Origin of the sequence: Brevundimonas sp. NIBR11, from assembly GCF_027912535.1 — a bacterium.
Classification (GTDB): Bacteria; Pseudomonadota; Alphaproteobacteria; order Caulobacterales; family Caulobacteraceae; genus Brevundimonas.
Window position 1 is genome coordinate 2884848 of sequence record NZ_CP115465.1, and the last position, 55254, is coordinate 2940101.

Annotated in this window: 58 protein-coding genes (2 of these 58 running past the window's edge); 19 read left to right on the forward strand and 39 right to left on the reverse strand. The window is 68.0% G+C overall.

Going from position 1 to position 55254, the window contains the following annotated elements; genetic code table 11:
• Positions 1-574, reverse strand: partial view of a bifunctional phosphopantothenoylcysteine decarboxylase/phosphopantothenate--cysteine ligase CoaBC gene (coaBC, locus tag O5O43_RS14475; protein ID WP_271084600.1) — the beginning only. Its footprint begins 656 nt before the window's first position; 574 of the gene's 1230 nt are visible here — the first part of the coding sequence; the start codon lies at positions 572-574; the stop codon falls past the left edge of the window.
• 111 nt (positions 575-685) lie between these two features.
• On the opposite strand from coaBC, the gene O5O43_RS14480 reads away from it, so the two are divergent.
• Positions 686-1180: an S-type pyocin family protein gene (locus tag O5O43_RS14480; RefSeq protein ID WP_271084601.1), complete on the forward strand. Its 495-nt coding sequence runs from the start codon at positions 686-688 to the stop codon at positions 1178-1180.
• 54 nt (positions 1181-1234) lie between these two features.
• Here the strand turns inward: O5O43_RS14480 and O5O43_RS14485 are convergent, their stop codons facing one another.
• The 15 genes from O5O43_RS14485 to O5O43_RS14555 form a co-directional block, all read right to left on the reverse strand.
• The gene (locus O5O43_RS14485) at positions 1235-1648 is read right to left on the reverse strand and encodes a helix-turn-helix domain-containing protein (RefSeq protein ID WP_271084602.1); all 414 of its coding nucleotides are present in this window, start codon (positions 1646-1648) and stop codon (positions 1235-1237) included.
• 88 nt (positions 1649-1736) lie between these two features.
• Positions 1737-2174, reverse strand: a complete 438-nt coding sequence (locus tag O5O43_RS14490; RefSeq protein WP_271084603.1) for a helix-turn-helix transcriptional regulator — start codon at positions 2172-2174, stop codon at positions 1737-1739.
• Complete coding sequence (gene lnt / locus O5O43_RS14495) at positions 2171-3766, reverse strand: apolipoprotein N-acyltransferase (protein WP_271084604.1); 1596 nt, start codon at positions 3764-3766, stop codon at positions 2171-2173. Before lnt ends, O5O43_RS14490 begins: the two co-directional genes overlap by 4 nt.
• A complete protein-coding gene (gene ybeY, locus O5O43_RS14500) occupies positions 3756-4229 on the reverse strand; it encodes an rRNA maturation RNase YbeY (RefSeq protein WP_271084605.1) in 474 nt (157 codons plus the stop codon). Before ybeY ends, lnt begins: the two co-directional genes overlap by 11 nt.
• A complete protein-coding gene (locus O5O43_RS14505) occupies positions 4226-5215 on the reverse strand; it encodes a PhoH family protein (protein WP_271084606.1) in 990 nt (329 codons plus the stop codon). Before O5O43_RS14505 ends, ybeY begins: the two co-directional genes overlap by 4 nt.
• Positions 5205-6596 (reverse strand): tRNA (N6-isopentenyl adenosine(37)-C2)-methylthiotransferase MiaB, encoded by a 1392-nt coding sequence (miaB, locus tag O5O43_RS14510; RefSeq protein ID WP_271084607.1) that lies wholly within the window; start codon positions 6594-6596, stop codon positions 5205-5207. The genes O5O43_RS14505 and miaB overlap by 11 nt, the downstream gene beginning before the upstream one ends.
• A 44-nt stretch (positions 6597-6640) precedes the next feature.
• Entirely contained in the window at positions 6641-7120 is a 480-nt protein-coding gene (locus O5O43_RS14515) for a Fur family transcriptional regulator (RefSeq protein ID WP_271084608.1), read from the reverse strand.
• A 42-nt stretch (positions 7121-7162) separates the two neighbouring features.
• Positions 7163-7594 (reverse strand): GNAT family N-acetyltransferase, encoded by a 432-nt coding sequence (locus O5O43_RS14520; RefSeq protein WP_271084609.1) that lies wholly within the window; start codon positions 7592-7594, stop codon positions 7163-7165.
• Positions 7591-8247 (reverse strand): tRNA (adenosine(37)-N6)-threonylcarbamoyltransferase complex dimerization subunit type 1 TsaB, encoded by a 657-nt coding sequence (gene tsaB, locus O5O43_RS14525; protein ID WP_271084610.1) that lies wholly within the window; start codon positions 8245-8247, stop codon positions 7591-7593. Before tsaB ends, O5O43_RS14520 begins: the two co-directional genes overlap by 4 nt.
• Before the next feature lie 13 nt (positions 8248-8260).
• Positions 8261-8644: a helix-turn-helix transcriptional regulator gene (locus tag O5O43_RS14530; RefSeq protein ID WP_271084611.1), complete on the reverse strand. Its 384-nt coding sequence runs from the start codon at positions 8642-8644 to the stop codon at positions 8261-8263.
• A gap of 69 nt (positions 8645-8713) precedes the next feature.
• On the reverse strand, positions 8714-9307 hold the full coding sequence (locus tag O5O43_RS14535; protein ID WP_271084612.1) for a helix-turn-helix transcriptional regulator: 594 nt from the start codon (positions 9305-9307) through the stop codon (positions 8714-8716).
• 72 nt (positions 9308-9379) lie between these two features.
• Positions 9380-9937 (reverse strand): NifU family protein, encoded by a 558-nt coding sequence (locus tag O5O43_RS14540; RefSeq protein WP_271084613.1) that lies wholly within the window; start codon positions 9935-9937, stop codon positions 9380-9382.
• A 307-nt stretch (positions 9938-10244) separates the two neighbouring features.
• The gene (locus O5O43_RS14545; protein ID WP_271084614.1) at positions 10245-10712 is read right to left on the reverse strand and encodes a universal stress protein; all 468 of its coding nucleotides are present in this window, start codon (positions 10710-10712) and stop codon (positions 10245-10247) included.
• Positions 10712-15613, reverse strand: coding sequence for an NAD-glutamate dehydrogenase (locus O5O43_RS14550; RefSeq protein ID WP_271084615.1), 4902 nt, complete (start codon positions 15611-15613; stop codon positions 10712-10714). Before O5O43_RS14550 ends, O5O43_RS14545 begins: the two co-directional genes overlap by 1 nt.
• A 370-nt stretch (positions 15614-15983) precedes the next feature.
• On the reverse strand, positions 15984-17135 hold the full coding sequence (locus O5O43_RS14555; protein ID WP_271084616.1) for an AI-2E family transporter: 1152 nt from the start codon (positions 17133-17135) through the stop codon (positions 15984-15986).
• A 91-nt stretch (positions 17136-17226) separates the two neighbouring features.
• Here O5O43_RS14555 and O5O43_RS14560 point away from each other — a divergent pair, with 91 nt between their 5' ends.
• Positions 17227-18741 carry a helicase HerA-like domain-containing protein gene (locus O5O43_RS14560; RefSeq protein ID WP_271084617.1) on the forward strand — a complete coding sequence of 505 codons (1515 nt, stop codon included), beginning with the start codon at positions 17227-17229 and terminating at the stop codon, positions 18739-18741.
• A gap of 1 nt (position 18742) precedes the next feature.
• Here the strand turns inward: O5O43_RS14560 and O5O43_RS14565 are convergent, their stop codons facing one another.
• The 3 genes from O5O43_RS14565 to timA all read right to left on the reverse strand — a co-directional run bounded on the left by O5O43_RS14565 (position 18743) and on the right by timA (position 21015).
• Positions 18743-19192, reverse strand: a complete 450-nt coding sequence (locus O5O43_RS14565; RefSeq protein ID WP_271084618.1) for a BLUF domain-containing protein — start codon at positions 19190-19192, stop codon at positions 18743-18745.
• Positions 19193-19259: 67 nt separating this feature from the next.
• Positions 19260-20351: an MltA domain-containing protein gene (locus O5O43_RS14570; RefSeq protein ID WP_271084619.1), complete on the reverse strand. Its 1092-nt coding sequence runs from the start codon at positions 20349-20351 to the stop codon at positions 19260-19262.
• A 16-nt stretch (positions 20352-20367) separates the two neighbouring features.
• Positions 20368-21015 carry a TIM44-related membrane protein TimA gene (gene timA / locus O5O43_RS14575; RefSeq protein WP_271084620.1) on the reverse strand — a complete coding sequence of 216 codons (648 nt, stop codon included), beginning with the start codon at positions 21013-21015 and terminating at the stop codon, positions 20368-20370.
• 251 nt (positions 21016-21266) lie between these two features.
• Between timA and secB the strand changes: the two genes are divergently transcribed.
• A complete protein-coding gene (gene secB, locus O5O43_RS14580) occupies positions 21267-21761 on the forward strand; it encodes a protein-export chaperone SecB (RefSeq protein WP_271084621.1) in 495 nt (164 codons plus the stop codon).
• A 3-nt stretch (positions 21762-21764) separates the two neighbouring features.
• Here the strand turns inward: secB and dnaQ are convergent, their stop codons facing one another.
• Genes dnaQ through O5O43_RS14605 form a run of 5 tightly spaced genes read right to left on the reverse strand, consistent with a single transcriptional unit; the run spans position 21765 to position 25415 of the window.
• Positions 21765-22490 (reverse strand): DNA polymerase III subunit epsilon, encoded by a 726-nt coding sequence (gene dnaQ / locus O5O43_RS14585; protein WP_271084622.1) that lies wholly within the window; start codon positions 22488-22490, stop codon positions 21765-21767.
• Between the two features lie 6 nt (positions 22491-22496).
• The gene (gene coaE, locus O5O43_RS14590; RefSeq protein ID WP_271084623.1) at positions 22497-23138 is read right to left on the reverse strand and encodes a dephospho-CoA kinase; all 642 of its coding nucleotides are present in this window, start codon (positions 23136-23138) and stop codon (positions 22497-22499) included.
• Entirely contained in the window at positions 23135-23965 is an 831-nt protein-coding gene (locus tag O5O43_RS14595; RefSeq protein WP_271084624.1) for a shikimate dehydrogenase, read from the reverse strand. The genes coaE and O5O43_RS14595 overlap by 4 nt, the downstream gene beginning before the upstream one ends.
• Positions 23962-24558, reverse strand: coding sequence for a Maf family protein (locus O5O43_RS14600; protein ID WP_271084625.1), 597 nt, complete (start codon positions 24556-24558; stop codon positions 23962-23964). Before O5O43_RS14600 ends, O5O43_RS14595 begins: the two co-directional genes overlap by 4 nt.
• Positions 24555-25415, reverse strand: coding sequence for a pyruvate, water dikinase regulatory protein (locus O5O43_RS14605; RefSeq protein ID WP_271084626.1), 861 nt, complete (start codon positions 25413-25415; stop codon positions 24555-24557). Before O5O43_RS14605 ends, O5O43_RS14600 begins: the two co-directional genes overlap by 4 nt.
• 506 nt (positions 25416-25921) lie before the next feature.
• On the opposite strand from O5O43_RS14605, the gene hemE reads away from it, so the two are divergent.
• From hemE to O5O43_RS14660, 11 genes are all read left to right on the forward strand, one after another.
• Positions 25922-26959: a uroporphyrinogen decarboxylase gene (gene hemE / locus O5O43_RS14610; RefSeq protein ID WP_271084627.1), complete on the forward strand. Its 1038-nt coding sequence runs from the start codon at positions 25922-25924 to the stop codon at positions 26957-26959.
• 1 nt (position 26960) lies between these two features.
• A complete protein-coding gene (hemH, locus tag O5O43_RS14615; protein WP_271084628.1) occupies positions 26961-28007 on the forward strand; it encodes a ferrochelatase in 1047 nt (348 codons plus the stop codon).
• Positions 28004-28468: a CopD family protein gene (locus O5O43_RS14620; protein WP_271084629.1), complete on the forward strand. Its 465-nt coding sequence runs from the start codon at positions 28004-28006 to the stop codon at positions 28466-28468. The genes hemH and O5O43_RS14620 overlap by 4 nt, the downstream gene beginning before the upstream one ends.
• 216 nt (positions 28469-28684) lie before the next feature.
• Positions 28685-30130 (forward strand): transcription termination factor Rho, encoded by a 1446-nt coding sequence (rho, locus tag O5O43_RS14625; RefSeq protein ID WP_271084630.1) that lies wholly within the window; start codon positions 28685-28687, stop codon positions 30128-30130.
• Positions 30131-30178: 48 nt separating this feature from the next.
• The gene (locus O5O43_RS14630) at positions 30179-30412 is read left to right on the forward strand and encodes a DUF6489 family protein (RefSeq protein WP_271084631.1); all 234 of its coding nucleotides are present in this window, start codon (positions 30179-30181) and stop codon (positions 30410-30412) included.
• Between the two features lie 136 nt (positions 30413-30548).
• Positions 30549-31844, forward strand: coding sequence for a tRNA uridine-5-carboxymethylaminomethyl(34) synthesis GTPase MnmE (gene mnmE / locus O5O43_RS14635; RefSeq protein WP_271084632.1), 1296 nt, complete (start codon positions 30549-30551; stop codon positions 31842-31844).
• Positions 31845-31927: 83 nt separating this feature from the next.
• On the forward strand, positions 31928-33796 hold the full coding sequence (gene mnmG, locus O5O43_RS14640; RefSeq protein ID WP_271084633.1) for a tRNA uridine-5-carboxymethylaminomethyl(34) synthesis enzyme MnmG: 1869 nt from the start codon (positions 31928-31930) through the stop codon (positions 33794-33796).
• A gap of 47 nt (positions 33797-33843) precedes the next feature.
• Complete coding sequence (gene rsmG, locus O5O43_RS14645; RefSeq protein ID WP_271084634.1) at positions 33844-34425, forward strand: 16S rRNA (guanine(527)-N(7))-methyltransferase RsmG; 582 nt, start codon at positions 33844-33846, stop codon at positions 34423-34425.
• Between the two features lies 1 nt (position 34426).
• Positions 34427-35242, forward strand: a complete 816-nt coding sequence (locus tag O5O43_RS14650) for a ParA family protein (protein WP_271084635.1) — start codon at positions 34427-34429, stop codon at positions 35240-35242.
• Positions 35243-35263: 21 nt separating this feature from the next.
• Entirely contained in the window at positions 35264-36148 is an 885-nt protein-coding gene (locus tag O5O43_RS14655) for a ParB/RepB/Spo0J family partition protein (RefSeq protein WP_271084636.1), read from the forward strand.
• A gap of 24 nt (positions 36149-36172) precedes the next feature.
• Positions 36173-36352, forward strand: a complete 180-nt coding sequence (locus O5O43_RS14660; RefSeq protein WP_271084637.1) for a hypothetical protein — start codon at positions 36173-36175, stop codon at positions 36350-36352.
• Positions 36353-36489: 137 nt separating this feature from the next.
• Here the strand turns inward: O5O43_RS14660 and holA are convergent, their stop codons facing one another.
• The 4 genes from holA to O5O43_RS14680 form a co-directional block, all read right to left on the reverse strand.
• Entirely contained in the window at positions 36490-37542 is a 1053-nt protein-coding gene (gene holA / locus O5O43_RS14665) for a DNA polymerase III subunit delta (protein WP_271084638.1), read from the reverse strand.
• The gene (gene lptE / locus O5O43_RS14670; RefSeq protein ID WP_271084639.1) at positions 37539-38021 is read right to left on the reverse strand and encodes an LPS assembly lipoprotein LptE; all 483 of its coding nucleotides are present in this window, start codon (positions 38019-38021) and stop codon (positions 37539-37541) included. The genes holA and lptE overlap by 4 nt, the downstream gene beginning before the upstream one ends.
• Positions 38022-40610: a leucine--tRNA ligase gene (gene leuS / locus O5O43_RS14675; protein ID WP_271084640.1), complete on the reverse strand. Its 2589-nt coding sequence runs from the start codon at positions 40608-40610 to the stop codon at positions 38022-38024.
• An 82-nt stretch (positions 40611-40692) separates the two neighbouring features.
• Entirely contained in the window at positions 40693-41148 is a 456-nt protein-coding gene (locus O5O43_RS14680; protein WP_271084641.1) for a DUF3576 domain-containing protein, read from the reverse strand.
• Between the two features lie 379 nt (positions 41149-41527).
• On the opposite strand from O5O43_RS14680, the gene O5O43_RS14685 reads away from it, so the two are divergent.
• On the forward strand, positions 41528-41920 hold the full coding sequence (locus O5O43_RS14685) for an NtrZ family periplasmic regulatory protein (RefSeq protein ID WP_271084642.1): 393 nt from the start codon (positions 41528-41530) through the stop codon (positions 41918-41920).
• Here O5O43_RS14685 and O5O43_RS14690 read toward each other — a convergent pair.
• On the reverse strand, positions 41917-42564 hold the full coding sequence (locus O5O43_RS14690; protein WP_271084643.1) for a thiamine phosphate synthase: 648 nt from the start codon (positions 42562-42564) through the stop codon (positions 41917-41919). The genes O5O43_RS14685 and O5O43_RS14690 overlap by 4 nt on opposite strands.
• On the opposite strand from O5O43_RS14690, the gene O5O43_RS14695 reads away from it, so the two are divergent.
• Positions 42563-43282, forward strand: coding sequence for a YggS family pyridoxal phosphate-dependent enzyme (locus tag O5O43_RS14695; RefSeq protein ID WP_271084644.1), 720 nt, complete (start codon positions 42563-42565; stop codon positions 43280-43282). The two genes, O5O43_RS14690 and O5O43_RS14695, sit on opposite strands and share 2 nt — an antisense overlap.
• A gap of 66 nt (positions 43283-43348) precedes the next feature.
• The gene (locus tag O5O43_RS14700; protein ID WP_271084645.1) at positions 43349-44035 is read left to right on the forward strand and encodes a response regulator transcription factor; all 687 of its coding nucleotides are present in this window, start codon (positions 43349-43351) and stop codon (positions 44033-44035) included.
• A 3-nt stretch (positions 44036-44038) separates the two neighbouring features.
• Here the strand turns inward: O5O43_RS14700 and xth are convergent, their stop codons facing one another.
• The 3 genes from xth to O5O43_RS14715 all read right to left on the reverse strand — a co-directional run bounded on the left by xth (position 44039) and on the right by O5O43_RS14715 (position 48339).
• The gene (xth, locus tag O5O43_RS14705) at positions 44039-44833 is read right to left on the reverse strand and encodes an exodeoxyribonuclease III (RefSeq protein ID WP_271084646.1); all 795 of its coding nucleotides are present in this window, start codon (positions 44831-44833) and stop codon (positions 44039-44041) included.
• A 229-nt stretch (positions 44834-45062) separates the two neighbouring features.
• Complete coding sequence (locus O5O43_RS14710) at positions 45063-45695, reverse strand: outer membrane lipoprotein carrier protein LolA (RefSeq protein WP_271084647.1); 633 nt, start codon at positions 45693-45695, stop codon at positions 45063-45065.
• Between the two features lie 211 nt (positions 45696-45906).
• Positions 45907-48339 carry a DNA translocase FtsK gene (locus O5O43_RS14715; RefSeq protein WP_271084648.1) on the reverse strand — a complete coding sequence of 811 codons (2433 nt, stop codon included), beginning with the start codon at positions 48337-48339 and terminating at the stop codon, positions 45907-45909.
• Positions 48340-48483: 144 nt separating this feature from the next.
• On the opposite strand from O5O43_RS14715, the gene O5O43_RS14720 reads away from it, so the two are divergent.
• Positions 48484-49737, forward strand: coding sequence for a UbiH/UbiF/VisC/COQ6 family ubiquinone biosynthesis hydroxylase (locus O5O43_RS14720; RefSeq protein WP_271084649.1), 1254 nt, complete (start codon positions 48484-48486; stop codon positions 49735-49737).
• Here the strand turns inward: O5O43_RS14720 and O5O43_RS14725 are convergent.
• From O5O43_RS14725 to O5O43_RS14740, 4 genes are all read right to left on the reverse strand, one after another.
• Positions 49734-49928, reverse strand: coding sequence for a Trm112 family protein (locus tag O5O43_RS14725; protein ID WP_271084650.1), 195 nt, complete (start codon positions 49926-49928; stop codon positions 49734-49736). The two genes, O5O43_RS14720 and O5O43_RS14725, sit on opposite strands and share 4 nt — an antisense overlap.
• Positions 49929-50005: 77 nt before the next feature.
• Positions 50006-50665, reverse strand: a complete 660-nt coding sequence (locus tag O5O43_RS14730; RefSeq protein WP_271084651.1) for an LON peptidase substrate-binding domain-containing protein — start codon at positions 50663-50665, stop codon at positions 50006-50008.
• A 10-nt stretch (positions 50666-50675) separates the two neighbouring features.
• Positions 50676-51572 (reverse strand): thioredoxin, encoded by an 897-nt coding sequence (trxA, locus tag O5O43_RS14735; RefSeq protein ID WP_271084652.1) that lies wholly within the window; start codon positions 51570-51572, stop codon positions 50676-50678.
• A 39-nt stretch (positions 51573-51611) separates the two neighbouring features.
• Positions 51612-52148 (reverse strand): prolyl-tRNA synthetase associated domain-containing protein, encoded by a 537-nt coding sequence (locus tag O5O43_RS14740; RefSeq protein WP_271084653.1) that lies wholly within the window; start codon positions 52146-52148, stop codon positions 51612-51614.
• Between the two features lie 51 nt (positions 52149-52199).
• Between O5O43_RS14740 and O5O43_RS14745 the strand changes: the two genes are divergently transcribed.
• Entirely contained in the window at positions 52200-52940 is a 741-nt protein-coding gene (locus O5O43_RS14745; RefSeq protein ID WP_271084654.1) for a DUF6065 family protein, read from the forward strand.
• Here O5O43_RS14745 and O5O43_RS14750 read toward each other — a convergent pair whose 3' ends face one another.
• The 3 genes from O5O43_RS14750 to O5O43_RS14760 form a co-directional block, all read right to left on the reverse strand.
• Positions 52941-53807 carry an NAD-dependent epimerase/dehydratase family protein gene (locus O5O43_RS14750; protein ID WP_271084655.1) on the reverse strand — a complete coding sequence of 289 codons (867 nt, stop codon included), beginning with the start codon at positions 53805-53807 and terminating at the stop codon, positions 52941-52943. It abuts the gene before it with no gap.
• An 8-nt stretch (positions 53808-53815) separates the two neighbouring features.
• Positions 53816-55048, reverse strand: a complete 1233-nt coding sequence (locus O5O43_RS14755; RefSeq protein ID WP_271084656.1) for an NAD-dependent epimerase/dehydratase family protein — start codon at positions 55046-55048, stop codon at positions 53816-53818.
• Positions 55049-55117: 69 nt separating this feature from the next.
• Positions 55118-55254, reverse strand: the 3' end of a protein-coding gene (locus O5O43_RS14760; RefSeq protein ID WP_271084657.1) for a UTP--glucose-1-phosphate uridylyltransferase. 742 nt of this gene lie beyond the right edge of the window; only the last 137 of its 879 coding nucleotides appear in the window; the start codon falls outside the window, past its right edge — the gene reads right to left on this strand; it ends in the stop codon at positions 55118-55120.

Sequence of the window (55254 nt, forward strand, 5' to 3'; positions counted from 1 at the left end):
CATCCGGTCCGGCCAGCAGCCCCTCGATCGCCTCAAGGATCGCCGCCGGCTCCGCCATCCGGCCGGGCCCGAACTCGCCGCACGCCATCTCGCCCTCGTCGGGCCCGACCACCGCCATGCCGTGGAACCCGTCGAACCCCTTCAGCCGCTCCACGTTCGCCTGCACCGCCGGATGCAGCCACATCCGCACGTTCATCGCCGGGGCCAGCAGCGTCTTCTTGTCCGTAGCCAGTAGGGTCGTCGACGCCAAATCGTCAGCCAATCCGTTCGCCGCCTTGGCGATCAGCCCCGCCGTCGCCGGCGCCACGACCACCAGATCGGCCCAGCGAGACAGCTCGATATGCCCCATGGCCGTCTCTTCGTCGGGATGGAACAGCCCCATCCGCACCGGATTGCCGGTCAGGGCCGCCAACGACAGGGGCGTCACGAACTCGGCTCCGCTCTGGGTGAGGATCGCCTGCACCTCGCAGCCCGCCTTCTTCAGCAGCCTCACGAGTTCCAACGCCTTGTAGGCCGCGATGCCGCCGCCGACGATCAGCAGGATCTTCCGGTTCATCAGGGTCGCGCTGGACATTCGGTCGGTCTAGCCGGACCCGCGCCGTGCGTCGAGCGAGCGAAAAAGAACATTGTACGAACAAACAACCTGTGGCTAAGTCGCTTTCGCGGGTTTCACTTGGAGGGTGTGATGCGGATCTGGATGACGGCGGGGGCCATGGTGGCGGCCCTGTTCCTTACGGCGTGCGGCAATGGGGATTCGGCGGTAGAGACCCGCGACCGAGCAGCCGATACGGCCCCGGTGGCCCTGACTTCGACGACTGCCGTCGCCGCAAGTCCGGCCGAGACGCAACCGAAAACAGTGGTGACGGCCAACCGTCGCGAGACCGTCGATGAGAAGGTCCAGCGCCTCTACGAGCGCAACGGCGCCGACTTCGACGCGCGCTCGGCCGAAGATTTCCTGCAGAAGGTCACTGCATTCACCAGCCGCCCGCCTTCGGGCACGGAGACGGCGTCCCGCCCCAACGGCGACACCCTGCTCTACCAGGCGTCAACCAACACCTTTGCCGTGGTGGCTCGCGACGGCACGCCCCGCACCATGTTCAAGCCGGATGAAGGCCCCGCCTATTGGGCCGCGCAAAAGGCCGCCGCCCCAACCTTCGGCCGGAGGCGGTCAGAGAACTGAGCGACGGAAAGCCGCGTTCAAGCAGCGAGACGAGCGGTAGCTCTTGAAGACGCTTCAGCCCTCTTCCGGCTTGCCGGTCATTTCCCGGATCATGTCAAGCGCCAGTTTCTGCTGACGGCTGGAAAGTTGGGGCGCCAGACGGGCAATCTCGATGGTGTAGCGGGTCGACGGAAACTCGTGGTCGAAGGTCGCGGCGCCGGCCTCGCCTTCCGCCATCCCTGGCTGAGCGCCGAGGCCCTGGAAGAAGTATCCGACATCGACCTTGAAGAAGCGGGCGATGTCCCAGAGCTTGGAGGCCGAGATGCGGTTGGCGCCCTTCTCGTACTTCTGGATCTGCTGGAAGGTCAGGCCCAGTGCGCGACCGAGATCGCTTTGATTGTAGCCCAGGCTGATGCGCTTTTCGCACACCCGTCTGCCCACATGGCGGTCCACCGGATGGGGCCCGTCCTCGCCGACACCTCTACCCATTTCTTGTTTTAGTCCTAGATTGCGACCGGAAAGCCCATGCGCCCGTCCGGTCAAGCTGTCATCTGATTTCTGGGAAATAGGAATTACGCTACCGCTTCCGATTTGGCTTCAAAGCCTTCACGACTGGAACGGCGATTTCGAGCCGATCCGCCGGTAGTTTGCCCACCGCCTTGGCCAGAAGAACCAAAGTCTTCGCTCGGCCGTCCTCGCGATCAAATGTCGATCGACGTTCCTCGGCCACGCCACCGTCCGTCATGACTTGGTGAGGCAAGCCGGCGAACAGGTGAGCCAGTTTCACGTCGAGTCGCCGACAAATCTGCCAAAGCCGCGCCGCCGCTATCCGTTGACTGCCGTTTTCATATCGCTGGATCGTGGCTACGGAGACCCCGAGGTAGTCCGCCATGTCTTCGCGAGATACGGGTTTGGCGTCGCGAACGAGGCGGACACGCTGACCGAGAAGCACGTCGATATGCCGTGTCTTGGGCCGGTCTCTGGCTTCTTCGGCCTCGACAGAATCCTTCGTCATGACCAACGCTTCCTTACTGACGTCCACGCCGCCAGGGCCAAGCCACCCAGCACCATCAGCCAGAAGAACAAATCGCCAAAACGGCCATAGGGCGTCACCGCCACCGGTCGGGGCAGCAGCATATCGATCACCCCGCTCTCGCCCGGGTCGAGGCGAGCGCCCTCGACCACCCGACCCCACGGATCGATCATGGCCGAAACGCCCGTCGGCGTGGCCCTGACCACCGGCAGGCCCGTCTCGATGGCGCGATAGCTGGCGAGGTTCAGGTGCTGGATCGGCCCTGAAGTGGCCCCGAACCAGGCGTCATTGGAGACATTGACGATCCACTCCGGACGCCCTGCCCCGCCCGGTGTGAACCCCGGATACAGGCTCTCGTAACAGATCAGCGGCTGCACCCTCGGCGCATTGGGCAGGTCGATCGGGGCTGGGCGCGGCCCGGGGCTGAAGTCGGCGGGCATATGCACGAGGCTGCGGACTCCCATGGCCCCCATGAGATCGCCCAACGGCAGGAACTCACCGAACGGCACCAGGCGGTATTTGTCGTAGATGGCCGTAACCCGAAGACCCGCCGGGCCCTCGTCGGCAAGCGAGAACAGGCTGTTGTAGTAACGCGCCCGCCCGTCCGGCACCGCCTCGCCGCGCGCCAGCCCCATCAGCAGGGTCTGCCCAGGCTGGACCGCATTGGCGATGGCCGGACCGTCGGGCGACGCGGGAGCGAACACGTCGTTGAAGCTGGCGGGCAAGGCGCCCTCGGGCCAGACGATCACGTCCGGTTGGGCCGCGCCGAGCTGCCCGGTCAGGGCGACGTAGCGATTGATGATCGACTGGTAGGCTTCCGGTGTCCACTTGGATTCCTGGGCGATGTCCGCCTGGACGATCCGGATCAAGGTGTCGGTGTCGCGCACCTCGGCGCCGCTGAGCCGGATCGTCCCGCCGATCACCAGCGCGGCCAGAACCCCGACCCCAGCCAGGGCCGTGCCGACGCGAGCCCTGCGGGTTCCGTCACCGAACAGTCCTCCGAACGAAGCCGTCGCCGCGACGGTGACGAAGCCCAGACCATAGACCCCGACGACCGAGGCGAACTGCGACCCCGCCGAACCGGCAGCCCAGCTTGCCCCGGCCGGATTCCACGGGAAGCCCGTCAGCACATGGCCACGCAGCCACTCAAGCAGGGCGAAACAGGCTGCAAAGACAATAACTCGAACCAGACCGAGCGGCGCGAACCGGCGATACAGGGCCATGGCCGCGCCCCAGAACAGGCCGATGCCGGCGGGCAACAGACTAGCCGCGAAAGGCGCCATCCAGGCCTGATCCGGATTGACCAGAAACGCCTCGGCCACCCACCAGCAACCCGCGCCGAAATAGCCGAAGCCGGCCAGCCACCCCATCCAGAAAGCGCCGCGCATTGACTGCGACCGCTCGGCCAGCAGCATCAGAAGCGGATAGCCCAGCAGTCCTGGCAGGATGCCGAACGGCGGATGGGCCAGGGCCGTCGCGACACCTGCGAACAGGGCCAGACCGATGCGGGTCCAGCGCCCGCTGACCGCCCCGTTCAACGCGTCGCTCGATTTCCGGAGAAGCTCAGCCGTCATGCGGGAGCATGTATGGGTCCGACACGCCCAGGCTGGCAAGGATGCCCCGCTCCTCTCCCTCCATCGCCTCGGCCTCGGCGTCGTCTTCGTGATCGCGGCCCAGCAGGTGCAGCACGCCGTGCACCACGAGATGGGTCAGGTGGTTGGTCAGAGTCTTGGACTGCTCGACCGCCTCGGCGGCGCAGACCCCATAGGCCAGCACGATGTCGCCGAGAGGCTGAGGCCCCGCGCCCGGCATCTCCGCCGCAGGGAAGGACAGGACATTGGTCGGCCTGTCCTTCCCCCGGAACCGGTCGTTCAGATCGCGCACCGTCTCGTCGTCGGTCAGCAGGATGACGACCCCGCCCGCCTGCGACCCCAGGGCCGCCACGGCCGCCCTTTCGACCACCGCCTCGACGTCCTCGATGGCGTCGGTCCAGTCTTCGGCCTCAATCTCGACTTCGATCAGTGACCTGGGGATCATGCGGCCGGATCTTCCAGATCGGGGGCGGGCCGCCCGGCCGCCGCATCGGCGTCATAGGCGCGGACGATCCGCTCGACCATGGCGTGACGCACCACGTCCTGGGCCTCGAACTCCAGCACTCCTACGCCCTTCACATCGCGGAGGATGCGCAGGGCGTGGGCGAGACCGGAGTCCCTCGGGTTCAGCAGGTCGATCTGCGACGGGTCGCCAGTGACCACCATCCGGGCGCCCTCCCCAAGTCGGGTCAGAACCATCTTCATCTGCAGCCGCGACGTGTTCTGCGCCTCGTCGACGATGACGAAGGCATGGCTCAGGGTCCGGCCGCGCATGAAGGCGATGGGCGCCGCCTCGATCTCCCCCTTGTCGCGGCGCCGCTGGACGTCCTCGGCGCCGAGGATGTCGTTCAGCGCCTCCCAGATCGGGGCCAGGTAGGGGTCGACCTTCTCGTTCAGATCACCGGGCAGAAAGCCCAGCTTCTCGCCCGCCTCGACCGCAGGACGAGTGATGACCAGCCGGTCCACCTGTCCGCGTCGCAGCAGCGACGCCCCATACGCCGCCGCGAGGAAGGTCTTACCCGTTCCCGCAGGTCCCACGCCAAAGCTAAGCTCGTGGTTGGCCAGGGTATCCAGATACCGCGCCTGGGCGTCGGTCTTGGGCACGATGGCGCCTCGCTTACCGATGGGGAGGGCCATGGGATCGACCCGCCTTCCGCCGCCGATCACCCCGGTGCGGGCCGAGCCAATGCCGGCGCGCACATCGGCCTCGTTGACCTCCGCCCCCTTCTCGACGCGGGCGGCGAGCCCCTCGATCACCTGTTTCGCGTTGGCCCGGTCGCGGGCGCCGCCGTTGATCGAGACACCGCCGCCTGGCGCCTCGATCAGCACCTTGAAGGCGTCCTCGATCAGGGCGACGTGGCGACTGTTCGGCCCGATGACGGCCCTGAGGGCGTCGTCGTCCAACGCCAGGAATTCACTTTCACGCGCCAATCAGGCTGCCTTTCAGACTGTTCTGGTTGCCCTGTTCGATCCTGACCGGAACGATCTGGCCGAGCAGATGATCCGCGCCGTCGACATGCACGGATTGGAGATAGGGGGAGCGCCCAATGGCCTGCCTCGCATGGCGGCCCTTCTTCTCGAGCAGGATGTTCAGAGTTTTGCCCGCCTGCGCCTGGTTGAAGGCGAGCTGCTGTTCGAGCAGCAGGTTCTGCAAGACCTTCAGCCGCGCCTTCATCACCTCGGCCGGGACCTGACCGGGCATGGCGGCGGCGGGCGTGCCCGGGCGCGGCGAATACATGAAGGAGAAACAGGACGCGTAGTTGACCTGCCGCACCAGATCGAGCGTGTCCTCGAACTCGCGATCGGTCTCTCCGGGGAAGCCGACGATCATGTCGCCGGCCAGGGCCAGGTCGGGTCGCGCCTCGCGGATGCGGCCGATGAGGTCGATGTATTTCTGACGCCCATGCTTGCGGTTCATCAGCCGCAGGACTCGGTCCGACCCGGCCTGCACCGGCAGGTGCAAGTAGGGCATGAGCGCGTCCAGCTCGGCATGGGCCGCGATCAGGTCGTCGGACATGTCATTGGCGTGGCTGGTCGTATAGCGGATGCGGTCCAGCCCCGGGATTTCGGCCAGGGCCCGCGCCAGTCTGGCCAGGGTCCAGACCGTCCGATCCGGCCCCTCCCCGTCATAGGCGTTGACGTTCTGACCCAGCAGGGTGACCTCGCGTACCCCTTGGTCCGCCAGACCGCGCGCCTCGGCCAAGACGCCCTCGACCGGCCGCGACCATTCGGCGCCGCGGGTATAGGGGACGACGCAGAAGCTGCAGAATTTGTCGCACCCCTCCTGCACGGTGAGGAATGCGGTGTAGCCCTTGACCCCGCGCACGGCCGGCATGGCGTCGAACTTTTCGTTGGGGGCGAAGTCGGCGCCGATCCGCTCGCCCCGCGACCGGGCGGTGCGTGTCAGAAGCTCGGGCAGCTGGTGATAGGCCTGGGGGCCGACGACGATGTCGACCGCCGGGGCCCGCAGCATGATCTCTTCGCCCTCGGCCTGGGCGACGCAACCGGCGACCGCGATGGTCATGCCGCCCTCGCCCCGCTCCAGCTTGCGCTCGCGCATCTGCCGGATTTTGCCCAGCTCGGAATAGATCTTCTCGCCCGCCTTCTCGCGGATGTGGCAGGTGTTCAGAATGACGAAGTCGGCGCCTTCGGGGCTGTCGGTCGTGGCGTATCCCAGTGGGCGCAGGACGTCGGCCATGCGCTCACTGTCATAGACGTTCATCTGGCAGCCGTAGGTTTTGATGAACAGCCGCTTGGCCCCTTCGGGGACAGCAGCGGTCTCGACCTCGGGCCGGGTCAGGGTGTCGGACATGCCGGCCTTCTAGTCCGCAGGTCGTCCGGGCGCCACGCCGTCGATCAGGACAACTGGTCCGGGTTCACCCGCGCCGCGTTGCGGTGGAAGATCAGGCCCTCGCGCTTGGATGGTTCGGCGCCGTCGATGGCCTTGCCGTAGAGTTCCAGCTTGTGGCCGACCAGTTCGAAGCCCAGGCGTTCGGCGATCTCGGTCTTCAGTCGTTCAATCTCGGCGTCGAAGAATTCGATGACCTCGCCGGTCTTGGTGTCGATCAGGTGGTCGTGGTGGTCGTCGCCGGCCTCTTCATAGCGGCTGCGGCCGTCGCCGAAATCGTGCTTCTCGACGACTCCGGCTTCCTCGAACAGACGCACGGTGCGGTAGACGGTGGCGATCGAGATGTGCGGATCGATGGCGGAGGCGCGGCGGTACAGTTCCTCCACGTCGGGATGGTCCTCGGCGCTGCCCAAGACGCGGGCGATCACCCGGCGCTGTTCGGTCATGCGCATGCCGCGCTCGGCGCAGAGTTTTTCGATCCGGTCCATGGGCGACGAAGATAGAGGGGCGATCCGCTCGAGGGAAGCCGTTCAGGCGAAGTTGCGAACCAGGATGAGCGCATCGACCGCCGGGCCGTCCGCACGCGGATAATAGCGAGGCCTGCGCCCCGCGGTCTTGAACGCAAGCGAGCCGTAGAGAGCGCGGGCCGGGGCGTTGTCCTCAGCCACTTCGAGGAACATCCGGTTCGCGCCGAGTTCGGCTGCGCGCCTGCTCGCCGCCTCGACAAGACGCCCCCCCAGCCCTTGCCTCCGGGCCGATGGCCGGACGGCGAGGGTGAGGATTTCCGCTTCGTCGGCCACGACCCGGATTAGGATAAGGCCGTCGTTGTCGCCTTCCAGAACCACGCCCGCTTGGCCCAGAAGATCGGCGAAGGCGACCGCAGACCAGGGCGTGTGGAACGACTCGGCGTGCAACTCGGCCAGGCCCTGCGCGAGGGCGTCGGGTTCGGCTGTCGTGTTCATAGGCCCAACACGACCGGTCGGGCCTGACCGGGCAGGCGTGTCGGCGGCGTGGCGTCCGGCGCGCGAAGATATAGCGGCCGAGGCGGATTTGCCGCAGGGTCGTGGGCCGCCGTCAGAGCCGCAAGCGCCGCTGGCGCGGGGGTGGTGGCGGCCTCGCCAGAGCCGCCGACAAGGGCCGCGCCGGACCCGGTCATTTTCCAGTCTCCCTCGGCCAGCAAGGCGGTCGCGTCCTCAATCGACAAGGCCTCCGGTTTCGACACAGGTGCGCCGTTCCGGAAACGCTGGAGGTAGACCTGACTGCGACGGGCGTCGATCACCGCCGCCGTTGCGCCCCGTCCGTCGTCGGCGGAGCGGGCCAGGGCTTCCAGGGTCGAGACACCCACCACCGGCAGACCCAAGGCCGCGCCAAGACCCTGAGCGAAGGCCAAACCGACCCGCAGACCTGTGAACGACCCCGGCCCGACAGTGACGCCGATCCGGTCCAGCGTTTCGAACCCGCCGCCGGTCTCGGCGACCGCATCGCGGACGAAGCCTCCCAACCGTTCGGAATGGCCGCGCGCCATGAGCTCGGTCCGCACGCCGAGCGGGCGGCCGTCCTCGAACACGGCGGCCGTGCAGGCGTCGAGCGCCGTGTCGATGATCAGCACCCTCATCGGGCCGCCCCGGTCAGGGAGTCGGCGCGAGGGCCTCGGTGATCCGGGCCAGGGCCTGACGCAGCGCGCGGTCGCGGATCAGGGGAAAGGCGGCGGCGACCACCCGTCCCTCGGCTGTGGCGGTCATGAAACCCAGGTTGGGCAAGTCGTCGGTCGCAGGCTCCGCGCCCGGCGACGGATCGGGAAACAGGGCGCCCGGCGCGACGCCCAGAGCTATGGCGATGTCGTTCAGACGCGAAGCCGAGATCCGGTTCTGACCCGCCTCGTATTTCTGCACCTGCTGCGGGCTGACGCCGAGGCGTTGCGACAAGGCGGTCTGGGACAACCCCAAAGCCACGCGTCGCGCGCCGATCCGACGTCCGACCAAGGCGTCGATGGCGTCTGGCGATCGCGGCATGACGGCGGCTCCGGCTGTCTCTACGATCGGATCGTTTCACATCGTCGCCCCGAGTGCAATCTTTTCGTTTCATTCGTCGAGTCTTGCGCGGACGGCGGCGACGCGGGCGACGGCGGCGCGGTCGAGGCGTGTTTCGGTTTCAAGTCCGGCCGGGCCGCCTGTCACATAGAGATGGTCGCCGTCGGCGCGTTGGTACAGGCGCACCAGGCGGGTGCCGTCGGTCAAGTCGATGACGCAGCCCTGATCGCGGCGCGGCCAGCGCTCCGGGTCGAACTCCAGAACGACGCCGGAGGCGGCCCATGGGGCGAGCTCGTCATTTGAGAGTTGCATCCGTTCGATGGTGGTCGGGGCAGCGGACGGGGTTGAGCCGAAGTCGCGGCGGGGGCTTTCGAGGCCGGTCGCTGGCGCCGGTGACGGATACGTTTCGCGGGCGAGGATCAAGGCGAGATCCTCGGGTGTTGCGTCGAGGGCGCCGGTCAGGCGACGCTGGACATCGGGGCGAAAGAGGCCGGGGCGTTTGCCGCTTTCGTAGAGGCCCCAGCCCTGGCTGGTCATGCCAATGCGGACGCCTGCCTCGGCCTGGCTCAGGCCGGCGTGGCGGCGGAGGGTCGCCAGACCCTCGCCGAGGGCGGCAGCGTCCGGATCGGGTGCGAAGCGGGCCATGGGGGATTGTGCCTTGTCCCGGGGCAGGAGGCGAGACGAAAAAGTTTCACCCACGCTCAAGCGGTAGCGCCCTTAGATCACCTGTTCGACGCTGGTGACCTCGGGCACGTAGTGTTTCATCATCTGCTCGACACCGGCCTTGAGCGTCATGGCGGAGGACGGACAGCCGGCGCAGGCGCCGCGCATGCGGAGCTTCAGCACGCCGCTCTCCTCATCGAAGGCGTCGAACAGGATGTCGCCGCCGTCCTGGGCGACGGCCGGTCGGATGCGGCTGTCGAGCAGAGCCTTGATCTCGGCGACGATCTCTGAGTCCTCGGCGCCGTCATCCCCCGAGACGTCCCCGTCGCGCAACAGGGGCGCGCCGGAGACGAAATGATCCATGATGACCGACAGGATCTCGGGCTTCATCTCCGACCAGTCGCGGCCGTGCTCCACCTTGGTGACCGAGACGTAGTCGGCGCCGAAGAAGACGCCGGAGACGTCCTCGAGCGTGAACAGGGCCTCGGCCAGGGGAGAGGCCGTCGCCTGGTCGATGGTTAGGAACTCACGCGAACCGGCCGGAGCTACATCGCGACCGGGCAGGAACTTCAGCGCGTTCGGGTTCGGGGTCGGTTCTGTCTGGATGAACATGGGCGGGAGATGCGCCTGGGGCGGAAGGTTCGCAAGTCCGGCCCCGACCCGTCCGGACTCGAAAAATAGAGTCCGGAGAGTCCGGATAGTCCGCTTGGTGAGCTCAAAGCATCGTCTGACCCGTGAGGTCATGACGGCCCTCCGCTCAAACAGACCCAGTATGGGGCGTTTCAGCGGTGATGGGTAAAAGGGCTCTCAATGGAGCCGGACGTTCAAATCGCTGGAGAATTCTGACGATCGGTTGATTGGTGTACGACTTCCTTCTCCCCTCGCGGGTCGACAAAGGACCGCAAGGGGAGAAGGGAGGTCAGGCCAAATCCTCGATCTCGGCGTCCGTCAGTTCTCCCGGCACGATAGTCACCGGCAGCTTCCGCCCGCCGAAGGCCGCGCCCTGTTTGAGGACGGCGGAGACCAGGGGGCCCGGGCCGCGACCGCCCGCGCCGGCGGCGAGGACCAGGATCTTGATCTCCGGATCGTCGCCGCAGACCTTGCGGATGGCGGACTGGGGTTCGCCCTCCTCGATCAGGAAGACGGGCTGGGCGCCCGAGCGTTCCTGGGCCTCCTCGCCGAGACGGTTCAGAAGCTGTTCGGCCTCGGCCCGCTGCTGACGCTGGATTTCCTCGCGGACGCCCGCCCAATGTTCGTCCGATCCGCCGGGAATGATCCGCAGAAGCGCCACGCGGCCGCCGGTCGACCGCGCCCGGCGCGAGGCGTAGCGCAGCGCCGCCTCGAACTCGGGGCTGTCGTCGACGACGACGAGGAACTTCCGGGGCATCAGAGTGCGCCCGCGACCTGACGGATCTGACCGTTGGCGATGGTCAGTTTGGCGAAGGTCCAGCCCGTGCCCGAGGCCTCGATCTCGTCCACCGCGGCGCGGACGCCCTCTACGATGTCCAGACGCGGTCCGATCCAGGCGTCGACAGCGGCCTCGGCGGTCGCCTCACTGTCGCCCACGGCCGGGTCGGAGGCCTTGGCCACCGCGCGGGTCAGGGCGACCTGTTCGGCCATGAGGTCCTCGATCAGTCGACGCACGGCCAGCCGGTCGAAATGATCGCCCGACGGCACGGCGCCGGCGGCGGCGCGCAGGCGATCGAAGTCGAAGGCGGCCCCGACCTGGTGATAGAGGCGCGCCATCCGGGGCTCCGACCAGCCAGCCTCTTGCGCCAGATCGCCGATGTCGGCGGTGGCGACGAGGGGCCGCAGCATGGCGATGGTCTGAGCCAGTGCCTCGCCGACGCCCATGTCGCCGAACCGCTTCAGCCGATCGGCCAGACGGCCCTGTTCGAACTGGGACAGGACGTCGCCGCCGGCCGCGCGCAACGCGTCGGCGGCGGGACGATAGGCCTCTATGAGACCCTGCACCGTCGCCCCCGCCTTGCCGGCGCGACGCGCCAGCCAGAAGGTCTGACGTCGCAGGACAGTGGAGATCTCGGTGTAGAGGGCCGTCTGGGTCTCGGCAGGAACCTTGAGGTCCAGCGCGCTGACCGCGTCCCACGCCTCGTCGAGGCGGAAGACACGACGCGCAGCCTCGAAGGCGATGACCAAAGCAGTCGTGTCGCAACCCGCCGCCGCGCGCAGACGGTCGGGGAAGGTCGGACCCGTCATGTTGACGATCTCGTTGCAGAGGACGGTTGCGACGATTTCGCGGCGCAGACGGTGGCCCTGCATCTGCTTCTCAAACCGGGCGAGCGGCTCGGGGAAGTAGCGGACAAGAGTCTCTTCGAAGAAGGGGTCCTCCGGCGCCCTGGACGCCACGATTTCGTCGGCCAGCTCCAGCTTGGAATAGGCCATCAGGACGGCCAGTTCCGGCCGGGTCAGGGCCAGAGCGGCGGTCTTCATCTCCTGGATGCGGATGTCGCCGGGCAGGCCCTCGACCTTGCGGTCCAGTTTGCCGCGCGCGGTCAGCGACTGCATGAACCGCTGCTGGGTGTCGAGCGCACCGGTCCCTTCGGCCTGCTGCAGGGTCAGGGCCAGGGTCTGGTCGTAGTTATGGGCCAGGACCTTGTGACCGACCTCTTCCGTCATCGAGGCCAGCAGCGGCACGCGTTCGGCGAGCGGCAGCGCGCCTTGAGCGACCGCCGCACCGATCAGGATCTTGATGTTCACCTCATGGTCGGAAGTGTCCACACCGGCGGAGTTGTCGATGGCGTCGGTGTTGATGCGGCCGCCGTTGGCCGCGAAGGCGATGCGGCCCGCCTGGGTAAGGCCCAGGTTGGCCCCCTCCCCCACGACCTTCACACGCAGTTCGTCGGCGTTGATCCGGAGCGCATCGGTGCCCTTGTCGCCGACCTGGGCGTCGGTCTCGGCCGCCGACTTCACATAGGTGCCGATGCCGCCAAGGTAGAGCAGCTCGGTCGGCGCCTTGAGGATGGCGCGGATCAGGCTGACAGGATCCAGGGCCTGGTCGGTGATGTCCAGCGCCGCGCGAATTTCCGGCGTCAGTTCGATCGACTTGGCCGAGCGCGAGAAGACGCCCCCGCCGGCCGAGATCTTCGACTTGTCGTAGTCCTGCCAGGACGAACGCGGCAGCTGGAACATGCGGTTCCGCTCTTCCCACGACGAGGCCGGGTCAGGCGTCGGGTCGATGAAGATGTCGCGGTGGTCGAAGGCGGCGACCAGTTTCGTGGCCTTGGACAGCAGCATGCCGTTGCCGAACACGTCGCCCGACATATCGCCCACGCCGACGGCGGTGAAGGGCTCGGTCTGGATGTCCTTGCCGATCTCGCGGAAGTGGCGCTTGACCGCCTCCCAGGCGCCGCGGGCCGTGATGCCCATGGCCTTGTGGTCGTAGCCGACCGAACCGCCGGACGCGAAGGCGTCGTCCAGCCAGAAACCGTAGTCGGCCGAGACGCCGTTGGCGATGTCGGAGAAGGTCGCCGTGCCTTTGTCCGCCGCCACGACCAGATAAGGGTCGTCGCCCTCGAACGGCACGACATTGGCCGGGCGCATGACCTTGCCGTCGGCGGCGATGTTGTCGGTGATGTCCAGAAGGCCGGACAGGAAGGTCTTGTAGGCGCGGATGGCCTCGGCCTGCTGGGCGTCGCGATCGGCGCCCGCGCGGACCATGTTGGCCAGGTATTTGGGGAAAAAGCCGCCCTTGGAGCCGACGGGCACGATGACGGCGTTCTTGACCTGCTGGGCCTTCACCAGACCCAGGACCTCGGTGCGGAAGTCGTCGCGGCGATCCGACCAGCGCAGGCCGCCGCGCGCGACGGGGCCGAAGCGCAGGTGGACGCCCTCGATGTGCGGCGCCCAGACGAAGATCTCGCGATAGGGCTTGGGCAGGGGCAGGTCCTCGAGCTCGCGCGAGGCGATCTTGATCGAGATGTGGGGCTTGAAACTGCCGTCGGCCGCCGTCTGGTAGTAGTTGGTGCGCTTGATGGCGCCGATCAGCGCCGCCATGCGGCGCAGAGCCCGGTCGTGGTCCAGCGACTTCACGTCCATCAGGAGGGCGGTGATCTTGTCGGTCAGCTCCGCGACCTGGGCCGCGCGGTCCTCGGCCGAACCACCGTGGGCCGGGTCGAATTTGCAGGCGAACAGGCTGAGTAGGGCGCGGGCGATGGCCGGATAGTCGCGCAGCGCCTCTTCCTGCACGGCCTGGGAGGGGTCAAGGCCTGTCTGCTGGCGATAGCGAGCCAGGGTGCGGATCAGCGCGGCCTCGCGCCAGCCGACGCCGAGTTCCAGCACCAGACGGTTGAAGCCGTCGCTTTCGGTCTGGCCGTTCCAGACGGCGGAGTAGGCGGCCTCGAACGGGCCCTTGATGTCGCCGAAGGCCAGGCTTGCGCCGCGCGGGTCCTCGAGCAGGAACTCGTGGACGTGGAACTCCTGGGCCGTGCCCGTGTGCGCGCCCGGACGGATGGTGTGGTTGAACTCCTCCAACGTCGTCAGCCCCATGTCGGCCAGGATCGGCAGGACGTTCGACAGGGGTACGGCCCCGCCGCGGTGGTAGAGCTTGAAGCGGAACTGCAGCGGGGTGTCGCCGGGCGTCCGGAAGGCGCGGACCGCCACGGGTTCGCCCGCGCCGACCTCGCCGGTCGCGTTCAGGCGGTCGATCTCCTGCAGGTCGGTGACGGCCTCGCCCGCGTCATAGCGGTCGCGATAGCCGGGACCGAAAGCCTCGGCCCAGCGGGCGCTCATGGCGCCGATCTGGCTGTCGTCGACCTCGGCGATGCGCAGGGCGGTCTCGAAGCGATCGACCCAGCTGCGGCCCGTCTCGATGATCTCGGCGTCCAGGACATAGGGGTCCGGCGTCGGGTGATCGCCCGGGGTCACGCCGATGATGTAGTGGATCCGCACCAGCGGCGCGTCCGACAGCTGGGGATACCAGGCCGAGAGACGGCCGCCCCAGGCGCGGGCCAGGATGGCGCCGATCCGCTCGCGCACCCCGGCGTCGAACCGCTCGCGCGGCACGAAGGCCAGGACCGAGACGAAGCGGTCGAACGGGTCCTGGCGGGTGAAGGTCTTGATCCGCGGCCGGTCATAGAGGTGCAGGATGCCCAGGGCCGTTTCCAGCAGCTCGTCCTCGGTGATCTGGAAGAGCTCGTCCCGGGGATAGTTCTCCAGGATGTTCTTCAGACGCTTCTCGTTGTGAGAGCCGGGGGCCTTGCCCGCGCGGGTCAGGGCGTTGGCGACCTTGCGTCGGATCAGGGGCACGTCGGAGGCGGCGCTGTCGTAGGCCTCGGCTGTGAACAGGCCGACGAAGCGGGTCTCGCCCGACGGGCGGCCGTCGTCGCCGTACCGTTTGACGCCGACGTAGTCCATGTAGGCCCGACGGTGGACGCGGCTGCGCAGATTGGCCTTGGCCACGGTGACCGGCTCGGACAGGTCCATCTGCCGCTTCATCTGGGCGGTCAGGACGGCGGGCTCCGACGTGCGGCGCAGGACCGTGCGTTCCGGATCGCGCAGGACGCCGACGCCCTCGGCCGACTGGTCCAGCGGGGCCTCGGCCGCATAGCCGCCGTCCGAGGTGCGCGGATAGTCGTAGTCCCGCGCGCCCAGGAAGACGAAATGGTCGGCGTTGAGATAGCGAAGGAAGTCCAGGTTCTCCGCCACGATCGCCGGGTCGATGCCGCCGGGGCAGGCTTCCAGATGGGCGATCGAGCGCGCCATCAGGGCGTTCATGGCCGGATAGTCGGCCACGGCCGTGTGCACGTCGGCCAGGGTCTGTTCGACGCCGGCCTTAAGCGCCTCGCGGCGCTCGGGCGGCAGGGGATCGATGACCAGGACGATCAGGGATTCACGGGCGCCGTCGCCGGCCCGGCGCGATCCGTCCAACTGGCGCTCCAGCTTCAGGACCGGGTGGAACAGGGCGCGGACCGAGACGCCGGTGTCGGCCAGCTCGCCCATCACGCTGTCGACCAGGAAGGGGCCGTCGTTCTGGACGATGCGGACGACGTCATAAGGCGTGGCGCGTCCACCGGCGGACAGGGGCTCCACCGCCACGCGGGTCTCGCCCGGCGTGCGGCGCTCGGCCCATCGCCACGTATCGGCCAGGACCGCCCCGACGTCTTCCAGCGCCAGTTCGGGGGTCTCGTCCTCGGCATAGTCCTCGAAGGCCTGGGCGACGAAGGACTGTGCGAGTGCGTCCGGGCCGCCGCCCCCCCGAGCCTCCGCGAAAGCCCGTTGCAGCGCCTCCGGGCTGGCGGGCTGGGAGGAGGTGCGAAGGTCGCCGGACATGGGCAGGGTCTCGAAAGGCGCGGCAGGGCCGCCGGGGTCTGGACCGGATACCATCGCTCGGCGGCGACGCTCCGGTCCCTGACCGCTGGATAGGCCGGACCGCGCGCCTCGGGAAGGCCGGAAACGACAAACCCCGCCGGAACCTGTTTCCGGGTCGAGATTATCGGCGATCAGTCTCGCAACAGCAAAAATCTCTTCGCGGGTGCGAAAAGAAAAAGGCCGTCGGACGGGGGTCCGACGGCCTCGCTTGAACCGGCGCTGGAGGGGGAATGGGCGCCGGTCGATGCCGTCGCGGCCTTGGGGAGGGGAGGGGGCCGCGACGTCTGGATGACAGATGGGAGAGCGCTTCCTGACCCGCAAGGGTCGGATGTCAGGGTTTTACGGGCGCAGCGCGCGGCGGTTTGCCGCGGGCGGCGCGTCTCGCCGGCGGCCTCTGCGCGGCGTGGTCGTCCTCGTCCTCCTCGGCATAGGGGCGGCCATCGCCGGACAGGAGGATGGCGATCCACATCGAGCCCTTGAACTCGGCCAGGATGGCCATGGCCATGACCGCCAGCGGCGTCGACAGGAACATGCCGACCACGCCCCACATCTTGCCCCACAGCGCCAGGGCCAGAAGCACGGCGACCGGGTCGATGTTCTGGTTGTCGCCCTGCATGCGCGGCTGGATGGCGTTGCCGACCACGAACAGGATGACCTGCAGCCCGACCAGCAGGATCAGGGCCGGCCAGTAGGTTGGGAACTGGACCAGGGCGAACAAGGGCGGGGCCAGGCCCGCGATGGCGCCGCCCAGCACCGGGATGAAGCCGACGACGAAGATGACGAAGGTCCAGAACTCCGCGTTCTGGAGCCCCACCAGCCGCATCAGGATCCAGGCGGCGACGCAGATGATCGCGCCGGTGACCGTCTGGACCCACAGATAGCCCTCGACACCGCCGCGCACGCGCTGGAAGACCTCGGAGGCCTCCTGACGCGTGTCGCGATGGGGGAAGAGGTTGACGAGTTTGCGCCGGAAGCCGTTCTGCGCCGCCAGCAGAAAGGCCAGATAGACCATCACGAAGAAGGCGCCGGACACCACCCCCTGAACCTGGAAGGCCAGCGTGGTGAGATAGCCGCGCAGATCGATCCCCCGGATGAGGTCCTGGGCCGTCGGCGGGGTTTCCATGCCGAACAGTCGCGCGCCATCGGCGATGATGGCGTCGATCCTGGGACCGATGCCGCTGGAGACGCCGGACGCATCCGTGAAGAAGCCCGCCGCGCCGTTGACGATGAAGGCGATGGCTCCGAGGAAGGCGATCACCACCAAGGCCAGGGCCGCCGTGCCGGCCCAGTGGCGCGGCAGCCGGGTCCGTTCCTCGATGAACCGCTTCACCCCGTCGATCATGATCAACAGGAAGATGGCCATGGCCAGGGGCGTCAGGATGTCCCGCAGCCAGTAGAGGGCCGCCCCTCCGGCCACGACGGCCAGGGTGACGAGAGCGTTGCGGGCGACTGTCGATGTCGGAACGGCGATCGGCGGTTTCATGCCTCGACTTGTCGGGGGCGTCGCCCCGCCGGTCAATCGCCGATTGGCGACGGACGTCGCCACGGCTAAGTCTCGGGCAAGGAGATCCCGCATGACCGACGTCACCGCCAACCCCGGCCTGTTTCTGGGCCAGTCCAACGATGGAGCCGCGCCGCAGCGCGAAATCCTGTTGTGGAACCGCGCCAACCGGCACGGGGTGATCGCTGGCGCGACCGGCACCGGCAAGACCGTGACCCTGCAGATCATGGCCCAGGGTTTCTCGGAGATGGGCGTGCCCGTCTTCTGCGCCGACGTGAAGGGCGACCTCTCGGGCATCAGCCAGGTCGGCACGCCGAACGAGAAGCTTCTGGCCCGCGCCGAGGGGATGGGTCTGACCCTGACGCCCAAGGCCGCGCCGACGGTGTTCTGGGACCTATACGGGCAGAAGGGGCATCCGGTGCGGGCCACAGTGTCCGAGATCGGGCCGTTGCTGATGGCGCGGATGCTGGACCTGAACGAGGTGCAGGAGGGGGTCCTGACCGTCGCCTTCCACGTCGCCGACAAGGAGGGCCTCTTGCTGCTCGACCTCGACGATCTGAGGTCCATGCTGGTCTATGTCGCCGAGAACGCCGCCAGCATCGGGCGCGAGGTGGGTAATGTCGCCCCGGCCTCCATCGCCTCGATCCAGCGCGCCCTCCTGCAGCTTGAACAGGACGGCGGCGACGCCTTCTTCGGCGAGCCGGCCCTAAAACTGACCGACATGATGCGGACGTCGCTGGACGGGCGGGGTCAGGTCAATGTGCTCGACTCGACCCGGCTGATGAACAGCCCGCGCCTGTATGGCGCCTTTCTGCTGTGGCTCATGTCGGAGCTGTTCGAACAACTGCCCGAGGTCGGCGATCCGGAGAAGCCGAAGCTGGTCTTCTTCTTCGATGAGGCCCACCTGCTGTTCAAGGACGCGCCCAAGCCCCTGCTGGAAAAGGTCGAGCAGGTCGTGCGCCTGATCCGCTCCAAGGGGGTCGGCGTCTATTTCATCACCCAGAACCCGGCCGATATTCCCGACAGCGTCCTGGCCCAGCTGGGCAACCGGGTGCAGCACGCCCTGCGCGCCTATACCCCTGCCGATCAGCGCGGGCTGAGGGCCGCGTCCGAAAGTTTCCGGGTCAATCCGGCCTTCGACACCAAGGACGCCATCCAGGCGCTGGGGACCGGCGAGGCCCTGGTTTCGACCCTGGATGAGAAGGGCGCGCCGCATGTCGTCGCCCGCACCCTGATCCGTCCGCCGGACAGCCGCCTGGGTCCCGCGACCGACGCCGAGCGCGCGGCCGTCATGGCCGCCAGCCCGGTCAAGGGGGTCTATGACACGGTGGCGGACCGCGAGTCGGCCGAGGAGATCCTCGCCGCCCGCCATGCCCAGGCATACGCCGCCGCCAAACAGGCCGCCCAGTCGGCGCCGAAGGCCGGTCGCGCCCCGGCCGCCCCGAAAGCGCCGCCCACGCCCAAGGCACCGCGCAAGTCGAACCGCCAGACGCCGATGGAAGCCCTGACCAAGTCGGTGCTACGCACGGCGGGATCGACGATAACGCGGGAGCTGTTGCGGGGCATCCTCGGAGGTCTGCGCCGCTAGGTCAGGCCATCGACCCCAGACGCGCGTTGGCCAAGTCGGCGATCACGGTGGTGACCTGGGCGCCGGAGCCCGTCTGGGTGAGAAGCTTCGTCAGGTGCGGCGACAGTTTGCGCGTGCTCACCGCCACCATCGCCCAGCCGATGAACAACTGGGCCTGGATCGGCCAACGTGCGAGGACGCGGACATTGCGGTGCCGGGCGTCCGCCTCGATGTCCCCCATCAGGGCCGTCAGCGCCTCGGGATCGCCTTCCAGCACCTGGACGAAAACGCCGTCATGGAGCGCCAGGGCGCCGGTGATCCGCCGCCGGCCGTTGTTCCTCACCGAGATCGCCATGACCTCCGACAGGTCCATCGGCCCCTCGGAGCCGTCCACCGCATCGCTGCGATAGACAAGGCGTTCGAGGACGCGCTCCCGCAGGGGCTGGCGCGTCGTCTCGGTCGGGGATGTCATGGGGAGGATAGCCTGGGCGGCGAATCCGCCTCCCATCTAGGCGCTTTTCGCCGGAAACCCTAATCGCTTAGGGTCGCGGGACTAGCCGCCACATGTGCAAGGGGTGCCGGACCGCGCCCGCTTCGGCCCCGGCTGCATCTCCGCGCCCCATGTAGAGGTCCGCGCGCATCAGCCCCCGGATCGCCGAGCCTGTGTCCAAGGCCATAACCAGACCGGTATAGCCGTGTCGCGCGCCCGTCAGATTGCCGGCGCCGGCCGAGATCCACACGAGATCGCCGTAGGACCAGCTGGCCGGATCGACAGCGATGGCCCTGCGCGGAGGCAGGGGGACGCCCGCCGCGCCTGACGGGTCGCCGCCGTCGTCGGAGTCCATGGCGAAATAGATGTAGCGAGGGTTCAGGGCGGTGATCGCGCGCGCCTCCGGGCCTCGATGGGCGGCCAGCCAGGCGCGGATAGCGTCGCCGGACGTGCCGTTCGCGGGCAGGAGGCCCCGTTCCGCCATCGGTCGGGCGATGCCGACGAAGGGGCGGCCGTTGTCGGCGGCGTAGGCGGCGCGGGCTTTCGACCCGTCCTCGAAGGTCAGATAGCCGGAGCCCTGGATCTGGAGGAAGAACAGGTCCTCGGCCCGCATCCAGGCGAGGGGCGCAGACGGCGGGGGCCCGGCGTCGATCACGGCGCGCTCGGGTAGGAACTGACCACGCGTCCAGCCGGCGGGACGGCCGAGGACCGGGGTGTCGAACTCGCGGTCGGGGACCCGGCGGGCGGAGTATTCCGGAGCGAAATAGGAGGTCAGCAGACCCGGCCGGCCGTCGGCGGTCTCGGCCTGGACGACCGCGAACCCGTTCTCGAAGAAGGCGCGGGCCATGGAGGGGGTCACGGGGCGGGAGGTGCGCCGGATCTCCTGGGCCCTTTCGCACTGTCGCACCGAGGCGCCGTCGCGGGCCACGCGGCAGGTGTCGGCATAGGCCTGGAAGGCCGCCAGATGATCCTCATCGGCCCAGCCCGGCAGCGTCTGGGGCCCCGGCAGGCTGGAGACCTGGGGCGGACGCGTCGGCGCGTGAGGCTGGGTTGGAACGACCGGCGTCGTGGGACGCGGGGTCGCACACCCCGCCAGAAGCAGAAGCGTCCCCAGAAGGACAGGCCTCAGGTCAAACCCCACCGGGCGGTCGCCCGGCTTAGGCGGTGGCGGGTTCGACGCGGGCGAGGACCCAGTTGGGGTCGGCGGCGCCCAGGGTGCGTTCGAAGGTCCAGTGCTCAGCCGTGCGGCGTTCCTCGATGCGGGGCTCCGAGGCCGGGGCGCCGGGGGTGGCTTCGCCTTCGGGAAGGATGATCTTGGAGCGGATTTCGGCGAGGAATCGGACCTTGGCCACGGCGCGGTCGCCCTCGGCGGAGGCCAGTTCCAGGTCGGCGCGGGGCGGATGCAGGAACTCGACCTGTTCGGTCTCGCCGCGCGTTTCGCGGGCCGCGATGCCGGTTTCGAACGAGTCGAGGACGGCGGGCGTCAAGAGGGGCTTGAGCGCGGCGCGGTCGCCCGAGGCATAGCCGCGTACGATGGTCTCATAGGCCTGGCGGGCGCCTTCGATGAATTTGGCGGGGTCGAAGGCGGGGTCGCGGGCGCGCAGCGAGGCGGCCGCGGCCAGGGTCGCGGCGTCCAGCGCCGGTACGCGGGCCGGGGCGTCGGGACCGGCGGCGGCGGGTAGGGCCGGCGCCTTGGCGTCTTCCTGAGGCTGGCGGCCGACCTTCTTGCCCAGCACATTGTAGAGCTGGAACAGGACCACCGCGGCGATCACGGCGAAGATGACGAGCGAGAACTGTACCGGCACGGGCTATCCCTGAATGGCGTCCTGACCCCCGCCGGAAAGGCCGGGCGCGTCGGACGGGACGATTACGGGCTCATATGGGCGCGCGCAAGGCGCGTCGCATCCCCGGCGGGTCGCGACATGCCGCCGCGATCTGCGCTCAGGAAGCGAGCGGCCGCGCCGCGAGCGATAGCGCCCCAAAAAGTTGCGATAGGGTCTACCGGATGCTAGTCGCGGCGCCTCGCTTTTCCGCCCTTTTGAACGGCTCCGCTTCCATGACCGACGTATCGCCCGCCGACCCCAACGGCGCCACCCCCACCGAACAGCCCGCCGGCCCCGGTTTCCGCATCCTGGCCCAGTTCGTGCGCGACCTGTCGGTGGAGAACCCGCGGGCCCCCGACAGCCTGCGAATCGACGGCAAGCCCCAGATCGACATGGGCGTCGAGCTGAACGCCACGGGTCGCCCCGATGGCCTGTTCGAAGTGGACCTGAAGCTGTCGGTCAAGGCGTCGCTGGAAAGCGCCTCGGTGTTCCATGTCGAGCTGCTGTACGGTGGCCTGTTCCAGGTGACGGGCGTGGCCGAGGCGGACATGGAGGCCATGCTGCTGGTCGAATGCCCGCGCTACCTCTTCCCCTATGCGCGCGAGATCATCAGCCGCGCCACCGCCGACGCCGGCTTCTACCCGCCGTTCATGGTCGACCCGATCGACTTCGCCGGCATCTATATCGCGCGCCAGCAGCAGCAGGCGCAGCAGGGCGGCGCGGCCTAAGGCCTATTGAGCAGCGGGCTCGACGACCTCGAGCCCGTAGCCGGCCCACAGCGACCGGTCCTTCAGAGTGGCCAAGAGGAAGGCGCGATGCGCCTCCGCCTCCTCCGCATGGATGCGCGGCGTAAGCGGCCGTGGGCGCGGCCCGTAGCCGCCGGCCGCCGCATGGGCTGCCGCGGCCTGGGTCTGGCGCGCACTGGACAGGTCCAGCCTCCGCTCCTTGCCGCCCTTGAGTTCCAGATAGACCTCGGCCAGCAGGCGGGCGTCGATCAGGGCGCCGTGGAACGAGCGGTCGGCCAGCGAGACCTTGTAGCGTTTGCACAGGGCGTCCAGCGAATTGGGCATGCCCGGCCACACCTTCTGGGCCAGCTGCAGGGTGTCGATCCAGCGGTTCTCGTGCAGCAGCGGATGGCCGCAGCGGCCATACTCATGGTCGATGAAGTTGCGGTCGAATTGGGCGTTGTGGGCGATGACGGGAGCGTCGCCGATGAAGTCCGCCAGGTCGATGACGATCTCCGCGAACTTGGGCGCGTCCTTGACCTTCTCGTCGGTGATGCCGTGTACCCGCGTCGCATCCGGCGGGATCGGCCGCTCGGGATTGACGAAACGGTGGAAGGTCCGGCCCGTCGGCAACAGGTCGAGAATCTCGATACAGCCGACCTCAATCAGCCGGTCGCCCGTGCGGGGATCGAAGCCGGTAGTTTCCGTATCGAGGACGATTTCGCGGGTCATGCCCTTCTAATGGGGGCGTTTGTCGGCGGGCGAAAGAGTTCGGACCGGGCGTTTCCAGCCTGGAGCCAGAACGATCCCCACGATTTCCGCGACCCGGGCGCGGGCGGCGTCCAGACCCCGGCCGGTGTCGATGACGAAGTCGGCGCGGCGACGCTTTTCGTCGTCGGGGGTCTGGCGGGCGAGGATCGCCTCGAACCGCTCGACGGTCATGCCGGGGCGGGCGAGGACGCGGCTGCGCTGGGTTTCATGGTCGGCGGACACGACGACCACCGCGTCGACGGCCTTGTCTCCCCCGGTCTCGAACAGCAGGGGAATGTCCAGGACGGCCAGCTTCGCGCCGTTCGTTCGCGCGACGTCCAGATCGGCGGCGCGTCCCGAGGCGACCAGCGGATGGACGATGGCTTCCAGCTGTTTGAACGCCGTGTCATCGCGGCCCAGGGCCTCGGCCAGTCGCGTGCGGTCGACGGCGCCGTCCACGACTACGCCAGGGAAGGCCTTGCGGATCGGTTCGACCGCCGCGCCACCCTCGGCATAGAGGGCGTGGACCGCGTCGTCGGCGTTCCAGACCACGGCGCCGAGTTCCGCAAACATGGCCGTCGTCGTGGACTTGCCCATACCGATCGAGCCGGTCAGGCCCAGAAGGATCACGCCGTCTCTCCAAGATGGGCCAGAAGGATCGGGCGGGGATCTAGATCGGGCGGGGCGACGCCGAAGATGGCCTCGAACGACGGTCCGGCCTGGCCGATCAGCATGGCCAGACCGTCCACCGTCCCCAGACCGGCGTCGCGTCCGGCTTGGAGGAAGGGGGTGACGACCGGCTTGTAGGTCATGTCCATGATCGTGGTCGCCGGATCGAGCGTCGCCAGGTCGATCTCGGGCCGGACGCTCAGGGCGTTGACGATCAGGGCCGCACCGTCGAAGGCCGCCGGACCATCGGCGACCGTGACCGATCCACCGAGATCGGCGGCCAGGGCCTCGGCCCGGTCGCGAGTGCGGTTGACGATGCGGACCAGAGCGCCGGCGCCGGCCAGGGTCGCGGCGGCGGCGCGGGCGGCCCCGCCGGCCCCCAGCATGACCACCGGCGATCCGGCCAGCGACAGGTTCGGAGCCTGTTGCTGCAAGGCGCGCAGCAGACCGAGGCCGTCGGCGCTGTCTGCCCGGACCTGACCGTCCCGGAAGGCGAGGATATTGGCCGAGCCGCTGTCCCGCGCCGTCTCCGAGGCCGTATCGGCCAGGCGATAAGCCTGTTCCTTGAACGGGGCGGTGACGTTGACCCCGGCAAGCAGACCCGCTCGCCCGGCGGCGACCAAGGCCTCGAATCCCGCCGGGTCGCTGGGCGCAAAGGCGACATAGGCGGCGTCCAGGCCGGCAGCCTCGATCCAGGCGTTGTGGATGACGGGGCTCAGCGAATGGGCGACCGGATGGCCGACGATGCCGCCGACCTTCACGGCGCCGGTGATGCGCGCGCGGCTCATGTTCTGATCACGCCGACCCGGCGCAACTCGTTCAGCACAGGCCACAGAGGCATGCCGAGGACGGTGAAATAGTCGCCCTCGACCCGGTCGAAGAGCTGAGATCCCATGCCTTCCAGCCGGTAGCAGCCGACCGAGCCCAACAGGCCTTCGCCCTCGACCTCCAAATAGGCGTCGAGGAAGTCGTCGGAGAAGCGTCGCATCGTCATCCGCGCCGTATCGACGCCCGACCAGACCACCGCGCCATTGATGGCGAGCGCGGCGCCCGAGTTCAGATGGTGGGTGTGGCCGCTCATCCCGCGCAGACGATGGCGGGCCTCGGTCAGGTCGCGGGCCTTGGAGATCATGCCGCCCTGGGAATCCAGGGTCTGGTCCGAGCCCAGCACCCAGGCCTCCGGATCGTGACGGGAGACCGCCAGCGCCTTGGCCCGCGCCAGCTCCAGCGCCAGTTCAGCCGGGTCGATGCCGGCGAGCGAGGTCTTGATGGCGTCCTCGTCCACCCCGGCGTCGAGCGCGGTGAAGGGGACGCCCGCCCCGGTCAGCATGGCGCGACGGGCGGCGCTGCGGGACGCGAGGATTAGCCTTTGGTCGGTCACCAGGAGGCCCCCATCCTGTGGGTCCGCCGCTCGTTGAGCAGGTTCAGGATCGCCGCCGCCGTCTCCTCGACCGAGCGCCGGGTGACGTCGATGGTCGGCCAGCCGCGTCGCTCGAAGGCCCGCCGCGCCTTGATCGTCTCCTCGCGCACGGCGTCCGGCTCCACATAGTTGGAGGCGTGGGTGGCGTTCAATCCATCCAGCCGGTTGCGGCGAATCTGGACCAGCCTGTCCGGTGAAACGGTCAGGCCGATGATCAGCGGGTTCTTCAGCCCGACCAGCCGTTCTCCATCCTCCTGACCGGGCACCAGCGGCACGTTGGCGGCGCGAACACCCCGGTGCGCCAGATAGATGCAGGTCGGGGTCTTGGACGTGCGCGACACCCCGACCAGGACGACATCGGCCCCCTCCAGCTGTTCGGCCGTCCCCTGACCGTCGTCGTGGGCCATGGCGTAGTCCAGGGCTCCGATGCGGTTGAAATAGTCGTGGTCCAGGGCGTGCTGGGCCCCCACCCGGGTCGACAGGGCCGCGCCCAGATAGCGTGACAGGGCCCCGACCAGAGGATCCAGCGCCCCGATGTGCGGCATGTCCAGCGTCCGGCAGCCCTCTTCCAGTTGGGCCCTCAGGTCACGATCGACGATGGTGTGCAAAACGACGCCCGGCGCGGCCGCCACCTCGGCCAGCACCCGCTCCATCTGCTTGTCCGACCGGACCAGGGCGTAGATGTGCTCGATCGGGATGACGCCGTCGAAACGGGCCGTCACCGCCTTGGCCATGGCGTTCAGGGTCTCGCCGGTCGAGTCCGAGACCAGATGGACATGGAAATAGGTCGCCAGCCGCGACGCCCCCGCCGGCCTCACGCCGGGACCCCGCCGAGGGAAACCATGATCTGCGACGTGCGAATGGTGATGAATCCTGTGGATCGGGGTGGGCGCCGACCGGCTTGGGCCGGGCGCCGAAACCTATAGCGCGCGCCTCGCCGCCCGGCGAGCGGGGACGATGGTGGAGGACGCCGACGATCCGGCCCCGGATTATCCAGCCGACCCAGACCTTCACCGGAACCACTGGGGAAATGCTTAATGAAAGGTAAACGACCCCCAAGCCAACCTCAGGTCAAACGCCTGGCCGGGCGCCCGGCCGTTAAGGGTTTGTTAAGGGTTTTGCCCGGTTTCCACAGGCTGTCATCCGGCCGTCGCACGATCCGGGGCGGCTTCGGGACAAGGGGTTTCGGCGTGGGGATCGGCGTCGATTCATCCCCGCCGTCCCGGCCCCTGCCTGCTTCCTCAAACCTTTCTAAGATTCTGATCAGGATAAGAGGTAGGGCGTGGGGTTGAGGGGATGCGCCCATCCTCGTAGAGCCGGGGTCATGAGCATCACGCCTTCGTTGATCCGGGTCCTTCAGGGCGAGACCCTGGACCGCCCGCCCATCTGGTTCATGCGTCAGGCGGGTCGATACCTGCCCGAGTATCGCGCCCTGCGGGCCCAGGCGCCGGACTTCATCGCCTTTTGCCTGAACCCGGAGATGGCGGCCGAGGCGACGATGCAGCCGATGCGCCGGTTCGGCTTCGACGCGGCCATCGTCTTCGCCGACATCCTGCTGATCCCCCAGGCGCTGGGACAGGATGTGTGGTTCGAGACGGGGGAGGGGCCGAAGCTGGGCCTCATGCCGTCGCCGGGCGCGATGCTGGAAAAGGCCGAGGCCGCCGGGTCGCATCTGTACCACGTCGGCGAGACGCTCAGCCGGGTTCGCGCCGAGCTGGAGCCGGAGCGGGCGCTGATCGGGTTCGCCGGGGCGCCCTGGACCGTGGCGACCTATATGCTGGACGGCCACCACAACACGATCGGCAAGGGCGAGCGGGCGACGGCCCGGTCCTATGCCTATGCGGACCCCGAGAAGGTCGATGCGGTTCTGGACGCCTTGGTCGAGGCGACGGCTCGGTATCTGAAGATGCAGGCCGACGCCGGCGCCGACGCCCTGAAGATTTTCGAAAGCTGGGCGGAAGGGTTGCCCGACGACCTGTTCGAGCGGCTGGTCATGAAGCCGCACCAGAAGCTGGTCGCCCGCGTGCGTGAGCTGGGCGTCACCGTCCCCTTGATCGGTTTCCCGCGCGGCTCGGCCCTGCATGCCGAACGCTATGCCCGCGAGGTCGATGTCCAGGGCGTGGCGCTGGATACCGCCTGTTCGCTGGAGCGGGGCCGTGAGGTGCAGAAGATCAAGCCGATCCAGGGCGCGCTCGATCCCCTGCTGTTGCGCGCCGGCGGCAAGGCTCTGGATGCCCGCGTCGATCGGTTGATGGAGGCCTGGGGTGAGGGGCCGTGGATCTTCAACCTCGGTCACGGCATCCTGCCCGACGTGCCGATCGACCATGTCGAGAGGGTGCTGAAGCGGTTGGGAGCGCAGTAGGATGAGCGGTCGGCGTATCGCGGTGGTGTTGTTCAATCTCGGCGGCCCGGACGACGCGGCTTCCGTGCGACCCTTTCTGTTCAACCTGTTCAACGACCCGGCCATCATCGGACTGCCCGGTTTCGCACGGACACCGCTGGCCAAGCTGATCTCTTCGCGCCGCGAGAAGAGCGCCCAGGCCAACTACGCGATGATGGACGCCGGCGGCGGTTCGCCCCTGAAGGCCGAAACGAAGAAGCAGATGGCGGCGCTGGACGCCCGTCTGGCGGCCGTTTTGCCGGGCGACGCGGTGAAGAGCTTCATCGCCATGCGCTACTGGCATCCGCTGACGGACGAGACGGCCAGCGACGTCGCCGCCTTCGTACCGGACGAGGTGGTGCTCCTGCCGCTGTATCCTCAGTTCTCGACGACGACGACCCAGTCGTCGCTCAAGGCCTGGAAGAGCGCCTATTCAGGTCCGGGCCGCTCGCGGACGGTCTGCTGCTATCCCCGGGCCGCCGGCTGGATCGAGGCGCAGGCCGAGGGAGTTCGGGCCAAACTGATGGAAGCCGAACGCGATCATCCAGGCCGTCCGATGCGCGTTCTGTTCTCCGCCCACGGCATTCCCGAGAAGCTGGTCGCGAAAGGCGATCCCTATCAGGAGCAGATCGAGGGCACCGTCGCGGCCGTCGCCGAAACCATCGGTCTCACGGACTGGACCCTCTGCTACCAGAGCCGGGTCGGGCCATTGAAATGGCTGGGCCCCTCCACGCCCGATACGATCCGGCAGGCCGCCGCCGACGGGGTCGGGGTAGTGGTCACCCCGATCGCCTTCGTCTCAGAACACATCGAGACCCTGGTCGAGCTGGACATCGAATACGGCGAACTGGCTCACGAAGCGGGCCTTCACCCCTATCTGCGCGCGCCCGCGGTCGGCGTGGCCGAGCCGTTTATCGAGGCCCTGGCGGGGGCGGTCGTCGACGCGCTGGGCCGGACGGGCTCGGCGCCCTATGGTCCAGGTTGTCAGGCCCGTCACAAGGCCTGCCCCTTCCAGGCTGAGGCGGCGTGACCATGTACGATCTGGCCCGAGGCCTTCACATTCTCGCCGTCATCGCCTGGATGGCCGGCATGCTCTTCCTGCCCCGGCTCTATGCCTACGACGCCGAGCAGAACGGCAAGGCCGAACCGCTGAAGTCGGAGATGCAGACTCTTTTGCGCCTGTGGCAGGCCCGGCTTCTGCGCATTATCGTCAACCCGGCCATGATCCTGGCCTTCGTCTTCGGGCTCTGGCTGATCCATCTGGACGTCCAGATGCGGGGCGCCGCCTTCCTCGCCGAACCGTGGATGGTGACAAAGCTGGTGGGCGTCTTCCTGCTGGCCGGCTGGCACGGCTTCCTCGCCGCCGAGCGCAAGAAGATCGCCGCCGGGACGTCGACCAAGACCGGCCGCTTCTGGCGCATGACCAACGAAGTTCCCTTCCTCTTGGCGATCATCATGGTGCTGTCCGTCACGACCGAGTGGACCTTCTGATCCGCGACGCTTGACCGAACCGGGCGGAATGTGGTTCCGCTGACCCGAGGCGTCGTTCGCGGCGCTGCCCTTCTCTTTGCGCCGACCGATCGCCGAGCTCTTCAGCCGCCTTCGGACCCGACGCCCTCCCTTCGGCCGAAAGGCCAAACCTTCCCGACGACCGCGCCTGACGTCCCTCGACGCCGGGCGACGAGCGCATGAGACCCGAGTTCCGACATGACCGACGTCACCGACACCCCCGAAGACAACACCAAGATCGACGCCGTGGACGGCGACGCCTCAGACGTCGCTGACACCTCCCAGTCCGATGGTGCGAACGACGCCGACGTGGCCGCCGACATCGGCGACATCGCCGAGGAAGAGGGGGCCGAAGAAGAGGGCGAACCCGTCGTCCCGTCGGGCCGCATCACCCTGCAGGAACTGAACGACAAGACCCCGGTGGAGCTGGTCGCCTTCGCCGAACAGCTTGAGATCGAGAACGCCTCGAACCTGCGCAAACAGGATCTGCTGTTCGCCATCCTCAAGACCCTGGCCGACGAGGAGGTCGAGATCATCGCCTCCGGCACCCTCGAGATGCTGCCGGACGGCTTCGGCTTCCTGCGCTCGCCGGATGCCAACTACCTTCCGGGTCCGGACGATATCTACGTGTCGCCGTCCCAGATCCGCCGCTTCGGCCTGCGCTCGGGCGACACGGTCCACGGCGCGGTGCGCGGCCCGCGCGAGGGCGAGCGCTACTTCGCCCTGCTCAAGGTCGACACGATCAACTTCGAGGACCCTGAGACGGTCCGAACCAAGGTCAATTTCGACAACCTGACCCCGCTCTATCCGAACGAGCGGCTGACCATGGAGATCCAGGACCCGACCCTGCGCGATCGTTCGGGCCGGGTCATCGACATCGTCGCCCCGCTCGGCAAGGGCCAGCGCTGCCTGATCGTCGCCCCGCCGCGCGTCGGCAAGACGGTCATGCTTCAGAACATCGCCAAGTCGATCGAGGCCAACCACCCCGAGGTTTCGCTGATCGTCCTGCTGATCGATGAACGCCCGGAAGAAGTCACCGACATGCAGCGCACCGTGAAGGGCGAGGTCGTGGCTTCCACCTTCGACGAGCCCGCTACCCGCCACGTCGCCGTCGCCGAGATGGTGATCGAAAAGGCCAAGCGCCTGGTCGAGCACAAGAAGGACGTCGTGATCCTGCTGGACTCGGTCACCCGTCTCGGCCGCGCCTACAACGCCACCGTCCCATCGTCGGGCAAGGTCCTCACCGGTGGCGTCGACGCCAACGCCTTGCAGCGACCCAAGCGGTTCTTCGGGGCGGCGCGCAACGTGGAGGAGGGCGGTTCGCTGACGATCATCGCCACGGCCCTGATCGACACGGGCTCGCGCATGGACGAGGTGATCTTCGAAGAGTTCAAGGGCACCGGCAACTCGGAAATCGTCTTGGACCGCAAGGTCGCCGATAAGCGCATCTTCCCGGCCATCGACGTGCTGAAGTCCGGCACCCGCAAGGAGGAGCTGATCACGCCGAAGGACCAGTTGACCAAGACCTACGTCCTGCGTCGCATTCTGAACCCGATGGGCCCGCAGGATGCCATTGAGTTCCTGCTCGACAAGCTGCGCCAGTCCAAGAACAACAGCGACTTCTTCCAGTCGATGAATACCTAACGGTACGGCCGGATCGGCCGATGTTTCACGTGAAACAGGGAGAGCGAAATGAAGGTCAACGTCGAAGTGGAGTGCACCCCGGCGGAAGCTCGGGCCTTCCTGGGCCTACCGGATGTCGCGCCGTTGAACGACCATCTCGTCGCCGAGATGCAAAGGCGGATGGACGCGAATATGTCCGCCATGCAGCCTGAAGAGCTGATGAAGAACTGGGCCAGCTTCGGCATGGCCGCCCAGGATCAGTTCCGCCAGCTCATGCAGGCGGCGGTCACGACGCAGAAGTGACCCTCACGTCGCCTCCCCACGCGGTGGGGAGGGGGACCACGAGGTGGTGGAGGGCTTCTGGGTGCACGAAGAGCCCCTCCTTCTCTTCGCTTCGCCGCAAGCCACCTCCCCATATCATGGAGGGGAGACAGACCCCATGACCGACACAGTCTTCGCCCTCGCCACCCCTCCGGGTCGCGGGGCCATCGCCATCCTCCGTCTTTCCGGCCCGAAGACGGACACCGCGCTTACCGCCCTCGGCGCGCCAAACCTGAAGCCGCGCCTCGCTTCGCTTCGCACCTTGCGTCACGACGACGCTATCCTCGACCAGGCCCTCGTTCTCCGCTTTCCCGGCCCTAATTCCTACACGGGGGAGGATTGCGCCGAGCTCCACCTGCACGGCGGTCGGGCTGTGATCGACGCCGTTTCCTCCGCGCTGATCGCCCTCGGTCTCCGCCCCGCCGACCCAGGCGAGTTTACTCGCCGGGCTTTCGAGAACGGACGCATGGACCTAACCCAGGCCGAGGCCGTCGCCGACCTGATCGACGCCGAAACCTCGGCCCAGGCCTCCCAGGCTCTGGGCCAGCTCGACGGCGCCCTTAGCCAGACCTTCGCCGGGTTCCGCCGCGATCTGCTGAAGGCGCTCTCCCTTGTCGAGGCAGAGATCGATTTCCCGGACGAGGAGTTGCCCGGCCATCTGGCCCAGACGGCGGGTCCCGTTTTGGACGCCCTGACCGCCGACCTCAGCGCCGCGCTCGCCGACGCCGAGCGCGGCCGTCGGGTGCGGGAGGGCTATCGCATCGTCCTGATTGGCGAGACCAACGCCGGCAAGTCCGCGCTGTTCAACGCGCTGGTCGCGCGCGAGGCCGCCATCGTCACCCCCATCGCCGGGACCACGCGCGACGTACTCGACGCTGATCTGATCATCGGCGGTTACGCCGTCACCCTGTCGGACACGGCGGGCCTGCGCGAGAGCGACGACGTAGTCGAGGCCGAGGGGATCCGCCGGGCGCGCGCCCGTGCCGAGGCGGCTGACCTGCGTCTCTGGGTCCGTGCGCCCGGCGATCCGAAAGGCGCCGCGGCCGACTTTTTCCGACCCGGGGATTTCGTCGTCTGGACGAAGGCCGATCTCGGCGTATCGGCGGACGGCGGCCATCGCGTCAGTTCGGTTTCCGGCGAGGGGCTGAAGACGCTGCAGGATGCCTTGGCGGACCGCCTTGCGCGCGATCTTTCCGGCGCAGACTTTCCGGCCGTGACCCGCGAGCGTCACCGCCGCCGTCTTGTGGAGGCTGTCCAAGCGGTGCGGCTTGCTCGCAGCCATCTGACAGGCGCGCCGGAGCTGGCAGGTGACGATCTCCGCCGGGCAGCCGATGCGCTTGCTCGAGTGACCGGCGCGATCGGTGTGGAGGATATTCTGGGCGAGGTCTTCTCCACCTTCTGCATCGGCAAGTAGTCCGGCCCGCCGACCCATTTCTTGTTTCACGTGAAACAGTCCGTTGGTGGTGTTTCGACGTATTTTCCCTTAAGTCCCCGCCCATGCCTTCGACCCCGTTCTCTTTCGATGTCATCGTGATCGGCGGTGGCCATGCCGGGTGCGAGGCCGCGGCCGCCGCGGCGCGCGCCGGCGCCCGCACCCTCCTGCTCACTCAAAAACTCGAAACCATCGGCGAGATGAGCTGTAACCCGGCCATCGGCGGCTTGGGCAAGGGTCATCTGGTGCGCGAGATTGACGCCCTGGACGGCCTGATGGGCCGGCTCGGCGACAAGGCCGGGATCCAGTTCCGTCTGCTGAACCGCTCCAAGGGCGCCGCCGTGCGCGGACCCCGCAGCCAGATCGACCGCCGCCTGTATCGTGAGGCCATGCAGGCCGAACTAACGAACTATCCCAACTTGGCCCTGATGGCTGGGACGGCCGACGGCCTGATATCGAGCGGCGACCGCGTCGTCGGGGTCACAACAGGCGATGGCGTCGAACTGCGCGCCGGGGCCGTGGTCCTGACGACCGGCACCTTCCTAAACGGCGTCATCCATCGCGGCGACGAGCGGATTCCCGCCGGCCGTCACGGCGAGGCGCCCTCGACCGGCCTCGCCGCCGACCTCTATGGCTCCGGCCTGCAGATGGGTCGCCTCAAGACCGGCACCCCCGCCCGTCTCGACGGCCGCACCATAGCCTGGGACCGGCTGGAAATGCAGGAGGCCGACGCCGAGGCCGTGCCGTTCAGCTTCCTGACTGACCGGATGAACGTGCCCCAGATCGCCTGCGGCATCACCCAGACGACGGAAGAGACCCACGCCATCATCGCCGCCAATCTCGGCGAGAGCGCCGTCTATGGGGGCAAGGCGACCGGCGTCGGCCCGCGCTACTGCCCCTCGATCGAGGACAAGGTGGTCCGCTTCGCCGACAAGACCTCGCACCAGGTCTTCCTGGAGCCCGAGGGTCTGGACGATCCGACCGTCTATCCGAACGGTATCTCGACCTCAGTCTCGCCGGAGACCCAGCTCGCCTTCCTCCGCACCATGCCGGGCTTGGAATCGGTCGAGGTGTTCCGCTTCGGCTATGCGATCGAATACGATTACGTCGATCCGCGCGAGCTGAGCCCCGCCCTGGAGGTCAAGCGCCGGCCGGGCCTCTATCTTGCAGGTCAGATCAACGGGACGACCGGGTATGAGGAGGCGGGCGCTCAAGGATTGATCGCCGGCCTGAACGCCGCTCGCGCCGCCGCCGGATCGGCTGAAATCGTTCTGAGGCGGGACCAAGCCTATATCGGCGTCATGATCGACGATCTGGTCACACGCGGTGTGACCGAGCCCTACCGCATGTTCACGAGCCGGGCCGAGTACAGACTGACTCTCCGCGCCGACAACGCAGATCAACGGTTGACACCGCTCGGGATCGAGGCTGGGATCGTTTCGTCGGAACGCCGCGCCGCCTTTGAGGCCAAGGCGGCGTCTTTGGCTGAGGCCACGACTTTGGCGCGCGATACCCGCTACACCCCGAACGAGGCCCAGGCCCTCGGCATCGCCGTCAACGCCGACGGTCAGCGCCGGTCGATGCGCGATCTGCTGGCCTATCCGGGCGTGACCCTGACCGCCTTCGAGACCGCCCATCCCGAGATCCGCGACTGGACCCCGGCCGTGCGCGAACAGGTCGAGATCGACGCGGGCTACGCCGGCTATCTGGATCGCCAGACCGCCGACGCCGAGGCCCTGCGCCGCGAGGAGGCCCTGACCCTTCCGGCCAATCTCGACTACGCGGAGATCGGCGGCCTGTCGCACGAGGTGCGGGAGAAGCTGTCTCTGGTTCGGCCGCGCACCTTGGGCCAGGCCGGGCGGATCGAGGGGGTGACCCCCGGCGCCCTGACGGCCCTGCTGTCTCACGTGAAGAAGTCTGCGGTCGCCGCCTGATGACCGCTGACGAATTCCAGGCCCTGACCGGCGCCGCGCCGGAGCGGATGGGCGAGCTCGAACGCTTCCTCGAGATGCTGACCGAGGGCAATGACGTCATGAACCTGGTCGGGCCAGACACCATTCCCGACTTCTGGAACCGTCACGCGTGGGACTCGGCTCAGCTGCTGGACAAGGCCGGGTTCGCCCGGACCTGGGCCGATCTTGGCGCCGGCGCCGGCTTCCCCGGTCTGGTTCTCGCCAGTCTGTCGAAGGGGAAACCGGACGCCCATGTCTGGCTGATCGACTCCCTGCAGAAGCGCTGCCGATTCCTCCAGACCGTTGTCGATGAGCTGGCTTTGCCAGCGACCGTCGTCTGGGGCCGAGCCGAGGAGCAGGCGATCAAGGTCGATGTCGTGACTGCACGCGCCGTCGCGCCGATGGAGAAGCTGTTCGGTTATGCACAGCCCTATCTCCTGCGCGGTGCACAAGGTCTGTTTCTCAAGGGAGAGAAGGCCGCGGCGGAGTTGAAAGAGGCGTCCAAAACTTGGCATGTCGAAGCCGAGCTATCGGTCTCGCGCAGCGACCCGCGGGGTCGAATCGTGACAGTCCGGAGCCTGAGATCCCGTGGCCAGCAGCAACGTGCTTAGTATGACAAAGCCATACCTGAAGAAGACACCGCGCGTGCTGGCGGTCTCCAATCAGAAGGGCGGTGTGGGGAAAACCACGACCGCGATCAACCTCGGCACGGCCCTGGCGGCCATCGGCGAGAAGGTCCTGATTGTGGATATGGACCCACAGGGCAATGCCAGCACCGGCCTGGGTGTTCCACGTGAAACACGCCGTATCACCATCTATGACGTGATCGTTGACGGCCGGTCCGTGCATGACGCTGCGGTCAGGACGGCCGTACCCGGATTGGAAATCATCCCGGCCGATGCCGACATGTCGGGGGTCGAGATCGAGCTGTCGCAAGCTGATCGGCGCTCCTATCGCCTGCGGGACGCCCTCTCGAATCAGACGGCGGACGGTCGGCCCGGGTATGACTATGTGCTGATCGACTGCCCGCCGTCGCTGAACCTGTTGACGCTGAACGCCATGGCCGCGGCCGACGGCGTTCTGGTCCCGCTGCAGTGCGAGTTCTTCGCCCTAGAAGGGTTGACGCAGTTGATGAAGACCATCGACATGGTGCGTCAATCATTGAATCCGACTCTCGAAATCCAGGGTCTGGTTCTGACCATGTACGACCGTCGCAACGCCCTGTCGGGACAGGTGGCCGCCGACGTCCGCGCCCACTTCGGGGACAAGGTCTATGAGGCCGTGATCCCCCGGAACGTCCGGGTGTCGGAGGCGCCGTCCTTCGGCAAGCCTGTGCTCATCTATGACCTGAAATGTACGGGCAGCCAGGCCTACCTGCGCCTCGCCAAGGAGGTGGTGGGGCGTGAGCGCCGCCGTCTCGCCGCCTGATAATCATACGGAATCAAGAGTTTGTCTGAACGTCAAAGAGGTCTGGGACGCGGCCTGTCCGCCCTGATGGGTGAGCCGGTCGTCGAGGCCGTGTCGGTCGCTCCGGGCGCCCCGCTGCCGACGGGCGTCATGTCCGTGCCGATCGAGAGCCTGAAGCCCAATCCGGATCAGCCGCGCAAGCTGTTCACCAAAGAAGACCACGAGGAACTGACCCAGTCGATCCGCGACAAGGGGGTTCTGCAGCCGATCCTGGTGCGGCAGCAGCCGGGCGAAGACGGGCTTTGGCAGATCATCGCCGGCGAACGCCGCTGGCGCGCGTCCCAAGCCGCCCGCCTGACCCAGGTGCCGATCATCGTCCGAGAGATGGACGACCTGGAAGTGCTGGAAGTCGCCATCATCGAGAACGTCCAACGGGCCGATCTGAACCCGCTGGAAGAGGCCGCCGCTTACGGCGTCCTGATGGAGCGGTTCGGCCGGACGCAGGACGCGGTGGCCGGCATCGTCGGCAAATCGCGCAGCCATGTGGCCAACACCCTACGCCTGACCCAGCTGACGCCCGGGGCTCGAAGCCATGTGCTGGAGGGCCGGCTTTCGGCCGGTCACGCGCGGGCCCTGCTGACGGCGAAGGACCCGGATGCGCTGGCCGAACTGATCGTGGATCAGGGGCTGAACGTCCGCCAGACCGAGGCTTTGGCCCGCAAGTCGCAGGGGGAGGACAAGCCTAAAGCCGCCAAGGCCGCGCCTGTCGCCCCGTCGCCGGACATCGCGGCGCTGGAGCAGGACCTGACGGATGCTCTTGGGCTGAAGGTTTCGCTGGCCGACAGGGGCGGGAAAGGCGAGCTGACGCTCTCCTACGCCGATCTGGAGCAGCTTGACGACCTCTGCCGTCGGTTGATGCGCGCCTGATCACGGACTGTGGTACTGTCGGGCATGACCGATACGCCTGAGACCGCCGCCGAAGCCCTGAAACGCGTCCTCGCGGCGAAGAAGGCGGGCGGAAAGCCCGGCGGACCGGCGTTCAAGCCCGGTCAGCACCCGGAAAAGGCCGCCGCTCACAAGAGCGCGGCCATGGCCAAGCCTGCGTTCAGGAAGGCCTCGAAGCGGGGCTGATCGGCGGTGAATGCCGGTCGATCTGCACACCGACTAGTTCGTGGTGATTTCGCAATGACTGCGGAAAGCTGGTGATTTCGATCAATCCGGCTATGCCAATCTGTGCAGAAAACTGCACTTGGTCGAGTTCGGCTAGTTTACAGCCCTAACCGTCGGGCGCGAGCCGCGATCTCGAGCAGAAGGCGCTCCGCGATCAGGTGTTCGGGCATGCCCGTGGTCTTGGTCGCGACATCGGCCATGTTGACGCTGTCCTGGACGACGTCGAGCTCTTCGAGACGCCAGGCGCGGGCCTGACGAAGCATCTCGTTCTCCTGTTTCCAGAAGACGCCAGCGGCCTTGGCGGCCTCCTTGGCCCCCGCGCCATTAGCCTGCAGCACATTGATGCGGCGGAGCTTGCCGAGGTGGATGGAGGCGGAGCGGACGGCCATGACGGCGCTCTCGCCCTCCGCCAAGGCGCGGCGCAGGCCGCCTTGCGCCGGGGCGGCCCGGCCGCCGAAGGCTTGCAAGGCAGCGTCCGACAGGGAGGCGTCGGCCTCGACCCCGAGGTGGGCCTCCAGCTCCTCGACATCGATGGTTCGGCCCGAGCCGGGGCCGACGTAGAGAGCGAGGCGCTCGATCTCCTGACGCATCAGGCCGCGTTCGCGGGGCAGGCGGGCGACGAAGGCCTGAAGGGCATCGGTGGTCAGGCCCACCTTGTCCTCCGCCAGGGCCTCGCGGGTCATGCGCGCGATGTCGCCGGCCTCGTCCTCGTAGCAGGCGATGCCGACGGAGCCCCTGCCGGCCTCGGCGGCCTTTCTGAGGGCGGAGTCGCGGCCCAGCGCTCCGGCCTCGACCACCAGCATGCAGTCGGGGTTGAACAGGCCCTCGGCGTGGGTCTTCAACGCCCCGGCCAGCATCTTGTCGACGGAGGCCTTGTCGCCGCCCAGACGGACGCGGACCAGGCGCCGGCCGCCGATCATGGACAGCGCCGTCAGGGCCTCTTCCAGCCTGGCTTCGTCGCCGTCGATGTCGGAGTCGGTCAGGAGGGTGACGTTGAACGGGTCATTCAGGTCGGGAGTGATGGCCTTGCACAGGATCTCGGCGCGCTCGGCGACGCCGGAGCGGTCCTTGCCGTGGATGACGGCGGCGCGGATTCCGGCGTCGGGCTTCGCCAGGAAGCGGTCCACCTCGGGCCGCTTGGCGAGAATCATTGGGTGGACAGGGCCCGCATCAGATCCATCCGGATCAGCCGGGCCAGTTCGGCGGCGGCGCGGTCCTCGCCGTCCTGCTGGGCCGCGATGGCGGCATAGGGCTGGTCGGCGGCGGCGTAGGTGGTGGTGACGGCTTCCCGGCCGGTCAGGGGCGCGCCGCCAGACACCGGCGTCAGGGTCCATTCGCCGCGCACGGTCAGCTCATAGCGGGTAGCCGTGTCGTCGATCCGGCGGCCCAGCGGGCGGCGGTTCTGCTCCACGGTCGTTTCGAGCCGGTAGAGAGGCGCGGCCGAACGATCCCAGCCCAGGGCGTCCTCCAGCTGCTCGCGCAGCCGGTAGCCGAGGCGGTCGTCCTGGGTCGTTACGGAAATCCGCGTCAGGGCCGGAGACCCGCCCGCATCGCCATACAGCGGCGTGAACCCGCACCCCGCGAGAAGCAGGGAGGCGGCCGCAAGGGCTGACAGCGCGCGGGCCGACATTTAGCCGGCCACCAGGTTGACGATGCGGTCGGGCACGACGATCACCTTGCGGATCGATTGCGAGTTGGCGTCCAGATAGGCCACAACGGCGGGGTTGGCGAGCGCCTCGGCCTCAACGGCCTTGGCGTCCGCCCCGCGCGGCATCGTGATCTCGCCGCGGCGCTTGCCGTTGATCTGTATGGGCAGGACGACCTCGTCGTCGGCAGCCAGGGACGGGTCGTAGACGGGCCAGGGGGCGTCGAGCACCATTCCAGCCTCGCCGATCCGGCTCCAGCCTTCCTCGGCGACGTGGGGAGTGAACGGCGCGACCAGACGGGCCAGGGCCGAGAGGGCTTCCTTGCGCGCCGCACCGGACGCGCCCCCGAAATCGCGCAGGGTCGCGACGAAGGCGTAGAGCTTGGCGATGGCGGAGTTGAAGCGGAAGCCTTCGACGCCCTCGGACACGGCCTTGATGGCCTTGTGCGTCTCCTTCAGCAGGGCGGCGTCGCGCGCCGGATCGCCGGCGGCGGCGGCGTCATGGCTGTCGAACAGGGTCCAGACCCGCTGGACGAAGCGGCTGGCGCCCTCGACCCCGCCGGGGGTCCACTGGACGTCGCGCTCGGGCGGTGAGTCGGACAGGACGAACAGGCGGCCGGCGTCCACGCCATGCGTCTCCAGGATTTCCTGAGGGGCGACGACGTTTTTCTTGGACTTCGACATCTTCTCGACGTCGCCGACGATGACGGGCTGGCCCAGTTCGATGTCGACCCATTTCCCGTCGCGCTTCTCCACCTGATCGGGGGCCAGCCAGTTTCCGTTCTGGGACTTGTAGGTCTCGTGGACGACCATCCCTTGCGTGAACAGGCCGGCGAAGGGCTCCTTCACCGACAGCATGCCGGCGTCGGACAGGGCGCGCGTGATGAAACGGGCGTAGAGCAGGTGAAGCACCGCGTGCTCGACCCCGCCGATATACTGATCGACCGCCAGCCAGCGGTCGGCCGCGTCCTTGTTGATCGGGGCGTCGGCGTTGGGATCGGTGAAGCGGGCGAAGTACCAGCTGGAATCGACGAAGGTGTCCAGGGTGTCGGTCTCACGCACCGCATCCGCGCCGCAGGACGGGCATTTGACGTGCTTCCACGTCGGGTGCCGGTCTAGAGGATTGCCGGGCACGTCGAAGGTCACGTCGTCGGGCAGGATGACCGGCAGCTGATCGGCCGGGACCTCGACGACGCCGCAGGACGCGCAGTGGACGATGGGGATGGGGCAGCCCCAGTAACGCTGGCGCGACACGCCCCAGTCGCGCAGGCGGTAGATGGTCGCGCCCTTGCCCTGGCCCAGGGCCTCGATCTTCGCGATGGCGGCAGCCTTGGCGGCCTCGACGTCCATGCCGTCCAGGAAGCGGGAGTTGAAGATCCGGCCAGGACCCGTATAGGCCTCGTTACCGACCTCGATGGTGTCGGCGTCGTCCGGTTTCACCACCGGGGTGACCGGCAGATCGTATTTGCGGGCGAAATCCAGATCGCGCTGGTCGTGTGCAGGGCAGCCGAAGATGGCGCCGGAGCCATAGGTCGAGAGCACGAAGTTCGCCGACCAGACCGGCAGGGTCTGGGCCGGGTCGAACGGATGCTGGACGCGGACGCCCAGATCGACGCCGAGTTTCTCGGCCTTCTCGATGTCGGCTTCGCTGGTGCCCGTCTGGGCGCAGATCTTGATGAAGTCGGCGACGTCCGGGCGGTGCTCGGCGATGGCCTTGGTCAGGGGATGGTCGGGGGCTAGGGCGATGAAGCTGGCGCCGAACAGGGTGTCCGGGCGGGTGGTGTAGACCTCAATCGGATCGTGGGCGTGGTTCGGCCCGTCGGCGGGACCTCCCGCCAGAGCCTCCGGAACCTCGACGACGTCCCACCACAGGGTCGCGCCCTTGGACTTGCCGATCCAGTTCTCCTGCATCAGCCGGACCTTGTCGGGCCAGCGGCCTTCCAGCGTCTGCAGCCCATCGATCAGGTCGTCGGCATAGTCGGTGATGCGCAGGAACCACTGGTTCAGCTTGCGTTTCTCGACCAGGGCCCCCGAGCGCCAGCCGCGGCCGTCGATGACCTGTTCGTTGGCCAGGACGGTGTTGTCGACCGGGTCCCAGTTCACGACGCCGTCCCTGCGATAGACCAGGCCGCGCCGATACAGCTCCAGGAACCAGGCCTGTTGCTTGCCGTAGTATTCGGGGTCGCAGGTGGCGAACTCTCGCGACCAGTCCAGCGACAGGCCCAAGAGCTTCAGCTGGGCGCGCATGTTCGCGATGTTGTCGTAGGTCCAGCCCTTGGGGTGGATGCCCCGCTCCATGGCGGCGTTCTCGGCGGGCATGCCGAAGGCGTCCCAGCCCATGGGGTGCAGGACGTCATAGCCCTGGGCCCGCTTGTGACGCGCGACCACGTCGCCCATCACATAGTTGCGGGCGTGACCCATGTGGATGTTCCCCGACGGATAGGGAAACATTTCAAGGACATAGTATTTCTTGCGGCCCGTATCCTTCGTCACGAAGGCGTTCGCGTCGGCCCAGCGCGCTTGCTGGCGCGGTTCGGCGGTCTTGGGATCGTAGCGGGTCGGAGAGGCGGACACGGGAATCTCTGAGGGCGAGGGGGCGAAGTCCCCCGCGCTCAACTAGCCCGAAGGGCGATAGCGCCCAAAAGAAAAGTCGGTTTTAGCCGGCGTTCGAAAGGTTGAGCTGGCGCGCCTTGGTCAGGATCGCGTTTTCCAGATCGGCTTCCGTCTGGGCGGCGACCGGGGAGGCGGTCCACTCGCCGCCGGCGTTCTTGACTTCCTTGGTCACAGTGACGTTCAGGGCGTCGGCGCGCAGGCGCGTGTCGAGGATGAAGACGGTCGCCTTGAAACGCTCGTTCGGCGTCTGTGGGTTGACATACCAGTCGTAGTTCACGACGCCGCCCCACGGATCGGCGGTCAGAAGCGGCATGAAGGAGAGGGTGTCGAGGGTAGCGCGCCACAGATAGGCGTTCACGCCGATGCCCGTCTGGGCCGCCGTGGCGCGCGGGGTCGAGCTTCCGCCCACGAAGGGCAGGCCGCCGCAGGCGGAGAGGAGCAGACCGCCGGAAGCCACCAGCGCGGTCGCCAGGACCGCCTTGCCGCGTACAAAACCCATCGAACGTCGTCTCCCTCGGGTGCCGACCCGCCGTATCAATGACGACGGGCGCGCTGGCCCACGCGGTCCTCGACCGCTTCACCAAGCGCGGCTCTATAACACGCCCAAAAGGGGCGATGACAAGGCAATCCACGGCTGGGGCCGTCCGTATGCGGCGGGTCTGCGTCCAGCGGGTGAATCTCCTGCCCCGAGAACACCTTCCGGCCGCCTTCCCGTGACGCTTGCGCCACAGGCGTGCGCCAGAGTCGGCGGAACCGGGTTCGATCGGCCTCGTTGCGTTGACCGGGCGGTCCACCGGTGTCTAATCGGCGGGTCCTTGGTCGAAAGACCGGGTTCAGAATGAAGGGCCGGCGAGAAACGTCGGGTCAAAGGGTTGGAAATGCGTCTGTCGGCGATCATCGCTGGGTCTCTCGGTCTCGTCGCCCTGGTGGGCGTCGCGGGCGAAGCGTCCGCGCAATCCCGCTCGCGCGCCCCGGCCGTCACCCTGGCCGAAGCCTCGAACGCCCAGCGTTCCGCCGCCCCCGCGCCCCGTCGCGGCCTACGTTGGAACGAGAATGGGCGCTGGGGTCTGGATTTCAACCTGAACCAGCCTGTGGGCCGCGAAGCCGAATGGGGCGACGTGGAAGCCGGCGCCTACTATCGCCTGTCGCCGCGCCTGCGCGTCGGCGCCGCCGCCGGCCTGGCCACGCCCGAACAGGATCCGGCCCGCGCCCCGGAAACCGACCGCCGCGCCCAGCCGCGCGTCCGTCTGGAAACCCTCTTCCGATTCTAGGCTCCGAACGCCCCGGCGATCCCGCCGATGGCCGCCAGCCCGTACGCGCCCGAACCCTGCAGCGCGCGTGTGTTGGCGGCCGTGATCCCGCCGAGGGCGATGATACGCGCGTGTGCTGACGCTTCGGCCAGGGCCTTGATCCCGAGAGCCGCCTTGGACGCGGAGGCCCCGCCCGCCGGGAAGATCGGCGACAGCACCACTGCATCCAGATCGCGTACGGCTTTTGCGGCCTCCACCGAATGCACCGCTCCCGTCAGGATCCAGTCCGGCCGCCGTCCCGACAGGGCGTAAGCCGCCGACAGCGCCCGCTCCGGCAGATGCAGGCCGTCGGCGCCGACCCGGTCGGCCAGCTCCGCGTCCAACCCGATCAGCAGGGCCATGCCGCGCTCGCGCGTCACGGCCCTGAGCCGTTCGGCGGTTTCGAGGGCGTCTCCGGCGCCGAAGTGGCGATAGACCACGCCAGACCCCGCCGGCATCCGCGCCGCGATCTTCCACGGCCGGGGCGTCCGCTCCGGGTCGGTGAATAGCAGCATCGGCGGCACGCGCGGCCGGTCGCCCGCGCTGACATTCGCCGCGCCGCGCGCTAGAGCCTGAGCTGTAGCCCACAGCCGGGCGCCGTCTTCCGCCGTTTCCGGAAACTCCATGGTCGCCTCTTCCCCCGCTTCGCCGCCGCCGTCCACCGATCAGGCCTTCGCCGAGCGGCTGGCCGCGATCCGTGCGCGGATGACTAAAGCCGCCCGGGCGGCCGGGCGCGACCCGGCGGCGGTCACCCTGACGGCCGTGTCCAAGACCCAGCCGCCCGAGCTGATCGACGCGGCCCTGGCCTCGGGCCTCAGGGTCTTCGGCGAGAACCGGGTGCAGGAGGCGCAAGGTCGCTGGGTCGACCGCCGGGCGGCGTCGCCCGATCTGGAGCTGCGCCTGATCGGCCCGCTCCAGTCCAACAAGGCCGAGGACGCCGTCGCCCTGTTTGACGTGATCGAGACCCTCGACCGGCCGAAGCTAATCGGCGCCTTGGCCTCCGCATCGCAGAAAATCGGCCGCTCGCCCCGTCTGCTGGTGCAGGTCAACACCGGCGAGGAGGAGCAGAAGGCCGGAGTCGCTCCACGCGACGCCGACGCCCTGATCGCCGAGGCTCGGACGGCGGGGCTTGTCGTCGAGGGACTCATGGCCATTCCGCCGGCCGAAGAGGAGCCGATCCTGCATTTCGCCCTGCTGGCCCGGATCGCCGAACGCAATGACCTGAGCGTCCTCTCGATGGGGATGAGCGCCGATTACGAGCGGGCGACCCGGCTCGGCGCGACTCATGTCCGGATCGGATCGGCGTTGTTCGGGGAACGAAACCCCCCTCTCGCGGCCTCTTAGGGCGGATTCCGCGTCAATTTCGCCTGCCGCCTTGGCGTTCGGGCCAAGCCTCGCCATTCTAGGACCATGCCGACAGCCAAGACCCTTCTGATCATCGACGACGACGACGACCTGCGCGAAGCGCTGGCCGAGCAACTGGCGCTGCACGAGGAGTTCAAAACCGTCCAGGCCTCGACGGCGACCGAGGGCGTGCGTCTGGGTCGCGAAATTCGCGCCGACCTGATCCTTCTGGACGTCGATCTGCCCGACATGGACGGTCGCGAGGCCTGCCGGCTGCTGCGAAAGGATGGGGTCTCGACCCCCGTGATCATGCTGACGGCCCAGGATTCGGACGCCGACACGGTGCTGGGCCTCGACGCGGGCGCCAACGACTACGTCACCAAGCCCTTCCGCTTTGCCGTCCTTCTGGCCCGCATCCGCGCCCACCTGCGCAGCCACGAACAGTCCGAGGACGCCGTCTTCCAGATCGGCCCCTATTCCTTCCGCCCCGCCGGCAAGGTCCTGATCGACCCGAAGGGCAAGAAGGTCCGGCTGACGGAGAAGGAAACCAACATCCTCAAATACCTCTATCGCGCCGGGGCCAAGCCGGTGTCGCGCGAGGAGCTGCTGACCGAGGTCTGGGGCTACAACGCGGGGGTCACGACCCATACGCTGGAGACCCACATCTATCGCCTGCGCCAGAAGATCGAGCCAGAACCCGGCCAGGCGCGGCTGCTGCTAACGGACGCGGGCGGGTACCGGCTGCAGCCGTAGGCCTCAGACGTCCAGATCGACCGTGATTGGGCAATGGTCGCTGGGCTGCTCCCAGGCGCGGACCGGTTCGTGGATGGTCGCCGTGCCGGGAATCACCGACGGCGTCAGGCCTTCGGAGGTCCAGATGTGGTCGAGACGCAGGCCCCGGGCGGACTTGCGGAAGTCCTGGGCGCGGTAGCTCCACCAGGAGGCCAGCTTCTGGGGCTCGGGATAGGCCTCGCGGACCACGTCGTGGAAGCCGCCGGCGGCCTGCATCCCGTTCAGGGTCTCGACCTCCAGCGGGGTGTGGCTGACGATCTTGGACATATATCGGTGGTTCCAGACGTCGAACTCAGACGGGGCGATGTTGAAGTCGCCGCACATCAACAGCTTCTCCGACCGGTCGAGCTCACCGACGATGCGCGTCAGCTGTTCGTAGAAATCCATCTTGTGATCGAATTTCGGGTTGAGTTCACGGTCCGGAACGTCGCCCCCGGCCGGGATGTAGAAATTCTGGATGTCGATCCCGGCGATCCGCGCCGAAACGCAGCGGGCGTGACCCAGCTTGCAGGCGTTGAAGGTGTCGGACGGTTCGATCGGCAGGCGAGACGCGATCGCCACCCCGTGCCAGCCTTTCTGGCCCGCGATCTTCATGTGCGGCAGGCCCATGTCGATGAAGGCGTTCCTGGGGAACTGGTCCTCCAGGCATTTGATCTCCTGCAGGCAGAGGACGTCGACCTTCGCCTCCGAGACGAAGCGTGCGACCTGTTCGATGCGCAGGCGCACTGAGTTGATGTTCCAGGTGGCCACGCGAAGCATGAGTGCTCGTCTAGCCTATCTCCACCCACAAAAAACCCCCGGCGCGGGCGCGCCGGGGGTAAGGCTTGGTTTCTCTCTCGCCGCCATCGGGAGGGGATGAGGTCCGAAGGCGATCGGACGGCCGCCGCCGTCCTGTGCCCAAAGTGTCACGCCGATTGGAAATAGTCAAACCAGCGATTGGCGTGATTGCCTGTGTTGTTCCGAACACGGTTGATGAAATGTGAACCCGTCAGTTGCGGCCCGGCCGGCGGGTGGGGTCGCGCAGTTGGAAGAGGCTGGCGGCCAGGCCCGATGCCGGCTGAAGCGTGGTCAACTGGGTTCGGGTGCGGACGCCTTGCGCATCCGTGATGGTCCACTCCTGCAGCCGCAGGGGCGAGCCGGCGAAGGCCAGGATGACCGAGCCCTCGTTGGGACGGCGCTGGTCGCGGGCGGTGATGGCGAAGGCGCCCGACTGCATCCGGGTGACCCGGTCGATCTGGACGCCCTGATCCAGGCGGACGTTGCGGGCGAGGAAGGTCGACAGGGGCGTCATGCCCAGCGGCACCTGGCGGAAGACGTTCAAGCGCGGGTCGTAGCGTTTGACGTTCGACCCGTCCGAGACGACTAGCAGGCCGGCGGGATTGGTGTATTCGAACCGCATCTTGCCGGGACGCTGCAGATAGAAGCGGCCTTCGCGGCGCTGGGCGCCCGAGGTCTCAACGAAGGTTCCCTGGGCCGAGGTCAGGCCCTGCAGATAGGTCTGGGCCGTGGCCAGGGTCGCGCGATCCTCCGCCGACAGGCCGGACTGGGCCGAGGCGGGCAGGGCGGCGAGAGCGCCCATGGCGGCGAGGCCGAAGCCGAGGTCTCTGCGGGACAGGGTCATGGTCGTCTTTCTCCCGTTCGGGATGATTGTCGATTGCGCCGTTCTGACAGACCCCAACGGCGTCGGCATGACGACAGCTGGACCATATTCCGGCGGCTGGATGAAGCCCTGTTCAGCCCCGATGGTTCCCGAGAGGGTGGGACTCGGGATTAGGGCATAGATCGCGAGCGTGAGAGCCGGCTAGTCCCCAATCCCTGGTCGCTTACTCGGATCAAACCATCGGCGGCGGACCGGCGAGGATGTCCCGCTTGCCGGCGTGGTTGGCCGGGCTGACCACCCCTTCTTGCTCCATCCGCTCGATCAGGGAGGCGGCGCGATTGTAGCCGATCTGCAGGCGGCGCTGGACGTAGGAGGTCGAGGCCTTGCGGTCGCGGGTGACCACCGCCACGGCGCGGTCATAGAGGTCGTCGCCGGATCCGCCATTGCCACCCTCGTCGAAGGCGTTGTCGCCGTCGCCGTCCGGATCGTCGGTGATCAGGTCGAGGTAGTCAGGCTCGGCCTGCGAACGCAGGTGTTTGCAGACCTCCTCGACCTCCTGGTCCGTCACGAACGGGCCGTGCAGGCGGGTGATGCGGCCGCCGCCGGCCATGTAGAGCATATCGCCCTGACCCAGCAGCTGCTCGCCGCCCTGTTCGCCCAGGATGGTGCGGCTGTCGATCTTGGACGTGACCTGGAAGCTGATCCGGGTCGGGAAGTTCGCCTTGATGGTGCCGGTGATGACATCGACCGAGGGGCGCTGGGTCGCCATGATCAGGTGGATGCCGGCGGCGCGGGCCATCTGGGCCAGACGCTGGACCGCGCCCTCCACGTCCTTGCCGGCGACCAGCATCAGGTCGGCCATCTCGTCCATGACCACGACCAGATAGGGCATGGGTTCGGGGCGGATCTTCTCCGACTCGAAGACTGGGCGGCCCTGTTCGTCGAAGCCGGTCTGGACCGTGCGTTCGAAATGCTCGCCCTTCTTCTGGGCCTCGACCGCGCGCTCGTTGTAGCTGGCGACGTTGCGGACCCCCAGCTTGGACATGCGGCGATAGCGGTCCTCCATTTCGCGCACGGTCCATTTGAGGGCGACGACGGCCTTCTTCGGATCGGTGACGACGGGCGCCAGCAGGTGCGGGATGCCGTCATAGACCGACAGCTCCAGCATCTTGGGGTCGATCATGATGAAGCGGCATTCGGCGGGCGAGAGCCGGTACAGGATCGACAGGATCATGGCGTTGACCCCGACCGACTTGCCCGAGCCGGTGGTGCCCGCGATCAACAGGTGGGGCATGCGCGCCAGATCGGCCACGTAAGGGTCGCCGCCGATGGTCTCGCCGAGCGCCAGCGGCAGGATATGGGCCGGCTTGCCGTATTCGGTCGAGGCCAGGAGATCGCGCAGATAGACGGTCTCGCGCTTCAGGTTCGGCAGTTCGATGCCGATGGCGTTGCGGTTCGGCACGACCGAGATCCGGCAGGCGCGCGCGCTCATCGAGCGGGCGATGTCGTCCGACAGGGCGACCACGCGGCCGTGCTTCACGCCGGGGGCGGGGACCAGTTCGTACAGGGTGACCACCGGGCCGGGGCGGATCTGGTCGATCACGCCCTTGACCCCGAACTCGGCCAGGACGCCTTCCAGCATCTTGGCGTTCTGTTTCAGCGCGTCCTCGTCGACCATGCCGGCGCGTTGCTGCGGCTTGGCCAGCATGCCCAGCGGAGGCAGGTCGAAATCACCTTCGGGACGGGCGAAGTCGAAGGCGGTCTGGTCGTCGTCGACGGATTTCTTCGAGGGCTTGGCGGGCTTGGGCGCGGCGACCTTGATCTCGGTGGCGGCGGCGAGGGGTGTCGGCGCGGCATAGGCCGGCACGGGGACCGGGTCGTCCCAGGGCAGCGGCTCGTCGGCATCGACGTCCGACGCGGGTTCGTCCTGGGGCATCTCCAGTCGGGCCGGACGGCGGGGCGCGCGGGCGGGCGCGGCTTCGACCTCCGGATCCGGACGGGTCGGGCGACGGCGGGCGGGTCGAGAAGCGGCGGGGGCGGCTTGGCGGCGCAGGCCCGAGGCCCAGGCGACGCCTTCTGAAAAATCGCTCAGGCGCAGACCCACGGCATAGCCGCAGGCCCACAGGCCGAAGCCGAGGAAGACGATCCCGCCGATGATGCTTCCGCCCGGCGCGTGAAGGGCGCGGAAAGCCGCATCGACCAGACCGATCACCGCGTCGCCCCACAGACCGCCGAGGCCCGCCGCCAGGGGCCAGGCGGTCGGGGCGGCGAGGGCCGAGAGGGCGGCGGACAGGCTGAGCACCCCGCTGGACGCCGCCAGGGCCTTCAGCGGGGTAGGCTTGAGGCGCTGCTGGATCGCATCGCCGATGGCGGCCGCGAGGCCGAAGGCGACGGTCAGGGCCGCGGCCGGCCAGGCGGCGAGGCCAAGCGACTGCATGAAAATGTCGGCGAACAGGGCGCCGTTCAGGCCCAGCCAGTTGGTCGGGGCGGAGGACGAGGCGGCGTTCAGGCTGGGATCGGCCGGATTCCACGACACCAGGGCCACGACCAGAAGCGTCGCCAGCAGGGCCTGCAACACGCCCCGGAACCGCACCATGAAGGGCGCGTCCCAGATCATGAGGGCGCTGGCGAGTGCGCGCTGGCTGACAGCGAGGGCTGCGGACATCGAAGGCTCCGGACGAAGATCGGACCCAGTGTCGCAGATGCAGGGTTAAGGGGCTGTTTACCCTGGGAGGGTCGAGAGAAAAGCGTCGAGGGTCGAGAAGGCGAACCCCTCGACCCTCGACCCTCGACCCTCTACTCTCGACCCATGTCTTCCCCCCACACCCACGACGTCATCGTCGCCGGCGCCGGCATGGCGGGGGCGACGTTCGCCCTGGCGGCGGCGAAGGGCGGGTTGAGGGTCGCGATGATTGATCCGCAGCCGTTCTCGGCCCAGCTGGCGCCGACGTTCGACGGAAGGTCGACCGCGATCGCCTGGTCGACGTTCCGGATGCTGGATGCGCTGGGATTGGGCGAAGGCTTGCGGCCGCACGCCTGCCGGATGGACCGGATCCTGGTGACCGACGGGACGCGGCCGGGCGCGGCGTCGAAATCCGCCTCGCCCGCCTTCCTGCGTTTCGACGCCGACGAAATCGGCGACGTCAACGGCGGGGAGCCGCTGGGATACATGGTCGAGAACCGGCGTATCCGCTCAGCCCTGGCTGAGGCGGTGGCGACGACCGACATCGATCTGCGCACGCCCGGCTCGGTGGTCGGGGTGGAACAGACGCCGGCCGCGGCGCGTGTGACCCTGGCCGACGGATCGGTGCTCAGCGCTCCGGTCGTGGTCGGCGCCGAGGGGCGCGGCTCCAAGGTCCGAAAGGCCGCCGGGATCGAGACGGTCGGCTGGGGCTATGGCCAGTCGGGCGTGGTGGCCACGGTCCGGCTGGGCCGCGACCACGGCAATGTCGCCCACGAATATTTCCTGCCCGGCGGCCCGTTCGCCATCCTGCCCCTGACCGAACAGCGGGCCAGCCTCGTCTGGACTGAGACGACCAGGGCGGCCGAGGCGCTGAAGACCTGTTCGGACGCCGCCTTCCAGTCGCACCTGATGCGGCGGTTCGGAGAGTTCCTGGACGGCGCGACGCCCGAGGGGCCGAGGTTCGTCTATCCCCTGGCGCTGGAACTGGCGACGACCCTGACCGCGCCGCGCACGGCCATCATCGGCGATGCGGCCCACGGCGTGCACCCGGTCGCGGGGCAAGGCCTCAACATGGGGCTTAAGGACGCCGCGGCTCTGGCCGAAGTGCTGATCGAAGCCATGCGGCTGGGCGAGGACATCGGTTCGGAGGTCGTCCTGGACCGCTACGCCCGCTGGCGCCGGTTCGACAATGTGGCGCTGGCCGCCGGGTTCGACGGCTTCGTGCGGCTGTTCTCCAACGATCTGCCGCCGGTGCGTCTGGCCCGCGATCTGGGTATGGCGGCGGTGAACCGTATCGGGCCGCTGCGCCGCGCCTTCATGCGCGAGGCCGGCGGGGCGACCGGGGATTTGCCGAAACTGCTTCGCGGTGAGTTGGTCTAGTCCAGCTGCCGCGCCTCTTCCGGCAGCATGATCGGCACGCCTTCGCGGATCGGAAAGGCCAGTTTCGCGCCCTTGGAGATCAGCTCGTTGGCCTCGCGGTCGTAGGTCAGTACGCCGCGCGTGATCGGGCAGACGAGCACCTCCAGAAGGCGCGGATCAACGGATGACGGAGTGTGGAACGCGTCGGACATTTTTCTGAGGGCTATCGCTCGCGACGCGGTCGCTCGCTGCTTGAGCCCGTTCCTCCGTTAGATCGAGATCGTTCTTGTTACTGCATCGAGCTCGGCGTGTCGCCGTCGCCGACGTCGGCGGCGTCGATCCGCATCAAGGCCGTCAGCACGTCGACGCGGTCGTCGAGCGCGGGGCTTTCCAAGAGGGCCTGTTTCTCCGCCGGTTCAAACGGCAGGGCCATGGACAGGCTGTTGATGAGGGCCTCCTGAGGCGCCGCCTCGGCCGTCTCCCAGTCGATTTCGAGCTGTCGGCGTTCAAGATACTGTTTGAGCGCGGCCAGGAAGGCGGGGCGGTCGAAGGCCTCGCCTTCGTGCGGCGCGCTCAGGTCGCTCTCGAACGGAGTGAAGGCGGCGCGGACCTGGCGATAGGGCGTCTGGCTCGGAAGTTCGGTGGTGATGCGGAAGCGCGCGATCCCGGTCAGGGTGATCAGGTAGCGGCCGTCCGAGGTCTCGGCGAAACTGGTGATCCGACCGGCGCAGCCGACCGCCGACAGGCTCGGCAGTTGCGCCGTGCCCCCCGAGGGCTGGATCATGCCGATCATCCGCTCGCCGGCCATGGCGTCGTCGATCATGTTCAGATAGCGCGGCTCGAAGATATTCAGCGGCAACTGACCGCGCGGCAACAGGATGGCCCCGGGCAGCGGAAAGACCGGGATCACCTGCGGCAGGTCGACGGCCTTCACATAGCCCTGGGGCATCCGGACGCCTTTACGAAAACAGGATGGAGGACAGGCGGCGACGCCCGTCTTTCGCCACGTCGGACGACAGGCCGGCGGCCTCGAACACGACCAGCAGGTGTTTCCGCGCCGCGCTGTCGTTCCAGTCGCGATCGGCCTGGACGATGGTCAGCAGGCTGTCGACCGAGCCCTTCAGATCGCCTTCGGCCGCCTGGGCCAGCGCCAGATCGTAGCGGGCCTGATGGTCGTTCGGATCGGCCTTCACCTTCGCTTCCAGGGCGGTGGTCTCGTCGGTCGGGGCGCCCGACGCGAGGGCCAGCTGGGCGCGGACGCTGACGACCGAGGGCTCGGTTGAATCCTGCGGGGCCATGGCGATGGTCTGGCGCGCCTGATCGACGTCGCCCCCGGCCAGGTAGACGCGCGCCATGCCGGCGATAGCCTTCTGGTTCTCCGGCTCGATGGTCAGAACGTGGGCGAAGGCCTGGGCCGCGCCGCCGAAGTCCGACAGCCCCAGCGATTCCTCGCCCAGCGCCAGCAACTGCTCGACGTCGGAATTGACGCCTTCGCCGCCCGAAAGCTTCTCGATGAAGGCCTTGATCTGGCTTTCGGGCACCGCGCCCTGGAAGCCGTCGACCGGCTGGCCGTTGACGAAGGCGTAGACGGTCGGGATCGACTGGACCCGCAGCTGGCCGGCGTAGGCGGGGTTCTTGTCGACGTCGATCTTGACCAGTTTCACGGCCCCGCCGGCCGCGCGGACCTGTTTCTCCAGCGCAGGGGTCAGGGTTCGGCACGGACCGCACCAGGTGGCCCAGAAGTCGACGAGCACCGGCTGGATCTTCGACTGGGCGATCACGTCGTCCATGAAGCCGGCGTCGGAGCCCTCCTTGATCAGGTCGTCGGCGGAGGCGGTGGGATCAGCAAAGGTCATCGGGTCTCTTTGAAGCTCGGGGCTGTAACGCGTCAGGGGTCAGATGGTCGCGGCGGCCTCGTCCGGCAAGGCGGCGCCAAAGTCGATCACCAGCGGCTCGCGCTCGATCTCCGAAAGGAAGCGCCGAAAGGCCGCCTGGGTCAGGGCCGTCGTGGCCGTGTTGGCCAGCGGGTGGAAGTTGACGATGTCGGCGTCCCAGAGAACCTTGTCGATCACGAAGGTCACGCGTCGGTCCACGTCGTTGATCAGGGCCAGCGCCGTGACTGAGCCGGGTCGCACGCCGAGCGTCTCGTACATCAGGGTTTCATTGCCGAACGACACCCGGTCCGACCCGATGGTCTTCGGTGCGGCCTTCAGGTCGATGACGGTCTTCTGCTCGGCCGAGATCAGCCACAGTCGGCCCTTCTTGTCCTTGAGGAACAGGTTCTTGGTGTGGGCGCCGGGCAGGGCGGCCTTGATGTCGTGACCTTCATCCACGGTGAAGACGGCCGGATGGTCGTGGGTCGTCTGGTCGATGCCGTGCTCGGCCATCCAGGCGATCAGAGTGTCGCGATCATAGGCAGGTTGAGCGGTCATGGCGGGCCGGGCTAGGAAGGATGACGATTGGATACCTGCCGGAGCGTCGCCTTGGAACTCGAATGCTACCCCATGTCGGCGCGGCCGCCGGATCTGGTGCCCGGCCGCCAGTCGCGGAACTGGATGGATGCCTTCGTCAGCCGGCATCCTTATCGGTGCCTGCCCCTGACCATGGCCAATACGACGGGGTGGGAGATCCTCTGTCCCTTCACCTTCACGGCGGAGTGGAACGGCGGGCCGCAGCAGTCCGACATCACAATCACGCCCGAACGGCCCCAGCCCGAGCTGGACCATTTCGTCACCTCGCACTTCTCGCGCGGCGTCCTGACCATGCACCCCCAATATCTGTTCCGCACGCCGCCGGGCTGGGGGATGATCTGCTCGGGATCGCCCAACCATATGAAGGACGGGATCCAGCCCCTGGTCGGGCTGATCGAGACCGATTGGCTGCCCTTCCCCTTCACCATGAACTGGCTGTTCACCCGGCCAGGGCGGATCAAGTTCGAACGCGGCGAGCCCTTCTGCTTCATCAACATGGTCGAGCACCGGAAGATGGAGGCGGTCCAGCCGGTGATCCGGACGCTGGAAAGCAATCCCGTGATGAAAGGCCAGTTCGAGGCCTGGAACCGCCAGCGGACGGATTTCAACACCCGCCTGGCCTCGGGTGACCCGGACGCGGCCAAGGAGGCGTGGCAGCGGTTCTACTTCAAGGGCGAACTTCCCGAGGATCTGGGCGCGGCGCCGGACAGCCATGCTAACAAGCGGCGTCTGAAAAACCCACGGGTGGGGTGATCAGCTGGCGGCCAGGATCGCCTCCAGCCCCTCGCGCCATGTCGGGTGTTTCGGCCGCCAGCCGAGCTCGGCCTTGGCGCGGGCGTTCGAGATGCGTTTGCAGTCCAGATAGAAGCGCCGCATCCCCTCCGACACCGAGGGGTCGGTCCAGTCGACCTCGGGCGGCTGGGGCAGGCCCATCCGGCGGGCCGCATCGGCCATGACGACATCGACGCCGGACGGGGCGTCGTCCACGAGACTGTAGGCGGCGCCCGGCCTCGGCCGCTGCATCGAGGCGAACAGGCCGTCCACGGCGTCGTCGACATAGATGCGGTTGAAGACCTGGCCAGTCTTTCTCACCAGCCGGGCCGAGCCGTCCCGCAGACGCTCCACCACCGACCGGGCGGGGCCGTAGATGGCCGGCAGGCGGAAGACCTGGACCGTCAGCCCCATGCCGCGTCCGGCGTCGAACCAGTCGGCCTCCGCGCGAACCCGGCGGGCCCCCTCCAGAGACGCGGCGTTCAGGGCGTCGTCCTCGAACACCCAGCCGCCGTTACGGTCGCCGTAGACGGCGGTGGAGGAGACGTAGCCGATCCAGTCCGGATAGGCCTGCGCCTCGGTCAGGGCGGGCAGAAGGACGCGCGCGGCCGGGCAGCCGCGGCCTTCGGGCGGGGCGGTGACGAGGATGGCGGAGGCCTTGGCGACGGCCGCATTCAGCGCCGCCGCGTCCGCCGGATCGACGGCCGCGATCCCGTCGGCTTCGAGCACCGCCCGACGCTCCGGGCTCCGCGAGGTGGCCGCGACGCTCAGACCACGCCGCTTCGCCTCGGCCAGAACCGCGCGGCCGAGATAGCCGGCGCCGAAGACGAGCAGGGAGCCTTGCGCCATTGCGAGGATCAGCCGACCCGCGCCTGGGCGGGAGCGGCCTTCGACGCAGCGGCGGGCGCGTCCCGCAGGGCCTCGGCCCGTTTGCCGTTCCAGGCGGAGACGCAGGGAATCTTCGAGCGATCGGCTCGGTCGGCATAGCGGCGGGCGATGTCGGTCACGTCGGCCATCAGCCCCTCGGCCAGGGTGATCGGCTTCAGGCCCAGATCCTTGAACTGGTCGTTGGCGACGACCAGTTCGTTCTCATCGGCCTCCAGACGCGGGTTGGCGACATTGTGGACCTCGGCGCCCGTCATGCCGGCGACCATGGCGGCCAGGTCGCGGACGCGGCGGCTCTCGGTCATCTGGTTGAGGATCTTGACCCGTTCGCCCTTCTTCGGCGGGTTCTTCAGCGCCAGCTCGACGCAGCGCACCGTGTCCTGGATGTGGATGAAGGCTCGCGTCTGGCCGCCCGTGCCGTGGACCGTCAGGGGGTATCCGACCGCCGCCTGCATCAGGAAGCGGTTCAGGACCGTGCCGTAGTCGCCGTCGTAGTCGAAGCGGTTGATCAGACGCTCGTCCTTGCGCGTCTCCTCGGTCTGGGCGCCCCAGACGATGCCCTGGTGCAGGTCGGTGATCCGGACGCCGTCGTTCTTGGCGTAGAACTGGAACAGCAGGGCGTCCTGGGTCTTGGTCATGTGGTAGATCGAGCCCGGGTTCGGCGGGAACAGGATCTCCTGCTCGGTCGGGCCGAAATCGGTATCCACCGTGACCTTCAGATAGCCTTCCGGAATCCGCAGCCCTGCGGTGGTGTAGCCATAGACCCCCATGGTCCCGAGGTGGGCCAGATGGACGTCCCGCCCGCTCTCCACGATGGCGGCCAAGAGGTGGTTGGTGGCGTTCAGGTTGTTGTCGACGGTGTAGAGCTTGTGCCGCGCCGACTTCATCGAATAGGGAGCGGCCCGCTGTTCGGCGAAATGGACGACGCTGTCGGGCTTCTCGTCCTTTATCAGGGCGACCAGGCGGTCGAACTCCTTGCCGACGGTCAGGTTGACGAAGCCGATGTCGCGGCCCGACGCCTCCTTCCACGCGGCGATCCGCTCGCCCATGGTCCGGATGGGGGTCAGGGACTGGACCTCCAGCTCGTTGTCGATGTTCCGGCGGCTCAGGTTGTCGACGATCACGACCTCCCAGCCCTGGGCCGACAGATGCAGCGCGGTGGGCCAGCCGCAGAAGCCGTCCCCGCCCAGAACCAGTACTTTCATCGTCGTCTTTCCCTCTGCGCCAGCCCTGCCTAGCGGAAGCCGGGGGGCGGAGCAAAGCGGGGCCGTGGCCTAGAGCAGAGGCGTTATCGCCGCACGCGCCGCGTCGCCGAGGCCGGCATGCTTCAGCCCGTAGGCCACATTGGCACGCAGCAGACCCACCGGATCGCCGCAGTCGAAGGTGGTCCCTTCGTATTCCAGGGCGTGGA

Coding starts and splice junctions, on each gene's coding strand:
- xth (WP_271084646.1), bottom strand. CDS start 44,833: ATGCTTCGCGTGGCCACCTGGAACATCAACTCAGTGCGCCTGCGCATC.
- O5O43_RS14480 (WP_271084601.1), top strand. CDS start 686: ATGCGGATCTGGATGACGGCGGGGGCCATGGTGGCGGCCCTGTTCCTT.
- O5O43_RS14520 (WP_271084609.1), bottom strand. CDS start 7,594: ATGAACACGACAGCCGAACCCGACGCCCTCGCGCAGGGCCTGGCCGAG.
- O5O43_RS14565 (WP_271084618.1), bottom strand. CDS start 19,192: ATGACATCCCCGACCGAGACGACGCGCCAGCCCCTGCGGGAGCGCGTC.
- mnmG (WP_271084633.1), top strand. CDS start 31,928: ATGCCTTCGACCCCGTTCTCTTTCGATGTCATCGTGATCGGCGGTGGC.
- hemH (WP_271084628.1), top strand. CDS start 26,961: ATGAGCGGTCGGCGTATCGCGGTGGTGTTGTTCAATCTCGGCGGCCCG.
- O5O43_RS14730 (WP_271084651.1), bottom strand. CDS start 50,665: ATGCCCCAGGGCTATGTGAAGGCCGTCGACCTGCCGCAGGTGATCCCG.
- O5O43_RS14555 (WP_271084616.1), bottom strand. CDS start 17,135: ATGAAACCGCCGATCGCCGTTCCGACATCGACAGTCGCCCGCAACGCT.
- O5O43_RS14685 (WP_271084642.1), top strand. CDS start 41,528: ATGCGTCTGTCGGCGATCATCGCTGGGTCTCTCGGTCTCGTCGCCCTG.
- O5O43_RS14530 (WP_271084611.1), bottom strand. CDS start 8,644: ATGCCGCGATCGCCAGACGCCATCGACGCCTTGGTCGGACGTCGGATC.
- lnt (WP_271084604.1), bottom strand. CDS start 3,766: ATGACGGCTGAGCTTCTCCGGAAATCGAGCGACGCGTTGAACGGGGCG.
- rsmG (WP_271084634.1), top strand. CDS start 33,844: ATGGGCGAGCTCGAACGCTTCCTCGAGATGCTGACCGAGGGCAATGAC.
- O5O43_RS14535 (WP_271084612.1), bottom strand. CDS start 9,307: ATGGCCCGCTTCGCACCCGATCCGGACGCTGCCGCCCTCGGCGAGGGT.
- mnmE (WP_271084632.1), top strand. CDS start 30,549: ATGACCGACACAGTCTTCGCCCTCGCCACCCCTCCGGGTCGCGGGGCC.
- O5O43_RS14540 (WP_271084613.1), bottom strand. CDS start 9,937: ATGTTCATCCAGACAGAACCGACCCCGAACCCGAACGCGCTGAAGTTC.
- O5O43_RS14680 (WP_271084641.1), bottom strand. CDS start 41,148: ATGGGTTTTGTACGCGGCAAGGCGGTCCTGGCGACCGCGCTGGTGGCT.
- O5O43_RS14650 (WP_271084635.1), top strand. CDS start 34,427: ATGACAAAGCCATACCTGAAGAAGACACCGCGCGTGCTGGCGGTCTCC.
- O5O43_RS14560 (WP_271084617.1), top strand. CDS start 17,227: ATGACCGACGTCACCGCCAACCCCGGCCTGTTTCTGGGCCAGTCCAAC.
- trxA (WP_271084652.1), bottom strand. CDS start 51,572: ATGACCTTTGCTGATCCCACCGCCTCCGCCGACGACCTGATCAAGGAG.
- hemE (WP_271084627.1), top strand. CDS start 25,922: ATGAGCATCACGCCTTCGTTGATCCGGGTCCTTCAGGGCGAGACCCTG.
- rho (WP_271084630.1), top strand. CDS start 28,685: ATGACCGACGTCACCGACACCCCCGAAGACAACACCAAGATCGACGCC.
- holA (WP_271084638.1), bottom strand. CDS start 37,542: ATGATTCTCGCCAAGCGGCCCGAGGTGGACCGCTTCCTGGCGAAGCCC.
- dnaQ (WP_271084622.1), bottom strand. CDS start 22,490: ATGACCCGCGAAATCGTCCTCGATACGGAAACTACCGGCTTCGATCCC.
- O5O43_RS14490 (WP_271084603.1), bottom strand. CDS start 2,174: ATGACGAAGGATTCTGTCGAGGCCGAAGAAGCCAGAGACCGGCCCAAG.
- tsaB (WP_271084610.1), bottom strand. CDS start 8,247: ATGAGGGTGCTGATCATCGACACGGCGCTCGACGCCTGCACGGCCGCC.
- lptE (WP_271084639.1), bottom strand. CDS start 38,021: ATGTCGGCCCGCGCGCTGTCAGCCCTTGCGGCCGCCTCCCTGCTTCTC.
- O5O43_RS14545 (WP_271084614.1), bottom strand. CDS start 10,712: ATGCCCCGGAAGTTCCTCGTCGTCGTCGACGACAGCCCCGAGTTCGAG.
- O5O43_RS14630 (WP_271084631.1), top strand. CDS start 30,179: ATGAAGGTCAACGTCGAAGTGGAGTGCACCCCGGCGGAAGCTCGGGCC.
- secB (WP_271084621.1), top strand. CDS start 21,267: ATGACCGACGTATCGCCCGCCGACCCCAACGGCGCCACCCCCACCGAA.
- O5O43_RS14740 (WP_271084653.1), bottom strand. CDS start 52,148: ATGACCGCTCAACCTGCCTATGATCGCGACACTCTGATCGCCTGGATG.
- ybeY (WP_271084605.1), bottom strand. CDS start 4,229: ATGATCCCCAGGTCACTGATCGAAGTCGAGATTGAGGCCGAAGACTGG.
- O5O43_RS14700 (WP_271084645.1), top strand. CDS start 43,349: ATGCCGACAGCCAAGACCCTTCTGATCATCGACGACGACGACGACCTG.
- O5O43_RS14710 (WP_271084647.1), bottom strand. CDS start 45,695: ATGACCCTGTCCCGCAGAGACCTCGGCTTCGGCCTCGCCGCCATGGGC.
- O5O43_RS14715 (WP_271084648.1), bottom strand. CDS start 48,339: ATGTCCGCAGCCCTCGCTGTCAGCCAGCGCGCACTCGCCAGCGCCCTC.
- O5O43_RS14720 (WP_271084649.1), top strand. CDS start 48,484: ATGTCTTCCCCCCACACCCACGACGTCATCGTCGCCGGCGCCGGCATG.
- O5O43_RS14755 (WP_271084656.1), bottom strand. CDS start 55,048: ATGAAAGTACTGGTTCTGGGCGGGGACGGCTTCTGCGGCTGGCCCACC.
- O5O43_RS14725 (WP_271084650.1), bottom strand. CDS start 49,928: ATGTCCGACGCGTTCCACACTCCGTCATCCGTTGATCCGCGCCTTCTG.
- O5O43_RS14660 (WP_271084637.1), top strand. CDS start 36,173: ATGACCGATACGCCTGAGACCGCCGCCGAAGCCCTGAAACGCGTCCTC.
- O5O43_RS14695 (WP_271084644.1), top strand. CDS start 42,563: ATGGTCGCCTCTTCCCCCGCTTCGCCGCCGCCGTCCACCGATCAGGCC.
- O5O43_RS14485 (WP_271084602.1), bottom strand. CDS start 1,648: ATGGGTAGAGGTGTCGGCGAGGACGGGCCCCATCCGGTGGACCGCCAT.
- O5O43_RS14550 (WP_271084615.1), bottom strand. CDS start 15,613: ATGTCCGGCGACCTTCGCACCTCCTCCCAGCCCGCCAGCCCGGAGGCG.
- O5O43_RS14595 (WP_271084624.1), bottom strand. CDS start 23,965: ATGAGCCGCGCGCGCATCACCGGCGCCGTGAAGGTCGGCGGCATCGTC.
- O5O43_RS14690 (WP_271084643.1), bottom strand. CDS start 42,564: ATGGAGTTTCCGGAAACGGCGGAAGACGGCGCCCGGCTGTGGGCTACA.
- miaB (WP_271084607.1), bottom strand. CDS start 6,596: ATGTCCGACACCCTGACCCGGCCCGAGGTCGAGACCGCTGCTGTCCCC.
- O5O43_RS14750 (WP_271084655.1), bottom strand. CDS start 53,807: ATGGCGCAAGGCTCCCTGCTCGTCTTCGGCGCCGGCTATCTCGGCCGC.
- O5O43_RS14515 (WP_271084608.1), bottom strand. CDS start 7,120: ATGGACCGGATCGAAAAACTCTGCGCCGAGCGCGGCATGCGCATGACC.